The organism is Acinetobacter sp. Root1280 (assembly GCF_001425285.1).
GTDB lineage: Bacteria > Pseudomonadota > Gammaproteobacteria > Pseudomonadales > Moraxellaceae > Acinetobacter > Acinetobacter guillouiae.
On the sequence record NZ_LMED01000003.1, the window covers coordinates 113,986 to 171,656 of the forward strand.

A 57,671-nucleotide genomic window follows, 5' to 3' on the forward strand; every position below is an offset into this window, starting at 1 on the left:
TCAGCAAAGGAGTAGCTTTGCTCAGCAGCAATGATCATATGATCCAATAATTCTATTTCAAGCAGTTGACAGGCTTTTAATATTTCTTGAGTTAAATCGTAATCTTCACGTGAAGGCTTGGCAAAACCTTTAGGGCGATTATGGGCAATAACGATAAAAGTCGCATGTTTTTGTATGACATATCGTAATAATTGATTGATGGAAATATTGCAGTAATTGATTGAACCATAAAATAGTTTTTTAAAACTCAATTTACGTAACTGGCTGTCTAAACACAGTACAGCAAAGACTTCTTGAGATTCTCCGATCAATTCATAACGTAAATAATCTCGGATTAAATCAGAACGACTCAAGTCTAAACCTTGGTTTAGTTGATGTTTCAAGTAACGCCGTCCCAGTTCTTTCACTGCCATCAGTTGTGAATACTTGCTTTCGCCAATGCCATGAAATTGTTTTAAATCGTCTAAAGACGAATCAAATACAGCATTTAAATGACCAAAATGTTGAATGAGCAAGCGTGCTAATTCAACAGCGGAGTGTTGTTTTGAGCCTGAGCGTAGAAAAATCGCAAGTAATTCTGCATCAGATAAGCTGTGCGCCCCTTGTAAGAGTAATCTTTCACGTGGACGTTCTTGTTCAGGCCATTGTTTGATTGAATGATTCATTATTTTTCACATTTTAAAATTATTTTACTTCTGATTTTTCTCCCTTGAATGACTTGGGAGATAGACTATTTAATGATATTGTGAGCGCCACTGCAACTGAAAGGTAGCCTGATAGTGAGTTTTGATCTCAGTGTATTTTCTAATAAAAATATTATCCTCGCTGTAACAGGCGGTATTGCCGCCTATAAAAGTGCAATCCTGGTACGTCGTTTAAAGGATTACGGCTTTAATGTACGCGTGGTAATGACCAAAGGTGCACAGGCATTTATTACCCCTTTAACTTTTCAGGCCTTATCAGGCAATCCAGTTCATACCGAATTATTAGATCCTGAAGCAGAAGCGGGAATGGGGCATATTGAATTGGCGCGTTGGGCCGATTTGATTTTAGTTGCACCTGCAAGTTGTGACACCATCGCAAAGTTCGCCGCGGGTTTGGCTGATGACTTGCTCAGTACTTTGTATCTGGCAACCAAAGCACCTGTTTGGGTTGCGCCTGCAATGAATCAGCAAATGTGGGCAGCTAAGCCGACACAACGTAATCTGAATACTTTAGTTGAAGATGGCGTACATGTGATTATGCCTGAAGCGGGTTCACAAGCTTGTGGTGATGTTGGTTTAGGGCGTATGCCTGAACCTGAAGATTTAGCTGAACAAGTTAAAAATTACTTCCATCAAGCACAACGTGCGATTGCTGAAAAGTTTGGCTTGCTTGCTGGAAAACGTGTGGTGATTACTGCGGGACCAACACGTGAAGCGATTGATCCTGTGCGCTATATTTCCAATCACAGTACAGGGAAAATGGGCTTTGCCATTGCAGCAGCCTGTTATTCAGCAGGGGCAAAAGTGACGCTATTGGCTGGCCCAGTCAGTTTGGATACCCCGAATGGTGTGCGTCGTATCAATGTTTCTTCTGCGATAAAAATGCTTGATGAAAGCATGCATCAGCTTGAGGAAGGCTGTGACGTGTTTATTGCAACCGCGGCTGTTGCTGACTATCGTGTGGCAGAAGTTTCGGAACATAAGATTAAGAAAGCGGGTGATGAGCTGAATGTTTCGTTGGTGAAAAACCCTGATATTGTGGCGACCATTGCGCAACAGTCAAAGCGCCCATTTATGGTGGGTTTTGCGGCTGAAACTCGGAATGTAGAGGAATATGCAGCAGGAAAACTGGTTGCAAAAAAACTCGATATGATTGCCTGCAATGATGTCTCGCGTGCTGATATTGGTTTTGCTTCTGATCAAAATGCGATGACCGTGTTTTTTGCAGAACAGTATCAGATGGAAAAGCGTGATTTAGAGAAAGCCTCGAAACAAGAGATTGCACAACAATTGGTTGAAGCGATCCACGATGCCTTACACCATGAGATTGAACCAATTTAAGCCTTTCTCTGATTATTTCTGAATATAAAAATGCAACGAATTCGTTGCATTTTTATTTGCTATTTTTTGTGCTTTTAAACTATGTTTAATCTTGGAAATGGACAATAGCCACAATGGGCTTTTTTACACCCAACAATAGCCACAGTTTTAAGGAAGATCATAATGATCAAAAAAACTTTAGCCACCGTCATGATGATTTCTGCTTTAGGTTTCAGCTCAATGACTTTTGCTGCAACGCTACAACAAAATATGCAGGCATTAGGTAAAAACTATAAAGCATTTAATCAAACCAATAATGCTGCTGAAGCAAATAAAGCTTTAGATAATATGCGTGCTGCTGCAACGGACGCTAAAAAAGTCAAACTTAAAGGTCGTGGTGATGCCAGTGCTCCGACTTCGACTCAGTTATATGATCAATTGATTGCGCAAATTGATAAGACTCAAGCGCTAGTCAAAGGCGGTCATTTAGATCATGCCAAAATGGAAGGTAAGAAAATTGCTGAAATACGTGATCAAGGGCATAAGATCTATCAATAGTCTTATTGCGCAAATATGCATTTAGATGATTTATAAATAAGGTCAAAATTATAAATCATATATTTATATACTTTCATTAACGTGATTCATATGGGTATAACGCTTGCAATGCCACACTTTACAATTAAAGTTTAAATAGCTTTGCGTAGGCGATGCCTCACTTTTCAGAGATGAAAAGGTGACAAAAATCTTCCGTTGGGCGAGGGGTACGTCCTGTACCCCCGCCCAACAGCGACATCCATGTCGCCACACGATAGATCGACCATGTACGATTCAATAATACAAAGAAACAGGTAAATTTATATAGATTGCGTATGGACTACTTGTTTTTTGACGAACGTAATTTCGAAGAATAGATTTATCCATTTAAAAGCCGTTAGTTTTAATGACTAACGGTTTTTTATTGTGAGGAGATTTTTAAACGATATTGAATCACTAAACTCAGCATGATTCGGATTTGCTCATTGCATAACACCTGTTAAGTTAGATGTAGAAAAGTGAGGAGAAATGCGATGCAACAGCACCATCAGTTTGAACGTATTGCAAAAGCCATTGAATACATTAAACACAATTTTAAAGCGCAACCGAATTTAGATGAGGTAGCTGCGCATATTCATTTAAGCCCTGCACATTTTCAACGTTTATTTACAGAATGGGCTGGAACCAGCCCTAAGAAGTTCTTGCAATATATCAGTATTGAACATGCAAAAAACTTGTTAAAACAAGAGCATTCGGTATTTGATGCGACTTATGACACAGGACTATCAAGCACCAGTCGTTTGCATGATCTATTTATACAAATTGAAGGGATGACACCTGCTGAATACAAAAGTGGCGGAGAAAACTTAACCATCCACTACCAGTATGCTGAAACACGTTTTGGAACCGTTTTAGTGGCTTCAACAGCCAAAGGGATTTGCTTTATGTCTTTTGTGGAGCATGCGCAAGATGCCTATAGCGCACTCGTTGAAAAATTTCCTAAAGCAAGATTTTATCAGCAAGCAGATGCTTTACATGAACATGCTTTGGCCATTTTCTCATCTGAACAAAAACCATGGAGCCAAATTAAGCTGCATCTAAAAGGTACTGATTTTCAGCTTAAAGTTTGGGAAAGTTTGCTTAAAATCCCGATGGGACAATTGGCGACCTATGCAGACCTTGCAGAACAGATTGGAAATCCAAAAGCTTCCCGTGCAGTCGGTACTGCGATTGGCAATAATCCAGTGGCTTTTTTAATTCCATGTCATCGTGTGATTCAAGCGACAGGTGTTTTAGGTGAATATCATTGGGGTAAAACACGTAAAGCCGCAATGATTGGCTGGGAAGGTGTGCAAGTACATGCCAGCGTTTAATTCACAACAAGCAACAGCGTTGCTCAATAAAATTGAGGGTTTAGATTGGGAGTCAATCCATGCTCAGATGCATACACAAGGCTACTCAATCCTTAAAGACTTTTTATCTGATGAATTGTGTGAGTTGATCAAAAGTCATTATAACCATCAACAACTGTATCGAAAAACCGTCACTATGCAGCAACATCGTTTTGGATATGGCGAGTATAAATATTTTAATTATCCACTACCAAACTTGCTTCAACAGCTTCGAACTCAGTTTTATCCGTATCTGGTTCCTATCGCCAATGCTTGGTCTGATGCTTTAAAGTTGGATCGACAATATCCAGATTCACATCTTGAATTTTTACAACAATGCCAACAAGTGGGTCAAAATAAGGCCACTGTTTTGATTTTGCACTATCAGCAAGATGGTTTTAATACCTTACATCAAGATCTATATGGCGAGGTCTATTTTCCGATCCAAATGGTATTTGTTCTTAGTCAAGTCAATAGCGATTTTACCGGTGGTGAGTTGGTGTTGACTGAGCAAGTACCACGAGCACAGTCAAAAGCCATTGTTTTACAACCTGATCAAGGGGATGTGTTAATTTTTACCACGCAGTTTAGACCGAAGAAAAGCACTCATGGCTATTATCGAGTCAATATGAAGCATGCTGTCAGTCAGGTATGTACAGGGGAGCGTTATACATTGGGGATTATTTTTCATGATGCTGTGAGTTAAATGATGATTAAACATGATGACATTGAGCGCTTGGCGTTATATCGAAAAATCAGGAATGCTGAAATTTTATTTGCAGGCAATCAAAAGCTAAAAATTTATGGACGTTTAAACTGTGGTTCGGGCAAGCGTATGTTAAAAGCCAATCGGGTGTTCTTTAGTAGTGAAGCCGAAGCCTTGGCATTGCAATTTCGCCCGTGTGGACATTGTATGAAATCAGCCTATGTGAAATGGAAAAATGCAACAACTTGAGTTTCTAACCGATCCCCATGAGAATTTGCTTCCACAAGATGGAACAGTGAATTATTTCGGAAAAATCATGGATGAAGCCATCGCCAATGATTATTTTGAGCAATTGCTTACACATATTGAATGGCAAAATGACCAAGCGATTATTTTTGGCAAAAAGATTATCACCAAACGGAAAGTGGCTTGGTATGGAGATCGCGCTTTTGAATACACTTATTCAAATAGCTCCAAATATGCCTTGCCATGGATTGAAGAATTACTCGAACTGAAAAAACAGATTGAATTGATCACGGGTGAAACATTTAATTCTTGTTTGCTGAATCTTTACCATACAGGTGAAGAGGGTATGGCATGGCACAGTGATGGTGAAACAGATCTAAAAAAGAATGGTGCAATTGCATCTTTAAGTTTAGGCGCAGTTCGAAAATTTGCCTTTAAACATAAAAATAGCCAAGAAAAGATTGAGGTTTTTCTCGAAAATGGCAGTTTGCTGGTCATGAAAGACACCACACAAACATATTGGTTGCACCGCTTAGCCCCAACAAAGAAAGTGCATACGGCTCGGATTAATCTAACCTTTAGAACAATCGATGAATCATGATTTTCCCTCACGGATAAGCCAAACAATTGCGGCAAAAATAAAGCCAGGGTCTGTTGACAATTCGTCTATGTTTGCGACTACGTGTGTTTTTTAGACGATACTAGGCACGAAATACGAAATTTAGTCATTCTAAATGAGTAGTTCGTAACGACGTAGCGGCAAAAAACACACTAGTCCCGAAGGGTTGTGGCTAAAATTATCTCAGCCTTCGTTATGAAACTCGAAAATAGTCTCGCTATTCTCTTCGTTTCCTGCCTTGCCTGCTCAATTTTAGCCTACAACGCAAGCCATTTATGAAATGTCAACAGACCCTAAACTTCCATAAAAAATAAAATTGTAGGGAATCATGTTGAGTAAAACTTGAGAATAACTCAGCGGATAAAAGGGATACATATCTGCATGCATCAATGCATCTAAAAAAACATGACTAAAACTCCCGACCAAAGCACTGACTGTCGCCACTTGCCATGTGATCTGCCAGTTTGCTTGTTTGAATAAGTTGCGTAAGCAAAACTCACTCATTACTTTACCTATGGGGACTGCAAGCAAAGCAATCAACAAAGCACCAAGTAAATTATGGGTATATAAATGGAGTGTGGTCCAGCCTCGAATGATGCCAAATAGAGGTTCTATATCCATCAAAACCTGAACACCAGAGAAAATTAACAAGCTAAATTTTTTATTTGCAATGGCTTTACAGCTTGCGCCTAAGCCCAAATGTAAGGGAGTAAATGGCATTGTTATTGTTCATGCTTATTGTGATGTTTAAATTATAAAAAATTGCATCACCCACGGTTGTGAAGTTTGGGTGATTTTTATCTGATCAAATATAAAAAAGACCGCATAGTGCGGTCTTTTAAACTTAATTATTGAGAAATTAAGCTTGGCCTTCAGCAGCAGCGCCTTGGGCACGTTCCATATTTGCTTCAAACTCTGCATCAAAATTGATTGGCGTAAGAAGTAATTGAGGGAAGCTACCTTTCGTTACAAGATCATTAACTGCTTCACGCAAGAATGGGAACAAAATGTTCGGGCAGTAAGCACCTAAGATGTATGGAAGACGGTCTTCTTCAATACCATCAATCAAGAAAATACCTGATTGTGTTACATCGACGATAAATGCTGTATCGCCAGCATTGTTCGCTTGCACAACAACTTTTAAAGACACTTCAAAGTGGGTTGCATCCACTTTTTCAGCAGCAGAAGACAAGTTGATGTTTAATTCAGGTTGCCATTCTTTGGTAAAAACTTGAGCCCCAGGTACTTCAAAAGAAATGTCTTTTGTATAAATACGTTCTAAAGCAAGTTGTGGTTGAGCTTGTTGTTCTTCACTCATTCTTTATTCCTTAAATTTTAAGAAGTGATTCATTAATTAAGTTGTGGATTAACCAAGTAACTCATCGAGTTTGCCGGCTTTTTCTAAAGCATAAAGCTGGTCAAAACCACCGATAAATTCATTATTAATAAAAATTTGTGGCACTGTACGGTGTCGAGTTTTCTGGATCAGCTCAGTCTTAACTTCAGGTGCTTCTTCATCGAGATTGATTTCGGTAAAAGCAACACCTTTACGCTCAAGTAGAGATTTCGCACGTACACAGTATGGGCAAAAAGTTGTTGAATATACTTTTACTTCAGCAGTCATGTTGAGCTCCTTAAGCTTATTTTTTAGCTTTAACTAATGGCAAGCCTTGGGCTTTCCAGTTACTGATACCACCATCAAGACGATAGCTGTCTGCATGGCCGACTTGTTGTAAAGCACTTCCTGCAACTTGACCTAAGTTGCAGATAAATACTAAAGGACGGTCAGCAGTTTTTAACTCTTCGATGTGACTGGCAATTTGACTGTATGGAATGTTGCGACTGCCACTCACATGACCTTCACGGAAATCTTTAGCATCGCGTAAATCAATCAACATCGCATTTTTAGCCTTCACTAAAATACCAAGTGATTGTGGTGAAATCTTACGACCACTGCGTTGTCCTTCAAAAATAAAGAACAAGATCGCCAGTACCCCTAAAATACCAAATAAGAAGGGGTGATTCCCCATAAACTCAAACCAACGTTCCACAAGTCACCTAATTACAATCAAAAATTGCGTCGAGTATAGCGTATATATATGGTGATCAAAATCACCGCTTCAAGGTTCTCAAAGAAGAAATTTAATTTTTTTGTTGCGCATCAGTGATTTCTTCAATTAAACGTAAATAACTTTCATGTCGTCTGGCTAGAATTTCACCATTTTCTACCGCTTTTTTAATTGCGCACTGTTTCTCATGCGTGTGGGTGCAATTACGATATTGGCAATGTCCAATCAAGTTAGAGATTTCAGGAAAGCCTGCATCAATCTTTTCTAGACTCAAATGCCAAAGCCCAAATTCACGGATGCCGGGCGAGTCGATCAAAGCACCATTTTCACCAAAACGAATCAAACGGGTAGAGGTCGTTGTATGTTGTCCGAGTGCTGAGTTTTCAGAAATAATATTGGTCTTCTGTTCTGCATCAGGAACGATGACATTAATCAGGGTACTTTTGCCGACACCTGATTGCCCAACGAAAGCAACAGTTTCGTTGTCGAGTCGTTGCTTTAATTCGCTAATATCACCTTCAGACTGAGTGATCAGTACTTCATAGCCCAAGTCTTGATATTCTTTAATGAGATCTAAAATAGGATCATTTTCTTTGAGTAAATCTGATTTGTTTAACACCAAAAGGACTGGAATATCCGCATCTGCACATGCCACTAAATAGCGATCAATCAGCGTGGGTGCTGGCTCAGGCAGAGTTGCAAAGACAATGACGATTAAACTGATATTGGCTGCGACAGGTTTAACTTTATGATAACGATCGGGACGCGTTAACAATGAAGTCCTTGGATGAATGGCAGTGATGATGCCTAAACCTGTATTTGGATCTGCTTGCCACTGAACTTTGTCGCCTGTCACTAACAGCTCTAAATTGGTTCGTGTATGACAGCGCCAGACACTGCCTAATTCAATCGGTTTCCAAAAGGGCTCTGGATCACCTTCATTGACGATGGGTTTTTGCGGATGTTGAGTAGGAACAGAAAGGGCTTGTACTTCGAGTTGTCGTCCATAATGCTGAACAACAAGACCTTCAAGGTCATTGGAAGTGTCGATTTCTTCTTGACGTGTTTTATGTTGTTTCTGAATGCGGCGTTGCTGCTGTTCAGTTAAACGACGTTTACGAATTAAAGCCATTCATATCCTAAAAACCTTAAAAATGAGAAGGCAAAAATACCATGACAGGCGAATGAATTACAGCGAAGATGCAAGAAATTTGCTACTATTCATTTTTTATTGGCCTAATAAGATTGCACTATATGAGCAGCACTCCGGATACCCGCTTAATTTGGATCGACCTAGAGATGACAGGTTTAGATACAGATAATGACAAGATCATTGAAATTGCGACAATTGTAACAGATGATCATTTGAACATTTTGGCGGAAGGGCCTGTGCTTGCAGTGCATCAATCAGATGTTATCCTCAATGCCATGGATGAGTGGAACACCAAACAACACGGTCAGTCAGGTCTGATTGAACGGGTACGTCGTAGTAAACTCACAGCGCAAGATGCAGAGCAGCAAACGTTAGAATTTTTGAAGAAATGGATTAATCCTAAAACTTCGCCAATGTGTGGTAATTCAATCTGCCAAGATCGTCGTTTTATGCACCGTTTAATGCCAGAGCTTGAACAATTCTTCCATTATCGTAATTTGGACGTGTCTTCAGTGAAAGAGTTAGCAAAACGCTGGAGACCTGAAATTATGAGCGGTCTAAAGAAAAATGCTTCACATTTGGCAATGGATGATATCCGCGATTCGATTGCTGAACTTAAATATTATCGTCAGTATTTCTTTATTGCCAATCAAGATTAATCATTTGAGTGGTTAAATCTCATTACATATCAGATTGAAAGAAGAGGCTTTTTAGCCTCTTTTTTTGCTATGCATTTTGGTTTTTTAAGCTATACTAAAGCTGATGTCCTCTGACAACTCGTTACAAAAAATAGCAAGCAGTTCAAATTGTTTGCATAAAAAACGTTTTAATATCCTTATATATATTTGAATTATTACAAAGAGATTGACTATGCAAAGTAATAACCCAATTTTAACGCGTGCGGAAACGTATGCAGATTATGAACAGCCAATGACTGTACAAGGCGCAATTCAAAAATCAGTTTTATTGACTGTTATTGCGGCCATACTCGGTGTTGGAATTTTTTTCTATAGCTTTACCACAATGAATGTTGGAATTGCCTATGCTGCCGCAATGGTCGGTGCAATTGGTGGTTTGATTCTTGGATTGGTTGCTACATTTAAGCCGAATACGGCACGTGTTTTAGCTATTCCTTATGCATTCTTTGAAGGTGCATTTTTGGGTGGTGTTTCAGTGATCTTCCAACTGAAGTTTCCGGGCGTACCATTACAAGCACTTTTAGCTACATTTATCACAACTTTAGTGATGTTTGGTTTATATAAATTCCAAATTATTCGTGCAACTGAAAAATTTAAATCTATTGTGATTTCAGCATCTATCGCAATTGCATTGGTTTTTGTAGTGCAGTTCATTATGCGTTTGGCTTTTGGTTCAAGTATTCCATTCTTATTTGAAAGCAGCATTTTAGGTATTGGTTTTGCTGCATTTGTTGCGGTGATCGCATCATTGAACTTGATTCTTGATTTCGATTTGATTGAATCTGCTGCTGCACAACGTGCACCGAAAGCTTATGAATGGTTATGTGGTATCGCTTTATTGGCAACATTGGTATGGATGTACTATTCATTCTTACGTTTATTGAGCTTGTTGCAAGGTGATGATTAATCATTCCCTTTATATCGATTGATAGATTTGAAAAGGCGCACTCGATTCAGTGCGCTTTTTTTATGTTTTTAGTAAACTTTTAAAAAAAGATGCATTATGCAATTTAGTTATGGGTCAAGACTTGGCATTATGCTTACAAAATTGATCAGGTGAGAATTTCATGGCACAAGGACTATTGGCAGGTAAACGCTTTTTAATCGCGGGTATTGCAAGTAAATTATCCATTGCATTTGGTATTGCTCAGGCATTACATCGTGAAGGTGCAGAACTCGCATTTACTTATCCAAACGATAAACTAAAAAAACGTGTAGATGATTTTGCAGAACAATTCGGTTCTACTTTAGTTTTCCCTTGTGATGTTGCTGTGGATGCTGAAATTGACCATGCATTTGCTGAATTAGCGAAGCATTGGGATGGTTTGGATGGTGTTGTACATTCAATCGGCTTTGCACCTGCGCATACACTTGATGGTGATTTCACGGACGTCACAGATCGTGAAGGTTTTAAAATTGCCCATGACATCAGCGCTTATAGTTTTGTTGCTATGGCACGCGCGGCAAAACCTTTATTGTTGGCTCGCCAAGGCTGTTTATTGACTTTAACTTACCAAGGTTCAGAGTCTGTTATGCCAAACTATAATGTTATGGGTATGGCGAAAGCATCTTTGGAAGCAGGTGTACGTTATTTAGCATCAAGCTTAGGTGCTGAGGGTATCCGTGTAAATGCAATTTCAGCAGGTCCAATCCGTACTTTAGCGGCATCTGGGATTAAATCTTTCCGTAAAATGTTAGATGCCAATGAAAAAATTGCACCGTTAAAACGTAATGTTACGATTGAAGATGTTGGTAACGCAGCCTTATTCCTATGCTCACCTTGGGCAAATGGGATCACTGGTGAAATTCTATATGTTGATGCTGGTTTTAATACGGTCGGTATGAGCCAGTCAATGATGGACAGTGAATAGCATTTAGTCTATATAACAATTTGAATTAAAAACATAAATCTCAACATTAAGCATTTAATGTTGAGATTTTTTTACAAATTTTAAAAAATTAACCGATCAATAAACTAGGATTCAATCGTTTTTTTTGATTAAATATTCATAAATATTAATATTATTTTAAGTTTGATAAGAAAATGAATTTTGCCAATATATTTTCGGCTCTGCAACACCTTGGATTGACTGCACAAAAACGAGCCTTGCATATCCAATTTAGCAATCCTGATTTGACTGCTCAAGTCTTCTTACAACGTATCGATGGACAACATGGTCTAAACCAAGGTGTGTCTGTTGAACTGATTTGCCTTGCCACTTCGGCTGTGATTCCACTTAAACAATTTATCGGTAGCCAAGTGGCCATTGATCAAGTCACAGATCATGGGCAACTGTTTCGTAGCACTGGGGTGATTACTGAGGCCGCACAAGGGCAGAGTGATGGCGCACTCACGCTATATAAACTCAAACTCGAAGATGCCACTTCACTGTGGCATAAACGCCGTAACAGCCGAGTGTTTATGAATAAGTCGGTTGTTCAAGTCATAGAAACGCTGTTTAAAGAATGGCAAGACAAAAGCCCACTCTTTGCATCGAGTCTAAGTTTAGATAAAAGTGGACTGAAAAACCCGCTTGATGCGCAGTGAAGGGATCAACTGGCTGATTGATGAAGCACAATTGATTGTACCTAGTTCTGCGACTCAAATTCAGCCACAAAAACTGCGTTTGGTAGATGATAACAGCGAATACAAAGCGCTAGAACGAAGAAAGATCCGCTTCCATCGCAGCAGTGCCACAGAACAACAAGACAGCATCACCAGCTTTATCGGACAACGCAGCTTACAACCNGAATACAAAGCGCTAGAACGAAGAAAGATCCGCTTCCATCGCAGCAGTGCCACAGAACAACAAGACAGCATCACCAGCTTTATCGGACAACGCAGCTTACAACCSACTGCTGTCCACGTACAACGCTGGCAAGCAGATGTGTTAGAGCAAGAAGAAGGTGCAGGCAGTGTCCAAAGCAAACATCAACACAGTCAAAACCAAAACAATGCCAGCCTCGGTTTAGAACAAGCTTGGCATATCAGTCCAGCATGGATTCAAGACCTGAATGGTGAAGATCAAGCAACTGCCTCAAACAACAATCAGATTGAAAAGATTAACCAAAACCTCAGCCATTATTACGATGCTCAATCCAAACAATTTATAGCCAACTCCACTGTACGTGATGCACAAGTGGGGTATTGGTTTGAGTTAAACGAACACCCAGAAATAGACCAACACAGTGGCTCAGACAAAGAATTTCTGATCACATCAAAGACATTTTATAACCAGAACAATTTACCCAAAGACCTGAGTGAGCAAATCAATCGCTTGCTCCAACAAAGCAATTGGGTCAATTCAAATGTAGACTCAAACAACCAAGAACGCCAAGCCAATCAATTGGTACTACAACGCCGTAATATCACCACTGTTCCTGAATACCACCCACTACAACATCGTCCTAGTACCCATCCACAACGAGCCAAAGTGGTTGGGCCAAGTGGAGAAGAAATCAATGTGGATGAATGGGGACGGATTAAAGTTCGCTTCCTATTTACCCGCAATGAAGATCATAGTCATGATGGTGGTGCAGGGAGCAATGACAACGATACTGATTCCGCTTGGGTGGATGTACTGACCCCGTGGGCAGGTGAAGGCTATGGTGCGCGGTTCTTACCGAGGATTGGTGAGATTGTGGTGATAGATTTCTTTGATGGTAATATTGACCGACCATTTGTGGTGGGGCGTATCCATGAAGCACAACGTAGCCCAACTAAATTTGATGACAAAGGCCAATTGCCTGATACCAAAAAACTGGCGGGGATCAAAAGTCGAGAAGTTAAAGGCAGTGGCTATGGCCAGCTTAGATTTGACGATACCACAGAGCAAATCAGCAGCCAGCTACAAAGTAGTCACGGTGCGAGTCAACTTAACCTTGGTAATCTGAGTCATCCTAAAGAAACCGAGACCAGTGAAGGACGAGGCGAAGGCTTTGAACTAAGAACAGACCAATGGGGAGCGTTACGAGCTGGGCAAGGCCTACTACTCAGTACCTATGCTCAAGATTCAGCCTCAGGTAACCATCTCGATGCAACCGCCGCCAAAAGTCAGTTAGAAAGTAGTCTAAATAATTCCAAAGCCTTAAGTGAAGTTGCTAAGAATCAGCAAACTGATCCTTTGGAGGTGTTGGAAAGAATAAAAGGGTTTATCAATACACTAGACCAACAAGATCCGAAAAAAGCAAATGCATTTAAGTCTGCGGTGATGATGTTGGCTTCCCCTAATTCGATTGCGCTTGCCAGTAACGAAGATATTCATCTATCAGCAGATGGGCAAATCAGTCATACCGCAGGCGACAGTATCAACCTAAGTACACAAAAGGCTTTGATTGGGCATGCCAGTGCTAAGATCAGTCTTTTTGCGGCACAGGAAGGGGCAAGGTTATTTGCTGGAAAAGGCAAAGTTGAGATCCAAGCTCAAGATGGTGGTGCAGATGTGATTGCACGCAAAGGTATTCAAATCATTTCGACCGAAGACGCGGTTTATATCATCAGTCCGAAAGAGATTAAGTTGATTGGTGATGGTTCTGAATTAAAGATTAATGGTTCAGGGGTATTTTCAACTACAGGTGGTTTGTTTCAGGTGAAGTCGGGGCAACAGAAGTTTACCAGTGGTGCGAAGATTAATTCAGACATTCCTCAGCTTCCTATTTGTGAAATGCGTGTTTCTGGTGCTGCGGCAAAAGGTGATGCTTCTGTGGAGCTTTCATAATGTTATTAGAGCCTATACATCCAAAAGAGGTGATTGAGTATGATTACGTCATTATTGACCCGAATCTAAATGCGCAATATTTTTATGAAGTGGAAGCTCAACTTAAGTCTTTAGCACCTGATTATGCGAAGAATGTACAGCATGTTTTTCCGTATTTATTGCGCTTAAATTCAGTTGATGCTTCGCTTGTTGATGAAATAAAGCAACATGATCAAAATCAGATCAAAGCGGGGCTTTCACCTTTTTTTCTAATGACGTTTAAAAGTGTTCCAACTCGAGAACCTGATATTGTTAATCACTTAAAACAAAATTTAGTCTATGAAGTAGGCACTAAGAAGTATTTGTATCGGTTTTTTGATCCGAAAATTTGGATGTTACTCAATTATTTTGAGAGTCAGGATTTTATATGGATCAATAAATATTTTAAAAATATTGAATTTAATTTCTTAAATGAAACATTGTGCTTTGACGCTGGATCTGAGGGGGATTTTATTCAACAGCCTGATCATGATTTATTGGACAAAATCAGTGTAAACAACAGAGTATTTGAAAAGTTAAAATTCAAGACTGACGACCTGCCAGCATACTTTTTAAAAGTAAATCAGATTTTTAATTATGCAGACTTAATAAAAAATAAAGGGATTTTGACAAAGGATGATGCTGTAGCATCCATTTTTCATACAGATTTAATCGGCGAAAGTTTTCTTGAAACCCATTTTTTTCAACGTTTAACAGAAAGTCCCAAAGGCTATGAACAAGCAAGCAAACAGCTTTCAACGTCTGAGTGGGATGACTTTTTTAAAAAACAAAATATTGATGATGAAAATTTAAAAAATAAGGTGATGTATGACTACTGATAATCAAGAATATCCTTGTGATTTTTGTAAGAGAGATGAAGGGCTACAACTCCTATTAACAAGATATGTTGTTGTGACAAAAAAGGGAACTTATCCTGAAGAAAATGAGGATGATACGGTTTTATCGTGCTATGAAAAGAATGATCCTGCGCTACAAAATCTAACAAGTGTTGAGAATAGCATAAAGAGTGAACTTGAGTTTCGTAAAAAAAGCAATGCTTATTATAAAGCACATGCAAATTATATAAATGGTAGTGGTAAGCCAAAACCTACCAAACCACTACGATCAATATCAGTTACAGCAAGTTTGGATGAAAAATCTTGTTTTAAAACTGTTAATAAGATAGCTCCAACAGAAGGATATGCTTATGGGCTGACTACTTTGAGAGCTGGATATTTATATGTATTTATGAAACATATAGATAAGTGGCATGAATATGAAATATCTCAGCAGGGTTTTTTAAAAAGAATTGATAATAATAATTACTTCTCTGAAACGATCAGCAACTCACAAAGTAAAGAGCCTTGTAGTAAAACAGTTCATCGTGCAAGAGCGCTCATGATTACAATCCCAAAAGCTTCTGAAGCAACTGAAATTTATATGAAATATTCAGAATTAAAATGGAGTAAGGAGAAAAAAATTGAGAATAAAAATAAATACAAAAAAAATATGAATGTATTCAATGTAAAAGCATATTTAAATGGACAGGGGAGTGATGATCGACAATTTCCCATCACAGAGCATAACTTAAACTTAATAAAAAATTACAATTTAGAGCAATATATTTTTTTAGATTCTAATAAGTCTAGCGCATATCTTCAAACTCCGTGGACTTTGAGTAATGTATCAACTAATTTTGAAAATCATTATAATCAGATCTTTGATTATTTGAATTTTAAGAGTTGCTCATCAGAAGCTATTGATAATGACGAAGATTCATCAGTAATTAATAAGTATGATAATTATGAAGTAACAGAATTAAAAGATATTTTATCTGATAATAAAAAAACGAGATTATTTACAGGTGCAATTTTTTGTTTGGATGATTATGTCGGCATAATTCAAGATATTGCTTCTAATGCACTATCTGTATTGGAAGATACTTCAGTATATACAGATCAAGAAAAAACTTTACTTGACGTTGAAGGACTTAAATTAGCATTTGGAATAAATAAAGATATTTATTTTACAGAAGCTGAAAAAGCTGAAATTAATAAAGATCCTATTTTTTTAGATCCTTCTGAGCAATTATCGAATGAATTTGGAAAATATCTAAAAGAACAAATGCAGAAGAAAAAAACACCTGAACAGATCGCAGAAGAAGAAATTAGAGATAAAGCAAATCAACAAAAATATAAACTACAAGATTGGAATAAAAACTATCAAAGCTGTTTAAATGATAAAATTTACTCAGATGCAATTAAATCAAAAAACGAAAAAGATGATCAGAAATCTAAAAAAATTGATTCATTGGATGAGTGGGCATTAAAAGTATTTATGAATAATATTATAAATGAACACTATTTTTATGTTACAGAAAGAGATAATCCAAAATCTTTGTCAGGTAATTATGAGTTGAGTTCCTCTATTCTTGAGTTTTGTAAAGCTTTACCTAAATGTTTAGACTATTTTGTAAAACAGCTTTACTTAATTTCAGGTAATAAAAGTTTGATTTCTGATGCATTATGCTGTAGTTCTTCTGATATTAAAAATAGTGTATCAAGCTATATTAACTACTCAAACTTATCTACAATTCCATGGGGAGATTTAATTTCTCGCACGAATTCAGTGATTTCATCACTAAATTCTTTTGAAATAGCATATTTACAAAGTTCAATAAGTCAGTTTGTTTTGCATTTATCTCCTGTCGCTATGCGTGGAATCGAACTTCATCCTAATCAATTGAATCCTCTCACTATAATGCTAGGAGGCTACACGCAAGCACCAGTTAAGGAAGGAATTATTCAGGCGAAAAATGTTTCTCAATTCAATAATAAACTCGCTGACTTATTGATTGCATATTATAAAGATACATTTGGAGCAGATGTTAAGATCAGTAGAGATAGTATGCTTAGTAAAATAGCCAATGATCCACTTTGGAATGCTTCTCGGGAAAAATTAAGAATTAATTTGCCTTATCTTGATGTTAGCACTCAAAATTTACCTAGAGAAAAAGCACATTTTATTAATACTATATCCAGCATGTTATTGGGGAATTATTCAAGTGATGCTGTTCCAAATGAAGTAAATACCTCTAATAAGCTTAAAATCGAAACAGAAATTCCCGTAAACGTATTTACAGATAAAAAAATATCATTTGAGCATCTGGTTGCTACAGGAAACTTCGTTTTCCAGTCACTTGCCATGTATACAGTTTGGACTGATCAAAATTTAAGTGGTTCAGAAAAAGGTGGGCGTAAGGCTGCATCATTAGCAGGTATGGGAATGGCGTTAGCTGAAGGAACATCCATGATGCTCAGTAAGTATTTTGAAAGAAAGATGGCTGTTGGACCATTGAAAAATACAAAACTATTTGTATTTTCAAAAGATTTAGCCAATGCCACAAGTATGAAACATTTAGGATGGCGAACATTAGGTGCATTAGTAGGTGTTGTATTTGGTGTGTTTGATATGATTGGTGGAGTAAACGCTTACAAAAGTGGTGAAAGGACGTACGGAGCACTTTTAGGATTTAGTGGTTTAACAATGGTAATATCATCAGCATTTATTTTCTTTGGATTTGCTACTCATCCAATTGGACTCATATTGTTAGCAATAAGTATAGGGTTGGCTGTGTATGCATTATATAAAAGAGAAAAAGAATTACAAAAATGGTTGCGAAAAAGTTTCTTGGGAGATGCTAACGAAGGAATGATTTCTTTTGGAAAATATGAAACACAGCTATCAGCTCTAAATGGACTATTTAAATGAAAAATCTGTGGTATTTCATTCCTCGTACCAAAGTTGGTGATAATGTAAAAAAGTATCAACTCTTTAAATTGGAAACTTTTGAACTGAAACGAGAAATCAATCATAATTTTTCAGTTGTTCAGATGAACTCTAACTTTATTGAATTAACAAATAAAAATTATGCTTGGAAGGGAAAGATCGTAACAATTTTTCTCCTTGTTGCACTTCCTATTTTAACTTTAACTATTTATCTCAGCATATTTTTTTTAAAAGATGGTGTAGAGGATGAGGTATTTGTCATATACACCAGTGCAATAATTGTAATATGTAGTGCTCTTTATATATTTATTACGATGTTTCTTTCTTTTTTTAAATTCGATTTTTTAAAGCCTCTTTATTTACCAGTTTTGATACATAGACAGAAAAAGAAAATGACCGTATGTTCCGATGGGAACAACGCCACTCAAATTTCATTAGATGATTTGTATTTTGATATCGTTCAATCACAAGGTGTCGTTGGACTACCTTTGTATGAGTTACATGCCTATATACTTGACGGTGAAGTGATAAAACATGATATACAGTTGGGTACACCGAATATTCATAAAGACTATATAGAAAGCTTTTTATTGTTTATCAAAACTTATGTAGAACAGGGACCTGAACCATTGTACTACAGAAAAGGGATAGACGACCCAGAGCAAGATTATAAAAGTAAATTAACATATTGCTATGATATTCAAGAGAAAAAAGAATCCTTTAAGCAAAGTTGGCAAACCGTGTTTATCAATCATTTTCAGACACCACTCTATGCGCTTATTTTTGCTGTACCTGAATTTGTAAGATTCTTTGGACGACGAATCACAGTTGTTTTTTCAAAGCCATTTTATTGGAGTGAAGCACTGAAAAGAGAGCATACTGTAGATGAAAATGATCCATATAGTGTGACAGCAAAAGATAATTTGAAATTTGGTTTTTTTAGTGTGAAAGATAAATGATAAAGCGCGCAAGCGCTTTAATCTTTAATGATTAAAATGAAAATTATATTTTTTTGTGAGCTTAATATTTGGAAGCATAAGTAAACATGGTTACATGATGAAAAGTAAAATTAAAAAACATGTGTTTGGTTATGATGTATTTAAAGAAAATATACCTTTTTCTAAATTAGATGAAGGTGATGTACTTTTATCTCCCTATGATGAATTTAAACGCAATCATAACTGGTCTTTTCTAAGCATGAATGATGATTATATAGAACTTATAGATCAGTCGTATGCAAGACTTGGAAAAGGCTTAAGCCCATTTATATTTGTAATTCCACTGATGTTAATTGCATTATATTTTTTATACTTATATTTTACTCTTGGTGGTGATAGTAATGATTCAATATTTATAACTTTCTTGATTGTAACTTCTGTTGTTTTTATAATATGGTTTTGCTTTTTTGTTTTTTTTCGTCCTTTTTATAAATATGATTATAAGAAACCATTATGTAAGCCGATTTTATTTAACCGAAAAACAGGCAAAGTATTTTTTTATTTAACTGATGCTGAATATATAGAGCGAGATTGGAAAGATGTTGTTTATGTAATGGGGAATAGCTTTGGTCTTTCAGGTGCACCTTTAAGAGAGCTTAGAGCACATATTGTTGAAGATGGTCTGTTAAAACATACTTTTGTCATTGGCTTTCCGATGATGGGTATATTCCGTACACAGGGTTTATGGTCATTTATATGCCATTTTATGCATAAAGGACCAGCAGAACTATATCCAAAGCCTAATCCGATGTATGGAACAATAGACCCGTTTACGCAATTAACGTTTTGCCAACAGGTCATTGGAGCAAAAGAAAGTTATCGAGATACATGGAAGTCATTTCGAATCATTTATCATGATAACTGGGTTCCTGCGTTATTTTCCTTCCCTTTTGATCTTGGTAATTTTATTGCAAGACGAATATTGCTCAATATAAAGCCTCTACCTGTATGGCATAAAGAGGTTATCTATAAAAATAAAATGGAGCAACAACGTCCAGAGGAGATCAGTTTTAAAGACAACTTTGAATTTAGTATGTTTGAGATGAAAGATAAATGAAAAACCCATGGTATTTTGTTTCTCGTACTAAAGTGGAAGAAAGAGTAAAAAAGTATCAAATTTTTAAGCTAGATACTTTTGAACTCAAACGTGTGATCAATCATAACTTTTCTGTTATTCAGATGAATTCTAACTTTATTGAATTAACAAATAGAAATTACGTATGGAAAGGAAAGAAATTAATTTTTTTATCTTTTTTTGGTATTCCTTTTGTCCTATTAGTTTTATTCGGTGGTTATCTATTTTTAAAAGATGGTATTGGTGATTTACTAGGTTTTTTAATTTCATTAATATTTGTTTTTCTTATTTCATTATATATGCTTTTAACTATGTTAATTCCTTTCTTAAAAATTGACTTTTTAAAGCCCCTTTATTTACCAGTCGTAATAAATAGACAAAAAAAGACCATGACCGTATGTTCCGATGGGAACAGCACCTCTCAGTTTTTATTAGACGATTTGTATTTTGATATCGTTCAATCACAAGGTGTAGTGGGACTACCGCTACATGAGTTACATGCCTATGTACTTGATGGTGAAGTGATAAAACATGATATACAGTTAGGGACACCGAATATTCATAAAGATCATATAGAAGGTTTTTTACTATTTATTAAAACTTATGTAGAACAAGGTCCGGAACCACTATATTACAGAAAAGGAATAGATGATCCTGAGCAAGAAGTTCTGAGTAAATTAACTTATTGCTATGATATTCAAGAGAAAAATGAACCATTCAGTCAAAGCTGGCAAACAGTATTTATTAATCATTTTCAGACGCCATTATTTGCAATTTTTTTCGCTATACCTGAGTTTTTTAGATTCTTTGGGCGACGAATTACAGTTGTTTTTTCAAAACCATTTTACTGGAGTGAACAGCTTAAAAAAGATAATTCCGTAGATGAAAATGATCCATATATTGTGACAGCAAAAGACAATTTGAAGTTTGGTTTTTTTAGTGTGAAAGATAAATGATAAAGCGCGCAAGCGCTTTGATCTCTAAAAATAAAATTATATTTTTTGTGAGCATAATATTTGCAAGCATCAGTAAAATGGGTACATGATGAAAAGTAAAATTAAAGAGCATTCGTTTGGTTATGATGTTTTTAAAGAAAATATACCTTTTTCTAGATTAGATGAAGGTGATGTACTTTTATCTCCCTATGATGAATTTAAACGCAATCATAACTGGTCTTTTCTAAGGATGAATAATAATTATATAGAGCTTATAGATCAATCTTATGCTAGGTTGGGAAAAGGAATAAGTCTTTTAGTATTATGTTCTCCTATATTATTTTTAATATTTTATATTCTATATTTATATTTTTCACTTGGTGGGGGTTCTAAAGAGTCTATTTCTTTTTCAATATTTGTCGTAATTTCAGGGTTGATTATCTTTTTTTTACCACTCTATGCATTTTTAGACCCTTTTTTTAAATATGACTACAACAAGGCAGTTTGTAAACCAATTTTATTTAACCGAAAAACAGGCAAGGTGTTTTTTTATTTAACTGAAGCTGAGTATATCGAACGAGATTGGAAAGATGTTGTTTATGTGATGGGGAGCAGTTTTGGACTTTCAGGTATACCACTGAGAGAGCTTAGAGCACATATTGTTGAAGATGGTCTGTTAAAACATACTTTCGTCATTGGCTTCCCAATGATAGGTATATTTCGTACTCAAGGCTTATGGTCATTTATATGTCATTTTATGCATAAGGGACCTGAAGAACTATATCCAAAACCTCATCCGATGTATGGAACGATAGATCCGTTTACTCAATTAACATTTTGCCAACAGGTCATTGGTGCAAAAGAAAGTTATCGAGATACATGGAAGTCATTTCGAATTATTTATCATTATAACTGGGTTCCTGCTCTATTCTCCTATCCTTTTGATCTTGGTAATTTTATTGCAAGGCGAATATTGCTCAATATAATGCCATTTAGTATGTTTGAGATGAAAGATAAATGAAAAATCCATGGTATTTTGTTCCTCGTACTAGAGTCGGAGAAAGTGTAAAAAAGTATCAACTTTTTAAACTGGATACTTTTGAACTCAAACGAGTGATCAATCATAATTTTTCATTGGTTCAAATGAATTCTGGTTATATTGAATTAACAAATAAAAATTACGCGTGGAAGGGGAAAGTATTAATATTTTTATCTGTTTTTGCTTTGCCTATTTTTCTATTAATTATTTATCTATTATTTTTTACTTTAAGTGATGGTGTTGAAGATGAAAAAATTATTATTTATTCGAGTGCTATATTGCTAGCATTTGGCGGATTATACGTTTTTTTTACAATGTTAATTCCTTTTTTGAAATTCGATTTTTTAAAGCCTATTTATTTACCAGTCGTAATAAATAGACAAAAAAAGACAATGACTGTGTGTTCTGATGGGAATAACACCACTCAGTTTTTATTAAACGATTTGTATTTTGATATCGTTCAATCACAAGGTGTAGTGGGACTACCGCTATATGAGTTACATGCCTATATACTTGATGGTGAAGTGATAAAATATGATATACAGTTGGGTACACCCAATATTCATAAAGACTATATAGAAGGCTTTTTACTATTTATAAAAACTTATGTAGAACAGGGGCCTGAACCACTGTACTACAGAAAAGGGATAGATGATCCTGAGCAAGATTATAAAAGTAAATTAACATATTGTTATGATATTCAAGAGAAAAAAGAATCCTTTAAGCAAAGTTGGCAAACCGTGTTTATCAATCATTTTCAGACACCACTCTATGCGCTTATTTTTGCTNATTATTATCAAAACTTATGTAGAACAGGGACCTGAACCCTTGTGCTACAGAAAAGGGATAGACGACCCAGAGCAAGATTATAAAAGTAAATTAACATATTGTTATGATATTCAAGAGAAAAAAGAATCCTTTAAGCAAAGTTGGCAAACCGTGTTTATCAATCATTTTCAGACACCACTCTATGCGCTTATTTTTGCTTTACCTGAATTTGTTCGGTTCTTTGGACGACGAATCACAGTTGTTTTTTCAAAGCCATTTTATTGGAGTGAGGAACTTAAAAAGGAGCACGTTATAGATGGAAATGATCCATATATTGTGACAGCAAAAGACAATTTGAAATTTGGTTTTTTTAGTGTGAAAGATAAATGATAAAGCGCGTCAGCGCTTTGATTTTTAATGATTAAAATGAAAATTATATTTTTTTGAGCTTAATATTTGGAAGCATAAGTAAACATGGTTGCATAATGAAAAGAAAAATTAAAAAACATTCGTTTGGTTATGATGTTTTTAAAGAAAATATACCTTTTTCTAGATTAGATGAAGGTGATGTACTTTTATCTCCCTATGATGAATTCAAACGTAATCATAACTGGTCTTTTCTAAGCATGAATGATGATTATATTGAACTTATAGATCAATCTTATGCGAGGTTAGGAAAAGGAATAAGTCTTTTAGTTTTTATATCACCTTTAATATTTTTTATAATTGGTTGCTTGGTCTACATGTTGGTTAAACCATTTTATAATGAAGGTGTTTTCTTATATATATTTATTGTATTTGTTTATTTATTCTTATTGTTTTTTACATTATATGGTTTTTTGAGTCCATACTTTAAGCATGATCATAAAAAATCTATTTGTAAACCGATTTTATTTAACCGAAAAACAGGCAAAGTATTTTTTTATTTAACTGATGCTGAGTATATAGAACGAGATTGGAAAGATGTTGTTTATGTGATGGGTACAAGCTTTGGGCTTTCTGGATTTACCTTAAGAGAACTTAGAGCGCATATTGTTGAAGATGGTCTGTTAAAACATAGTTTTGTCATTGGCTTTCCTATGATTGGTTGGGGTAATACCCAAGGCTTATGGTCATTTATTTGTCATTTTATGCATAAAGGACCAGAAGAATTGTATCCCAAGCCTAATCCGATGTATGGAACGATAGACCCTTTTACTCAATTGACATTTTGTCAGCAGGTCATTGGTGCAAAAGAAAGTTATCGAGATACATGGAAGTCATTTCGAATCATTTATCATGATAACTGGGTTCCTGCTTTATTTTCCTATCCTTTTGACGTGTGTAATTTTATTGCAAGACGAATATTGCTTAATATAAAGCCTCTACCTATATGGCATAAAGAGGTCATCCTTAAAAATAAAATGGAAAAAGAACGACCAGAGGAAATTAGCTTTAAAGACAACTTTGAATTTAGTATGTTTGAGATGAAAGATAAATGATAAAGCGCGTAAGCGCTTCTATCTTTAATTATATTAATAGGTTAACTATGCTAAATGGCACTTTACAATACCCAGTTTATAAGAATGATAGACATCTAACCCCAAAAGAAAAGGACAACATTCTTTCCAAAAGAGCCACTTATAAATCAAATATTTCTCATAGCTATAATTTTATAAAAATGAATTCTACCTATATGGAATGTGTGAATAATAGCTTTTTCTTAAAGGGGAATTCTTATTTTAATTTGCTCGGTGTTTTTTTTGTAGCAGTTCCGGTTATTTTAATTGTTTGGCTTATATTTTTTTATATTACAGTAATTCGTGATGATGAAAGTTTATTAGCTTTTATAGTAGTTTTTTCTCCAATGCATATTTTATTTTTTTGTATTCTTTATGTTTTTTATAAAGGCTTTCAGAATTTTAAAAAGTATGAAAAATTAGGCTATAACTATTATCCAATCCGATTCAACAGAATAAATCAAAAAGTCTATGTTTATGATGTAAGTGGCCAAATATTCATAGGTGATTGGAATAAAATTGACTTTATTTTAAATAGTCGACTTGGTGGATATGAGGGTACTTTTTGGGAAGTCAAAGGGTTTATCAAGGATAACAAAGATTTGATAGTTTATACCTTTGCCTTTGCACTCAGTAAGAATAAAAAACAAGAGACACTGGAGATATGGGAATTTATCAAAGAATATATGAATAATGGACCTGAGAAACTTTATTTTAATAAAAAGGTAGCAGGTGTAATTCATCGCCTACCCTCTGAAAAGTTAAGTTATTGTCTAAATATCGAAGTACACCCTGAGTCTTTAGAAACCAGTAAGGAAATCGTTGCTTTAGACTATCAAAGTGAAATTCGATCATTCTACTCACGAGCAATGATCAAAATTTTAGGGAATACTCGGAACAAATTTATTCGTGCTGATAAACAACCAAAATGGCCTCAGAATGTGGAAAATGAATGTCAGGTTGATGCTACAGACCCCTATGTTGTTGATGCTTCGACAACATACCAACTTGATACATTTGCAAAAATAATCAAATAAAAAAGCCCCTCAGGGCTTTCTCATCTCAACACATTCTTAAGGTAATTGCTTAATCGGACTGCCACCCAAAGCTTGCATCAAAGTGACATAAGCATTGTATTAATACCGACCAAGAGTATGAGGGAGATGATCTTAACCACTGGTTAGAGTTATATCTGAAGTACCGTAAAGGGGCGCAGAAAGTGAGAAATCATATGAATTATATGATTGTACGTAATCAAAATGATCCGCGTTTTCGTGAGCTTGAACTACAACAAAATTTACCAGGTGCTCTGGGAAATGAAGATAGAGTATTAATGGCCAGTAATTTGCAAATTTTGGAGCCTTTTGAAAAACAAAGTAAAGCTAATGATGTAATTGAGTATAAGGTATAATTCTTATACCCAATTAGACTTTATCAGAGATTTACAGCACATCGTACGGAGTTATTTTTATTAAAGTCGTGTTCACCATCTTTAAAATCTAGCTCTTTTAACTCTTTAGCTAATTTGGGATCAGCTATTGGATGCATTGAATGACGGCTAATAGTTAACCCTCCTGACATTTTTATATTTTGCCCATCATCAGGAAAAGAACTACGTACCACCCTTTTTGTTCCTGTAGAGGGTCCTTGAGGGTTATGTTCAGGTGATTTACGATAATATTCAGGATCATACCAATCCAGCATCCATTCATAATTATCGGTAACCATGTCATAGAAGCCCATAGCAGTTGGCGGAAACTGTTTTAGTAAAGGTACAACTTCTACAGTTTTATATTTAGAAGTAGTTTGATTGCGTTGATCAAAACTCCAAATATTTTTACCATTTTCAAGTTTGCCATTATTGGTGGGATACATAACCATTTGCCCTCGATTACGAGCAGCATATTCCCATTGGGCTTCAGTCGGTAGATCCATATTTAAATTTAGTTGCGTACCCAACCATTTACAGTAGTCACGTCCTTGTTGCCAATTGATACCTGCCGCTACTTCAGGTATTCGATTTTTTTTAGAATATTCATCAAATACACCTACAGGCTTTTGTTGAGTCGCTGCTGTATAAATATCAAAATCAGCATAAGTGGCTTTGGTTGCACTGAGTTTGTAGTCGCTTAGAGTAACTTTATGAAGAGGAACGGCATCCCCATCATAAGCAAGTTTATCTTTACTATGTTGTGGGCCAAAATCTCCCATCATAAATGTTCCACCTTTAACAAGGATGAACTCTTTTTGCGTTTTTTCTAATAAGCCTTGTACTTTTTTTTGTAGTTCAGAATCTAACTGAGCAATAGCTATGATTTCTTTGGATTGAGTATTATTTGTTGCTTGTTTAGATTCAGTACTTTTTGCACAGGCACTTAAAGCAAAAGTAGACAGTAGTATTAGGACCAGATTTTGTTTCATTATTTTTAAATAAGATTATCAGTATTTTAGTTTTATTTTAACTGCTAATTTGCACGATATAAAGGTTGATTCTGTTAAAAAATATTAAGGTCAAACGAGCTTTGAGTTTTATAACAAAGACAATTTAGGATAAAGGTGTAGGGCTATTGGCAGCACATCTAACTGAAGTAGTGTAATAGCGAGAAAAATCCTTTCCTTTTAAACCAGGTTCTTTAAACATTCTGGAAAATGTAAAACCAAAAGCAGTACGGATCATATATTCATCATTAATATTGGTACTTCTAAGTACTTTTGCAGTAGCTGTCTCGGGCCCTTTGGGGTTTTTTTCAGGCGATTTAGCATAATAGTCAGGCGCATACCAGTCAGCGACCCATTCTAAGTTTTCATTGATTAAATCGTAAAAACCCAATGGAGTAGGCTGATGGGTACCGAGTTGAGTGATGAGTATTATCGAATTCTCTGCAACAGTTTCTGTAAATGCTTGTTGTTGTTCATAGCTATTAAAGTTTTTACCATACTCTACTTTACCATTATGGGTTGGATAGACGACTTGTTGCCCGCGGTTACGAGCAGCATATTCCCATTGTGCTTCGGTTGGTAAGTCCATAGGTACATCTAATTGCTTGCCTAACCATTGGCAATAATCACGAGCTTGATACCAATTCAGTCCAGCCGCTGCATTTTTATATCGTAGATCTTGCAAATCAGGATCATCCATAACTTTAGGCTCTCCTGTTGCTGCGCTATAAGTGTCTAGGTCTTCATAACTGGACTTATATGCATTTAGGCTATAACTATCTAAAGTGACCTTGTGTAAAGGTTTACTATGTCCATCGCCATCAAAAGGTAAATTTCCTTTATTCACGAGTTCACCGAAGTCCCCCATCATAAAAGATCCACCCTGTACAAAAATCATGTTCTTTTTGGTTTTGTCTACCAGTGTTTTAATTCGTTCCTGTAACTCAACATCATTTTTTTCATTGGACTTTTGAGCTGTTGAATTGGTATTTGTCTCGTTGGTTGTTTTTGCACAAGCAGATAAGGCTAAGCTTGAGAGTAAAATAGCGATTATATTGTGTTTCATTATATTGTTTTAAATTATGGAGTTGACTAAATATAAATCAATCATAAGATAAATTGAATCTTTCGGAAAGAGTGTTTGTGTTATTCAAATAGTAATTAAAAAAAAGCCCCTCAGGGCTTTCTCATCTCAACGCATTCTTAAGGTAACTGCTTAATCGGGCTACCACCCAAAGCTTGCATTAAAGTGACATAAGCATTGTATTGGCTTTGCTTGGACTAAAGACAAACGAGCACTACGTGTGGTTTCTTGGGCATCCAAAACATTTTTTAAAGCAATTGTGTCGTTAAGATACTGGACAATAGCTTTTTTATAGTCGAATTCATTGCTATTATAAGATTAGATTTAATTTAAAATTATGAAATACAAGTAAAAATGGTTGCATAATGAAAAGTAAAATTAAAAAACATGTGTTTGGTTATGATGTTTTTAAGGAAAATATACCTTTTTCAAAATTAGATAAAGGTGATGTACTGTTAAATCCTCATGATGAGTTTAAACGTAATCATAATTGGTCTTTTTTAAGCATGAATGATGACTATATTGAGCTTATTGACCAATCTTATGCAAGGTTAGGGAAAGGAATCAGTCTTTTAGTTTTATGTTTTCCTGTATTGTTATTAATATTTCATATCCTATATTTGTATTTTACACTTGGTGGAGGTCCTAATGAGTCTATTTATTTTTCAATATTTGTCGTTATTTCTGCATTGATTACCTTCTTTTTACCACTATACGCATTTTTGAATCCTTTCTTTAAATATGATTATAAAAAGCCAATATGTAAACCGATCTTGTTTAACCGAAAAACAGGCAAAGTATTTTTTTATTTAACTGATGCTGAGTATATCGAGCGAGATTGGAAAGATGTGGTTTATGTGATGGGGAATAGCTTTGGTTTTTCAGGTGCACCTTTAAGAGAGCTTAGAGCGCATATTGTTGAAGGTGGTCTGTTAAAACATACTTTTGTCATTGGCTTCCCGATGATGGGTATATTCCGTACCCAAGGCTTATGGTCATTTATATGTCATTTTATGCATAAAGGGCCAGAAGAATTGTATCCAAAGCCTAATCCGATGTATGGAACAATAGATCCGTTTACGCAATTAACATTTTGCCAACAGGTCATTGGTGCAAAAGAAAGTTATCGGGATACGTGGAAATCATTTCGAATTATTTATCATGATAATTGGGTTCCTGCTTTATTTTCTTTTCCTTTTGATCTTGGTAATTTTATTGCAAGACGAATATTGCTTAATATAAAACCTCTACCTGTATGGCATAAAGAGGTTATCCTTAAAATAAAATGGAACAACAACGTCCAGAGGAGATCAGCTTTAAAGACAACTTTGAATTTAGTATGTTTGAGATGAAAGATAAATGATAAAGCGCGCAAGCGCTTTGATTTTTTGGAATTAAAAAGAAAATTATATTTTTTGATAGCTTGATATTTGGAAGCATCAGTAAAATGGTTACATGATGAAAAATAAAATTAAAAAACATGTGTTTGGTTATGATGTGTTTAAAGAAAACATACCTTTTTCAAAATTAGATAAAGGTGATGTACTGTTAAATCCTCATGATGAGTTTAAACGTAATCATAACTGGTCTTTTTTAAGAATGAATGATGATTATATAGAGCTTATAGATCAATCTTATGCAAGGTTAGGGAAGGGAGTCAGTATTTTAATAATGTTGTTTCCTGTATTTTTAATTTCACTTCATTTTATATATTTTATTTTTAATATAGGTGGGGATAAAAATTTTGGCATCTCATTTTTAATAATGTTTATAATATTTTTGATATGGCTACTTCCATTAATTTCTACTCTTATACCATACTTTAACCATGATCATAAAAAACCTATTTGTAAACCGATTTTATTTAACCGAAAAACAGGCAAGGTGTTTTTTTATTTAACTGATGCTGAGTATATAGAGCGAGATTGGAAAGATGTTGTTTATGTAATGGGTACAAGCTTTGGTCTTTCAGGATTTACCTTAAGAGAACTGAGAGCGCATATTGTTGAAGATGGTCTGTTAAAACATACTTTTGTCATTGGCTTTCCAATGATTGGTTGGGATAACACCCAAGGCTTATGGTCATTTATATGTCATTTTATGCATAAGGGCCAGAAGAATTGTATCCAAAGCCTAATCCGATGTATGGAACAATAGATCCGTTTACTCAATTAACATTTTGCCAACAGGTCATTGGTGCACAAGAAAGTTATCGAGATACATGGAAGTCATTTCGAATCATTTATCATGATAACTGGGTTCCTGCTTTATTTTCCTATCCTTTTGATGTGTGTAATTTTATTGCAAGACGAATATTGCTTAATATAAAGCCTCTACCTGTCTGGCATAAAGAGGTTATCCTTAAAAATAAAATGGAAAAAGAACGACCAGAGGAAATTAGTTTTAAAGACAACTTTGAATTTAGTATGTTTGAGATGAAAGATAAATGAAAAATCCATGGTATTTTGTTCCTCGTACTAGAGTCGGAGAAAGTGTAAAAAAGTATCAACTTTTTAAGTCGAATTATTTATCATTATAACTGGGTTCCTGCTCTATTCTCCTATCCTTTTGATCTTGGTAATTTTATTGCAAGGCGAATATTGCTCAATATAATGCCTCTACCTATATGGCATAAAGAGGTCATCCTTAAAAATAAAATGGAACTACAACGCCCAGAGGAAATCAGCTTTAAAGACAACTTTGAATTTAGTATGTTTGAGATGAAAGATAAATGAAAAATCCATGGTATTTTGTTCCTCGTACTAGAGTCGGAGAAAGTGTAAAAAAGTATCAACTTTTTAAGCTGGATACTTTTGAACTGAAACGAGTGATCAATCATAATTTTTCATTGGTTCAAATGAATTCTGGTTATATTGAATTAACAAATAGAAATTATGTGTGGAAAGGAAAAAATTTAATCTTTTTATTTTTATTGGCTATTCCTTATGTTCTTTTAGTTCTGTTTGGTAGTTATTTTATTTTAAAAGATGGTGTCGAAGATGAAAAAATAATTATTTATTCAGGTGCAATTTTGCTAATGGCTGGAGGATTGTATATTTTTTTTACAATGTTAATTCCCTTTTTGAAATTCGATTTTTTAAAGCCCCTTTATTTACCAGTTTTAATAAATAGACAAAATAATTCGATGACAGTGTGCTCTGAAGGGAATAGCACCTCTCAGTTTTTATTAGATGATTTGTATTTTGATATCGTTCAATCGCAAGGTGTCGTTGGACTACCGTTGTATGAGTTACATGCCTATATACTTGATGGTGAAGTGATAAAACATGATATACAGTTGGGTACACCCAATATTCATAAAGACTATATAGAAGGATTTTTATTATTTATCAAAACTTATGTAGAACAGGGACCTGAACCCTTGTGCTACAGAAAAGGGATAGACGACCCAGAGCAAGATTATAAAAGTAAATTAACATATTGTTATGATATTCAAGAGAAAAAAGAATCCTTTAAGCAAAGTTGGCAAACCGTGTTTATCAATCATTTNGAGCAAGATTATAAAAGTAAATTAACATATTGTTATGATATTCAAGAGAAAAAAGAATCCTTTAAGCAAAGTTGGCAAACCGTGTTTATCAATCATTTTCAGACACCACTCTATGCGCTTATTTTTGCCATACCTGAATTTATTCGGTTCTTTGGACGACGAATCACAGTTCTTTTTTCAAAATCATTCTATTGGAGCGAACAGCTTAAAAAGGATAATCCCGTAGATGAAAATGATCCCTATATAGTGACGGCGAAAGACAATTTAAAATTTGGTTTCTTTAGCGTGAAAGATAAATAAAAAGATTAAAATTAATTTTTATCTTTAATTATATTAATAGGTTAACTATGTTTAATGGTACTTTACAATACCCAGTTTATAAGAATGGTAGCGTATTGACCCAAAAAGAAAACATAGCATTAAAAAAAAGCCCCTCAGGGCTTTCTTATCTCAACACATTCTTAAGGTAATTGCTTAATCGGACTGCCACCCAAAGCTTGCATCAAAGTGACATAAGCATTGTATTGGCTTTGCTTGGCTTGGACTAAAGACAAACGAGCACTACGTGTGGTTTCTTGGGCATCCAAAACATTTTTTAAAGCAATTGCACCATTACGATAACGTACATTGGTCAAACGTTCTGTTTTTTCCGCAAGTTCCAAGTTCTTTTGTTGAAAGGCGACTTGTTTATCTAGCTCCGTACGATTCGACAATGCATTTTCAGTATCTGCAAAAGCTTGGTACAAGGTATTGCGATATTGAACAATGGCTTTTTCATAGTCAAGTTCACTGATTTTTAAATTCTTTTGCATATCATTATATTGCAAAAACGGCAGGCTTAAGCTTGCGCCTAAAGTCAGGGCAGGATTTTTCAATAAATTTGTCAATGATGTGCTGGTTGAACCTAAATTCCCCGTCAAACTGATTGAAGGATAATAGCTGGCTTTGGTGGCATCTTTGGTCGCCAAAGATTCACGTAAACGCAATTCGGCTGCTTTTAAATCTGGACGGCGCGACAAAATATCTGCCGGCAAACCTGCTGAGATATTGGGTAGACTGATCTGCGGTAATTGCTGTGGTTCTTGAATATTTAACTGTTGCACAGGTATTTGTAATAACACGGCCAAAGCGGTACGTGTTTCAACACGTTGCTGTTCAATTTGACTTAAACTGGCTTTTTGGCTTTGTACCGATTGCTCAGCTTGGGTCAAATCTAGTCCTGAAACTGCGCCAGCGCGATATTGAGTACGCACCAATTCAAAGGTTTTTTGAGTGGCGGCTAAGCTCTGTTGGGCAGAGCTATAGCGTTCATTTAAATAACCCAATTGCCAATATAAATTTGCGGTTGTGGCAATTAAGGTCTGCCCAGTCGCTTGTAAGTCTTGTTCAGTGGCTAAAGATTCCCACTTCGATGCTTCCGTTTGACGTGCTAATTTTCCAAACAAATCCACTTCATAACTGACACCAGCACTGAGAGATAGACCTTTGGCAGCATCATCACCTGAATGAAGGTCAAAGCTATGGCCCGTAGATACTCCAGAATTAACACGAGGACCTTGTTGGTCTCGCGCTAAGCCAGCTCTTAAACGGGCTGTTTGTAAGTTAATCCCTGCAACAGCTAAATCAGCATTGCGTTGAATCACTTGATTGACCAGTTGATTTAACTGAGCATCACCAAATAAGGTCCACCACTGATCTGCATATAAATCTGCCTGAACGTGTTTAGATTTTGCATTGTCATAAATAAAACCATTTGGAATTTGCACAGCAGGGGCCTCGTATGGGGTTTTAACCACAGCCGCACAACCGACCAATGAACTCCCAAGAATCAAGGCGCTTGCAAGTTTGCTTAAATTCATTTGCATTAATAATTTCCTTATTCTTCGGTTATTCACGCGAAAGTGCATCAACAGGATTGAGCTGTGCTGCATTACGAGCTGGGATAAATCCAAATACCACACCAATCAATGTTGAACATACAAATGCCGCAATGATTGAGGTGCTTGAATACGCCATTTGAAAACTGCCTTTGGCAATATGTCCAATCAACTGTCCAATGCCTAAAGAGAGCAGGACCCCTAAGATACCGCCCAAAATACACACCAAAACAGCTTCGATCAGGAACTGTTGCAGAATGTCACTTTGCCGAGCACCTACAGCCATACGCACACCGATTTCTTGGGTACGCTCGGTCACCGACACCAACATGATGTTCATTACCCCAATACCACCGACAACCAATGAAATCACCGCAATGGCTGAAACCAGTAAAGTCATAGTTTGTGTGGTCTGTTCAATGGTTTGACGAATACTGTCAGAGTTTTGAGAAAAGACATCTTGTGCGCCATGACGTTGTTCCAACAAACTTAAAATGGCATTTTCAGCAACCGCAGTTGGATATTCATCTTTAATACGCACGATGATGCTACGAACATTGGATTGTCCTAACATTCGGCTCATGACGGTTGAATAAGGCAGATAAACATTGAGACTGTCTGAGTTGCCCATAAAGCCTTGCTGTGCATCAATCACACCAATGATTCGGCTTGGAACACTCCCCAATAACAGCACTTGCCCTACAGGGTTAGTGCCATCTGCAAAGAAAGTCTTTTCAGTATTGGCATCAATCACCACATCCTGCGCTCGCCCAGTGATACTGTTCTTATCAAAAGCTTGCCCAGATTTAAAGGTCATACCACGTACATAGAAGAAATCAGCACTGACACCATTGACGGTTGCAGAAGCTTCGGTGTCTTTAAAACGCGCTGTTACGCTACTATTGACTGTTGGACTGACTGCTTCGACATAAGGTTGCTCTGAGAGTGCTTCAGCATCTGCTGGAACCAAGGTTTTAAACTGTGCTGTTTTCGAGTTATCACCAAAGCCACGTCCCTGAAAGACGGTAATGGTATTGGTGCCTAAACTGCTGATGTTATCAAGAATCTGCTTTTGTGAGCCATTGCCCAAAGCCACCACCGAGACCACAGATGCAATCCCGATAATAATACCCAGCATGGTTAAAAAGGTACGCATACGGTGGGCATTCATTGCCAGCAATGCCATACGAAAGGCTTCTGCAAAACGATCTAATGCAGAGCGCCATTTGGATGATTTTTTACGATTTGACTTAGGTTCTTGGTCGACAACAACATCAATCTCATCATCATGTTCGGGAACATTTGGCTTATCCGCGATGATGTTACCATCACTGATTTCAATGATACGTGTCGCATTTTTTGCCACATTCATATCATGGGTAACCAGAATAATGGTATGCCCTTTAGCATTGAGCTCACGCAAAATACGCATAACCTCAACACCACTGTGCTTATCTAGTGCGCCAGTTGGTTCATCCGCAAGGATGACATCACCACCATTCATCAAAGCACGTGCAATTGAAACACGCTGTTGTTGTCCACCCGAAAGCTGATTTGGACGGTTTTCAGTTTTTTCACCGAGTCCTAAGTCAGTCAAGATTTCATGTGAACGCTTTTGACGCACACTCGGATCCATACCAGCATAAATCGCTGGAACTTCAACGTTTCCTGCGGCATTTAAATCACCCAGTAAGTGATAGCGCTGGAAAATAAAGCCAAAATATTCACGACGTAATTGCGCGAGCTCATCGGGTTCAAGTTGACCTGTTTCACGTCCATTGACTTGATAACTACCTGATGTAGGTTGATCAAGGCAGCCCAAGATATTCATCAATGTCGATTTACCCGAACCAGATTGCCCTACAATAGCAACCAGTTCACCGGGGTAAATTTTAAGGTTAATACTCTTTAAAATCTGAATAGTGGATTCACCCGCAGGGAACTCACGAATCAGATTACTGACCTCAAGTAGAGGTTTGATCTGATGATTGTTCTGATCCATGCTTAGAGTCTCATTGGGCCACTGTTTTTATTGCTTCGTTTTGCAGAGTCATTGGATGTATCTGAACCATCTGCTAGTACAACTTGATCACCTTCATTGAGGCCACGAAGTACTTGGGCGGTTACACGGTTATTTAAACCAATTAAAACTTGTTTACGTTGAGCACTACCATCCGCCTGTAAAACGCGAACAATCGAAACCGAAGCTTTACCTTGATCAATCAAAGTCTTTTCATCTGCTGTGAGTTCAAGACGTTCTGGGCGATCAGCAGCATTTTGTCCATTTTTATTTGCTTGACCTTGAGGTGCAGATGCTGAACGAGTTGAATTTGCACCAGATGCGCCATTTGCGGATTTATTGGCACGTTGTGGGCGGTTTGAAGACTGTAATGCCGCAGCAGGAACAGTCAGTGCATTTTTGGCTTCAGCCAGAATGATATACACCTGTGCGGTCATATCAATTCGGAGTTTACCGTCATCGTTTGGTACATCGAATAGGGCATTATAATAAATCGCTGTACTTGTTGATGATGAAGATGAGTTGCTTGATGTTTCAGTATTAATTGATTCTGGTGCTGGCTCTACTTGACGCAGTGTTGCATAGCGTTTTTTCTCACTATCACCCAGTGTAGTGAAATAAACTTTTTGACCTTCTTGAACTTTCATGACATCTGCTTCAGACACTTGTGCCTTGATGGTCATGGTGTCCAATTTTGCAAGTTTCACAATAGTCGGTGCACTTTGGTTGGCGTTTACCGTTTGACCTTCTTCGGTCACAATGGCTACCACGGTGCCGTCCATAGGTGCAACAATACGTGTATAACCTAAGTTTTCTTGTGATGTTGCAAGTGTAAGTTTGGATTGCTCAATTTGTGCATCCATCGAAGCAATATCAGCTTGTGCAGTTTTAAATGCGGCTAAGGCACTGTCATAATCTGCTTTAGAGGTTGCATCTTGTGCAAACATATTTTTTTGGCGGTTATATTCTGCCTCAGCTTTGGCTAAAGTCGCCTGTTTGGTTGTCAACTGAGCCTGTTGATTTTTAATACTTGCTTCAGCTGTTTTTAAATCGTTGCTTTGACGCACTGAATCAATTTGTGCAATCAGTTGACCTTGTTTAACTTGGTCACCCAGCTTGACGTACATTTTTTTAACTTGACCCGAAACCTGCGCACCAACGCTCACCATCTTGGTTGCTTCTAAATCACCTGTTGCAAGAACTGCATCTTCAATATCACCACGTGTGACTTCTGAGGTTATATACTGAGGTTGTGTATTTTTAGGCTTTAATACATACCATGCGATTGCGGCAATGATGGCAAGACAAACCGCTATAAGAATGGCTTTGGCTGGTTTTATTTTTGGCATAGCGATAATTGGGCTGAGAGAAAAATTGATCAAATTATAATGATTAAATAAGGATAAAGCGTGAATTTTTCAAAATAAATGGAAATGAGAATTATTCTGTATAATATCTATCTAAGCATTGATAAATAAAGTTTTTCCACATAATTCAGCAATACATTGTTGAATGATATGTTCTGGGCTTTCTTTGCTGAGTCCTTTGATTGCTGCATCTACACGCAATAACAGTTGTGGCCAAGTTAAAAATGAATGTGGATTTAAACGTCTAAGTGCTTGTTGATACAATGAAATCTTGGTTTTCCAAATGCCGAGCTGTAAGGCATTTTGTGGTTGTTCATACAACTGCATCAAAAGACGCATTTCTTTACTAATTGTCCATAAAATTAAACTGTTGGGTTCGCCTGACTCCACAAGATATTGGAAAATTTTAATCGAAAGTGCCAAGTTTCCAGCAATCAATGAATCACTTAAATCAAAGGTGCTATAACGTGATTGATCCTGTAAACATTCTTGTAAGTGTTCAATTGAAATCTGTTTTTGATCTGGGAAGGTATCGGCAACACGCATCAGGCTGTTTTTGGCAGCCAAAAGATTATGTTCATGATGTTGTTCAAGCCAGATCCAGGCATCTTGATTTAACTGGACACCGAGCTGATCTGCTTCGATTGACAATATTCGTTGACGGTCTTGCGGGTAATTTGCGGTTAAAGCAATCACCACACCATTGGCTTCAACTGTTTGAAAGAAACTTGACTTTAGACTACTTGAGTCTTGTTTGGGCATAATGATCACAAGCAAGTTGTGTTCATTATGTTGAATATAGTGTTTGAGTTGTTTGAGTCCATTGGCATCGGGTTTGATATTGCCATGGACTTCAAGTGCAAGATTTTGAGAAAATAAAGATAAGCTATTCAACGCATTAAAGACATTTTTCCAGTCGGAAACGCTATTGAGATCATAGCGTTGTCTTTCTACTTCATGTTTTGCCCAGCTTTTTCTTAAAGCATCGAGTAGGTTTTGTTCTAGAAGTGGTTCTTGACCATGTAAAATCCAAACACCTCGTGCTTCATCAACACGTTTAAGGGCTTGTAAATAGTCAAGTTTCATAGAATTATTGCGCTACAGGTTGGGTCGAAAGAGTACGTGCTTTAGGTAAGCGATTGGCTGCAATTTGACGCGACATTTGTTGTGCAATGTCATCAATCAAAATTTGGCTCAGATATTTATATTGTTGATCATCTGTGTTGACCGTTGCAACATCGTATTGATAACTACGAGATGCATTTAAGGTTCGAGGTTCAGTAATCGGATTCCCTTGTTTATCTTCAATCTGGAAAGTAACACTTAGACGGAGTAGTGTTTCCACTAATTTACCATTTAACTCATGACGAACAGGCTTGTAGTCTAATACTCGTAATACATAAGCGTCACTTGAATTACTCAGTTGGACACCTGTTGCAGTTAAATAAACACTGAGTTTCTTTTCAAGATCTTCAGTATTCGCTGGTAACACCAGTTGTAATTTAGTGTAAACCAAAGGCGTTGCTTGGGCATTGGTGCCCTTTAAATGAAAGCCACAACCTACTAAGCCCGCACTCAGACCCAAAGTTAATACAACTGCAGCAACACGTTGAACTAAATGCATGCTTTGTCCTCATGAAATTCCATTGGATATGGAATATTTAATCTTTATAAATTCACGCCATTTTAGAATCAAAGCCCGTTGAATGACAACGGGCTTTGTTTGGGTTTTGTTTATTCTACTAAAGTCCCTTCTCCCTTAGGGAGAAGGTTAGGATGAGGGGAATGACCTCTCCCTAACCCTCTCCTAGAAGGAGAGGGGATTTAAGCAGGAAATTAAACCACCAAATTCACAAGCTTATTTGGAACCACAATTTCTTTCTTGGTTGGACCTGTTAAGAATTGCTGAACCTCAGGTAACGCTTTAGCCAGTGCCAATAATTCATCTTTCGATGCATCAACAGAGACTTCTAACTTGCCACGAAGCTTACCATTGACTTGAACTACGATGGTTTGTGTATTACGTGTTAATGCAGACTCATCAACCGTAGGGAACAGTACCGAAGTTAAATCGATATCAAACTCAGTCAATAAGGTCTGACTTAAGTGTGGTGCAAATGGTGCAAGTAAAGTCAGTAAAGTGGTAATTGCTTCACGTGCTACAGCAACATCGTTGTCATCTTTTGCTTCAAACTTATTGCTGGCATTGAGCAATTCCATCAAAGCTGCAATCGCGGTATTGAATGCATGACGACGTTCGATGTCATCACCCACTTTTTGAATCGTTTCATGGGTCTTACGACGCAGGTCTTGTGCTTCAGTGGAAAGTTTCGAAGCATCAATTGCTGTTGCATGGTTGCCTTTTTCAAGGAAGCCTGCAACTAAACGCCATACACGTTTTAAGAAACGGTTTGAGCCTTCGACACCAGCATCAGACCATTCTAATGATTGATCTGGTGGTGCAGCAAACATCATAAATACACGTGCAGTATCCGCGCCGTACTGGTCAATAATCGCTTGTGGGTCGATACCGTTATTTTTCGATTTCGACATTTTCTCTTGACCACCAACCACAACGTCTTGACCGTCACCTGAATATTTAGCAGAAAGTACACGACCTTTCTCGTCTTTTTCTAACTCAATATCCGCAGGATTAAACCAAGTTTTTTTACCACTTTCCGCTTCACGATAGAAGGTATCCGCTAAAACCATACCTTGAGTCAATAAGTTGGTAAATGGTTCATTGCCTTGTACCACACCCTCATCACGCATAAGTTTATGGAAGAAGCGTGCATAGAGTAAATGTAGGATTGCATGCTCTACACCACCAATATATTGGTTTACAGGCAACCAAGATTTTGCAGCTTCAGGTTTAACTAAACCACCCGTGAAATCAGGAGAAGCATAACGTGCATAATACCAAGATGATTCTACAAAGGTATCCAAAGTATCGGTTTCACGACGTGCATCACCACCACAGCTTGGACATTTTGTTTGATAGAATTCAGGCATTTTATTTAAAGGATTACCTGAACCATCTGGAACCACATCTGTTGGAAGAACAACAGGCAGTTGATCTTCTGGAACAGTGACTTGACCACACTTGTCACAGTTGATCATCGGAATTGGACAACCCCAGTAACGTTGACGAGAAACCCCCCAGTCACGTAAACGGAATTGAACTTTAGCGCTGGCAAGACCTTGTGGTTCTAATTTGCTTAGGAATGCATCAAAAGCAGCTTGGAAGTCTAAACCGTCAAATTCAGACGAATTGACCAATTTACCTTCTTTAGAACCGTACCATTCCTGCCATTCAGACGCAGAATATTCGGCATCATCTGAGCCTTTGGCATCAATGACTTGTTTGATTGGTAAGTTGAATTTATTGGCAAACTCAAAATCACGTTCATCATGTGCTGGAACGGCCATCACCGCGCCTGAACCATATGACATCAATACATAGTTTGCGATCCAAACAGGAATATCTTGACCCGTAACAGGGTGTTTAACTGATAAACCTGTTGCCATGCCTTTTTTCTCAGCAGTCGCAAGATCCGCTTCTGCAACAGAACCCATACGGCATTCTTCAATAAAGGCAGCAAGTTCTGGCTTGCCTGCTTCTGATTGGATCGCAGCAGCTTTGAGTGCTAGAGGGTGTTCAGCTGCAACCGCAACATAAGTTACCCCCATCAAGGTATCGGCACGTGTGGTATAAACCGTTAAACCATCTGCATAAACTTCAGGATTTGCCGACGGGAAGGTAATGTCCATACCTGTTGAACGACCAATCCAATTGCGTTGCATGGTTAAAACTTGTTGTGGCCAACCGTCTTTTAAGGTATCTAAATCGTCTAATAATTCTTGTGCATAATCGGTAATACGAAAGTAATACATTGGAATATCACGTTTTTCTACCAATGCACCTGAACGCCAACCACGTCCATTTTCAACTTGTTCATTTGCAAGAACAGTTTGGTCTACAGGATCCCAGTTCACTGTAGACAGCTTGCGATAGATCAAGCCTTTTTTATAGAGCTGTACAAATAACCATTGTTCCCAGTGGTAATACTCTGGTGTACAGGTGGCAAATTCGCGATCCCAGTCAACAGATAGACCAAGTTTCTTCAATTGATCGCGCATATATGCAATGTTTTCAAAGGTCCACTTTGCTGGCGCAACTTGATGGGCAATCGCTGCATTTTCAGCAGGTAAGCCGAAAGCATCCCAACCCATCGGTTGTAGCACAGTTTCACCTTTGAGACGGTGAAAACGGCTGATTACATCACCAATAGTATAATTACGCACATGACCCATATGCAGTTTGCCGCTTGGGTAAGGGAACATCGAGAGGATATAACGACGTGGACCTTCTACAGTGTCGGCAACTTTAAACGATTTGCGATCTTCCCAGTCTTTTTGGACTTGAGGCTCAATCGCATTTGCTTGATATTCAGGGTCAATATGAGTAGTCATAAATGTATTTGAGAATAATGGTTAAAAAACTGTGCACACAGCATAGCGCAAAATCCATCAAAAAGTGAATTTTGCGCGCTTTTAAATCTGAAAACTTGTGATTTTACTTTTAATTTAATTATTGACTGGGGCAACACTAATAGGTGTATTTTGCCCATTTTGTGGAACAACATTCGGCTGTTGTGTATTCGGTGGGTTAACCACTGGTGCTGGGGTTACCGGTTGAGTACCTTGTGGTTGCCCATTTTGAGGCTGATTTTGTGGTGTATGCGGCTGAGCTGTTGGCGTTGGGTTGTTTGGTATCGAATCTCCATGATAGCCATAAGTATTCACCTTGCTTTGGCTACGTGCATTCTTCGGCGGCGGTGTGGTGGTGTAATGGGTAGAGCCTTTGCTGTCTACCCATTTATAATACTGTTTTGCATGACTGGCGCTGACCCCAACCATAGAGAATAAGGCAAAAATTGTCGATACAAAAACCGTGTGTGCAAAGCGTTGACGTTGTTTCATTTTATAAAACCTTTGAGTCATTTTTTATTCAGATGAAAACGAAAAATCATTCTGCTATCTAATATACATTGGATTGTTTTCGCTTGATCTGGGTATTTTAGAAATCGTATTTATTTTATACGGAAAAATAAAATTTTAAATAATTCTTTTGCAATTTTATTGGCTTATAAGTCTTTGAAAATTTTATTTATAAGACAACCAAAAAAAAGGAATAGTTTTAAAAATAAACGCTTGGTAAATAAACAATAAAAAGCCTGATAGAAACCTTGACTTTGTTCGCTAAAACTACAAAAATGCTTGCTTTAGTTTCAGATGTTTTTTTCGATCACCCTTCGAGTAAAAATATCAAAGCAAGCAATAACATTTTCTCTAAGCCGAGAAAATGACTCTACCGAAGCATGTTTATCCCAACATATTTCAGTGATTCATACAGCTCAAACAGCTGCGTGACGATTTATTTTTTTATTGCTGCAAAAACTAGTAAATATGTGTGCTATAACAGAGCGCACAATCAATGAATGAAACACGGCCTGTGTCTCCCATAGCGCTGTGGAATAAAGATTAGGGTGAATACGTTGGAACTTTTATCTGGTGGTGAAATGCTCGTTCGTGCATTGGCGGACGAAGGCGTTGAACATGTTTTTGGATATCCAGGCGGCGCAGTATTACATATTTATGATGCGCTATTTAAACAAGATAAAATCAATCATTACCTCGTACGTCATGAACAAGCTGCTGGTCATATGGCAGATGCTTACTCACGTGTGACGGGAAAAACAGGTGTAGTGCTGGTCACTTCTGGACCTGGCGCAACCAACACTGTAACACCAATCGCTACAGCCTATATGGACTCAATCCCAATGGTGATTTTGTCTGGACAGGTTGCCAGCCATCTTATTGGTGAAGATGCATTCCAAGAAACAGATATGGTCGGTATTTCTCGCCCGATCGTAAAACATAGTTTCCAAGTGCGTCATGCAAGTGAAATTCCTGCCGTTATTAAAAAAGCATTTTATATTGCTGCTTCAGGTCGTCCGGGTCCTGTTGTGGTCGATATTCCGAAGGATGTCACTAATCCTGTCGACAAATTTGCTTATGAATATCCTGAAAAAGTGAAGATGCGCTCTTATCAGCCACCTCACCGCGGTCATTCAGGTCAAATTCGTAAAGCCATTGATGAGCTTATTAATGCCAAACGCCCTGTCATTTATACGGGTGGTGGTGTTGTTCAAGGCAATGCTTCTGCATTACTGACTGAATTGGCGCATTTATTGAATTACCCAGTGACCAATACGCTGATGGGGTTGGGTGCGTTCCCAGGCGATGATGAGCAATTCTTGGGTATGTTGGGTATGCATGGTACATACGAAGCCAATATGAGTATGCATAATGCGGATGTTATCTTGGCGATCGGTGCGCGTTTTGATGACCGTGTAACCAATAATCCAGCGAAGTTCTGTACCAATGCGAAAGTGATTCATATTGATATCGACCCAGCGACGATTTCAAAAACCATTATGGCGCATATCCCAATCGTGGGTGCGGTAGAGCCAGTACTTCAAGAGATGTTGGTTCAATTGAAACAAATGAATGTTTCTAAACCAAACCCTGAAGAAATCTCGGCATGGTGGTCACAAATCAACGAATGGCGCAAAGTACATGGTTTGCGTTATGCGCCAGGTGAAAATGGTGTGATGAAACCACAACAAGTGGTTGAAGTATTAGACAAAGTAACCAATGGCGAAGCGATCATTACTTCTGACGTTGGTCAGCATCAAATGTTTGGTGCGATGTATTACAAATACAAACGTCCACGTCAATGGATCAACTCAGGTGGCTTAGGCACAATGGGTGTAGGTTTACCTTATGCCATGGCTGCGAAACTTGCATTCCCAGATCAACAAGTAGTGTGTATCACCGGTGAAGCATCGATTCAGATGTGTATCCAAGAGCTTTCTACATGTAAGCAATATGGCTTAAATGTGAAAATTCTCTGCTTGAACAACCGTGCTTTGGGTATGGTAAAACAATGGCAAGATATGAACTATGAAGGACGCCATTCAAGCTCTTATGTTGAGTCATTACCAGATTTTCCAAAATTGATGGAAGCTTACGGTCATGTAGGTATCCAGATTGACCATGCGGATGAGCTTGAATCTAAGCTTAAAGAAGCAATGGCGATTAATGATAAATGTGTATTCATTAACGTGATGGTTGATCGTACCGAGCATGTATATCCAATGCTTATCGCAGGTCAATCTATGCAAGATATGTGGTTGTCTAAAGGGGAGCGTACTGAATGAGACATATTATTTCTGTACTCGTTGAAAACGAAGCTGGTGCGCTTTCTCGTTTAGTGGGGTTGTTCTCTCAACGTGGCTATAACATTGAAACTTTAAATGTCGCACCAACTGAAGATCCAACCATGTCACGTTTGACATTAACCACCTATGGTGATGACCATAAAATTGAGCAAATCACCAAACAGCTGAATAAATTGGTTGAAGTGGTTAAAGTGGTTGATTTGTCAGAAGGCGCGCACATTGAGCGTGAACTGATGCTGATTAAAGTCAAAGCATTGGGTTCTGCACGTGCTGAAATTAAGCGCACAGCGGATATCTTTCGTGCTCAAGTGGTTGATGTTACTCCAACGACTTATACCATTCAGATTGCGGGTACAACTGAAAAAATTGATGGCTTTATTGATGCACTTGCAGAAAACACAATTTTAGAAGTTGTTCGTTCTGGTGTATCTGGTATTGCTCGTGGTGAAAAGGTTCTTTCACTCTAGTTGCACCTCAACCAGTAATTAATTATTTGATTTTTTATTCCCTCATGTATAACCTCTCCTCGCAATAGGAGAGGGACTTAGACTAGAAGATTCAAAACAATAATCTTCAGGATAGGAAGAGGAAACACAGCATTTTAGCGGAGACAGCAATGCAAATTTTTTATGATAAAGACTGCGACTTATCTATCATCCAAGGTAAAAAAGTAGCGATCATTGGTTATGGTTCACAAGGTCATGCTCACGCGCAAAACCTTCAAGACTCAGGTGTAGACGTTACTGTTGGTTTACGTGCTGGTTCTACTTCTTGGAAAAAAGCTGAAAATGCAGGCCTTAAAGTTGCTGAAGTTCCAGCTGCTGTTGCTCAAGCTGATTTAGTGATGATCTTGACACCAGATGAGTTTCAATCACAGCTTTATCGAGACGTGATTGAGCCAAACATCAAAGAAGGTGCGACTTTAGCATTTGCACATGGTTTCGCTGTACTTTATAACCAAGTTGTTCCACGTAAAGATTTAGACGTGATCATGGTTGCACCAAAAGCACCAGGTCATACTGTACGTTCAGAATTCCAACGTGGTTCAGGTGTACCTGATCTTATCGCGATTCATCAAGATGCTTCTGGTAATGCACGTAACGTTGCACTTTCTTATGCTTCAGGTGTAGGTGGTGGTCGTACAGGTATCATCGAAACTTCATTCCGTGAAGAAACTGAAACTGACTTATTTGGTGAGCAAGCAGTACTTTGTGGTGGTGCTGTTGAATTGGTTAAAATGGGTTATGAAACGCTTGTTGAAGCGGGTTATGCACCTGAAATGGCTTATTTTGAATGCTTGCACGAACTTAAATTAATCGTTGATTTAATGTTTGAAGGCGGTATTGCGGACATGAACTATTCAGTATCTAACAATGCTGAATATGGTGAATATGTGACTGGCGTTGAAGTGATCAACGAGCAATCACGTGAAGCGATGCGTAATGCACTTAAACGTATCCAATCAGGTGAATATGCGAAGATGTTCATCCAAGAGGGTGCATTGAACTATCCATCTATGACAGCTCGTCGCCGTCAAAACGCAGCTCACGGTATTGAAGTGACTGGCGGTAAATTGCGCGCGATGATGCCTTGGATTCAAGCCAACAAAATCGTAGATAAAGAAAAGAACTAATTTTTAGTTTTTATCAAAGCCCACTCTTTTGAGTGGGTTTTTTTATGCTATATTTTAGCTAAAGTTAATAATAAAGCAGAAAACAACATGACATTAAAAACATATTTCGCTATCGCCAGTCTGCTTGGCTGTTGTGCTATATATCCAGTATATGCACAGAACACGAGCGTTGATAATCCTATGCAAAAGTCTAGGCAGAATCATAATCAGCTTCAAAATACGCAAAATAAATTACTCGATGAAAAGATTGCGTACAATGCTTTAGAAAAAGCCAAGCAGTCTTTAAATGTGGGTCATCCACAACAGGCCATCGCGGCATTACAGACTGCAATTCAGTATTTTGAAAAATACCAAAACAGTAGTCAAGACACACTCTATGCAGCCAATGGCACTGCTGAAACCTTGCTATACCTGACACTTGATATGGGAAAGCAAAAAAATATTCGAGTTTTTTCAGGTTGTTGGGCGGACTTATACTTTCAAGCCGCTTATGCCTTTATTGAAATGAATGATCTAAAGAATGCTCAAGTGAAGTTAAAAAGTGCTTTAACGCTATCACCTTTTAATAGTGAGTATTTAAAAGAGGCAGGGTTTATTCAGCAAGCACAAAAACAGTGGCAAGCGTCATTGGAAAGTTTTAAAACTGCTGAACAGTATCTGTATTTGCTTGAGCCTGAAGAAAAAAGATTGGCGATTCAACAGAGTGTAAGACGTAGTTTAGGGGTGAGTTTGATTGAATTAAATCAACTGGATGAAGCTACTCAATATTTTAATAAAGTCTTAAAGGTTGATCCCTCGGATGCAAAAGCGCGTAATGAATTAAACTACATTGAGCAGTTAAAGAAAAAAGGTCATGTTGCCAAGCAGCCAATTGGTCGCGTCTAAATCGCGTTTTTTAAAATCATCTTTTAGGGTAGCAATTTTTAACTAATAAAAATTTATTTTGTGATAAATTACACATTATTGATTATGGTTAAACGTGGTATTCAAGCATGAAATCTAAACTTCTCATCGCAATGACGACTTTGTCTATTTCATGCTTTAGTTTTGCTGAAACGCAGCCCACTTCGACCAATACCGCACTAAAGCCTTTTAGTGGCGTACGCGTATCGATGCAACGTATGCTTAAGTCGAGCGAAGGTCGATACTTTATGAACCTTTATGCGGGGATTGCCCATCCGCACGGTGTGCTGACGGATTTAATGGATGGTACAACAACAGATTTTAAAGGGACACAAAAAGCTGATCAGTTGGATTTAAAGTCGATCACTGCTCAATCAGACCCTTCTGTAAATGGTAGTGATCAATTAACTGGCCTATTAAATGCAAATACAGGCGTGTTTAAAGCATCATTGTTAAAGAAACCAAATGCAGCTTGGCAGTCGATACAGTTTGAGCCTGCTTTTAAAGTCAGCAATAAACCCGTTTTTATCTTTAAATTTTATGGTCAAGATGATGCCAATAGCCCTTATGGAAAAACCTTAAAACGTGTTGATGTGTTAAATAAAACCAACAATACAGTGGTACAGAGCTTGACAGGTTTTACTGGTTATCCAAACAGCATTGGCTATATGGATATCAATTTTGATGGTTATTATGATGTCATTGTGTCGGACTTGTCGCAAGGTCGTACAGTCGATGATAAGCGCTATATTTACTGGATGTACAATCCAAAAACACAACAATTTCAACGTTCTCCGCAACTTGAAAAAATTGTTGGTTTTCCAAGTTTATATGGTGAAAAACAACAAATTGATTTTGGTAATGGACAGCTTTATCAAGTTCAGAATGGTTTGTTAAATCGTATTTCTGATGAAAATTGAAATGGTCAAAAAACTGTCATTAAATAATCATTAAAATGTCAAAAACTTAGCCTAATCTATTCAAAAATGAAGAGATTAGGTATCGTATGAATAAACCGTACGCGAACACCTTGCAATTTAAACAACAAGATTTTCCCGATAACTTTAAATTTTATTTTAATCCAAACAAGAAAAAAATCGATACGAATAAAGACCATCTTATTCGTGACTTATTTCGACCTCGACTGAAAATTGCAATCGTGACTGAAACATGGCCACCAGAAATCAATGGTGTTGCTTTGTCTTTGATGCAACTGTGTAAAGGCTTGCAAAATCAAGGTCATAAAATATTACTGATTCGCCCTGCACAGAAGACCCAATGTCAAGACTTTAGCCCGAATAAAGAGTGCTTGGTGACTGGGCAATCAATTCCGAAATATCCAGACATGAAGTTTGGCTGGCCCCAATTTCTAAAAGTCTCTCAAGCGATTACGGCATTTTCACCTGATGTGGTACATATCGTGACTGAAGGGCCTTTAGGCTTTACTGCGCTGCATGCGGCAAAGACACGACGAATTCCGGTATCAAGTGGTTTTCATTCACAATTCCAAGAATTTAGCCGTTTCTTTGATTTAGCATTCTTGGTCAAACCAATTCAAAGTTATTTGCGATGGTTCCATAACGCAACGCAACTGACCTGTGTGCCAAGCAGTGATACAGAGCAGGCATTACGTGAGTTTGGTGTGACCTGTCCATTGGTTGTGGTCGGGCGAGGAATTGATACAGAACGCTTTTCATCACAACGCTACTCCGAACCGTTGAGACAACAGTGGGGTGCAGATGAAGACACCACAGTCTTGATCTATGTTGGGCGTTTGTCTTCTGAAAAAGAAGTCAATGTGGTGATTGATGCCTATTCTGAACTGCGACAACAAGCACAACGAAAAGTAAAGTTAGTGCTGGTAGGGCATGGCCCAGATCGCGGTCGTTTAGAAAAAATGCCGGGTGCTGAACATGTGATTTTTATGGGCAGTCTAACTGGCACACAACTTGCTGAAGCCTATGCGAGTGCAAATGTTTTTGTTTTTGCAAGTCAGGTAGAAACCTTTGGGAATGTCGTTATCGAAGCGATGGCGAGTGGTTTACCGATTATTGCTTATGACTATGCCTGCGCTCAACTTCATGGCAGACATGCTCAGAATGGCTGGTTATGTCCAATTGGAGACATCAAGCAATTCACTCAACATGTATTAGATCTTCCAGATAACAGCACACTCAAACGTTTCGGGCAACAAGCGATGCATGATGTGCAAAGCATTGGATGGCAACATCCCGTACAACAATTCGAAGAAGCACTATACCAGGTAACGCAGTATGCAAAACGACTGACCTAGTTCATCTCAAATAATGAGAGGAGAGTGGAAAATGAATTTTAAAAATACCAAAATAAAAATGCTCGATCTCGACCTTAGAGGTTGTTTATATCTTAATAATTTATCGCATACCCAAAGTATTGCGACGTTCTTTAAAACTGTGAGCCGTTTGGGAGATGGTCCTTTCTGGTGCGCAATGTTGGTTCTGATTTGGCTACAAAAGAGCTGGATCTATGGTCTGCAACTTCTCTATGTCGTTGTTATGGGGCTTTTAGGAACAGGAATTTATAAGTTCTTAAAACACAAAACAGTGAGACCACGACCTTATCAAGTTCATCAAGTCATTATTCTGGGTGAACGACCATTGGATCATTTTAGCTTTCCGTCAGGTCATACGTTACATGCGGTCATGGTCACTATTGTCTTTGGCTATATTCAACCAGTTATGTTGTTCATTATGATGCCTTTTACCATTCTTGTGGCGTTATCTCGGATGGTTTTGGGTCTGCATTATCCAAGCGATGTCATTGTTGGCGCACTGATTGGTGCAAGTGTCGCGAGTTTGATTGTGTTAAGCGCACCATATTTAGGAGTGATGTTATGATGGTTTACTTACTGCTGGTCTGTAATTTTATTTTTAAAGAATCTGATGATTTTGATCATCAAGGTTTTAACTTTGAATAATTGGCTCAATTCAATCCGTCTTGTAAATTAAACGCTTGAATCCGTGGTGAATCTTGTAAATGTCTAGAATGATTTATTTCTGAATGAATTGAGATTTGATACAGTAGCAGAATTAAATTGAGCAAAGGAAGACCTGATATGGGCTTACGTTGGACAGATACAATTGATATCGCAATTGAACTCAGTGAAGCGCATCCAGATGTGGATCCACAATGGGTGCGTTTTACCGATATGCATGCATGGATTTGTGCATTGCCAGAATTTAGTGATGATCCAACCAAATCGACTGAAGGTCTGCTAGAAGCCATTCAAATGGCATGGATTGATGAAGCGAATTAATGGCTTGAGATGTTGCTGAATGATGCTAAACGTCACAGCACATCGAAAAATCCAAATTTTTTACAGATTAAAAGCAGAAAATTGTTCATTATTCGGTATAATGCGCCCAAATTTTCGTGTCAATTTGACTAAAGGAGCCACTCATGGCTATTGAACGTACTTTATCTATCGTAAAACCAGATGCAGTTGCTAAAAACCACATTGGTGACATCTTTGCTCGTTTCGAAAAAGCTGGTCTTAAAATCGTTGCGACTAAAATGAAACACCTTTCTAAAGCAGAAGCTGAAGGTTTCTATGCTGAGCATAAAGAACGTGGTTTCTTTGGTGACCTTGTTGCATTCATGACTTCTGGTCCAGTTGTAGTATCTGTTCTTGAAGGTGAAAACGCAGTTCTTGCTCACCGTGAAATTCTTGGTGCTACAAACCCTAAAGAAGCTGCTCCTGGTACAATCCGTGCAGATTTCGCTGTAAGCATCGATGAAAATGCTGCGCATGGTTCTGACTCAGTTGCATCTGCTGACCGTGAAGTAAATTACTTCTTCGCTCAAACTGAAGTTTGCCCACGTACTCGTTAATTCGACGTATCTAGGGTCTCTTTTTCTACACGAATAAATCTCCGATTTATGAATTGATAACAGACCCGAAACCAGATAGGTGATATACTACTTGTCTGGTTTTTTTATTTTTGTTGCTTTATTTGGCTAAATATTGGTCAATATGTTTTATTACTACGGCATGATTTAGGTAATCCCCATGAATTCTGAAGTTGTCGCTTCATCGTTAAATCTAGATGAACAGCAGCCTGCATCATCAAAATCTGTACAGGCTGATCGTATTCAGACTGCAAATGTGCAGAAAGTGAATTTACTTGGCATGTCACGTCCGCAATTGGAAAAATTCTTCGAAGAAATCGGCGAGAAAAAATTCCGTGCTGGGCAGGTAATGAAATGGATGCATCAATTTTTTATCACTGATTTTGCTGAAATGACCAATATTTCAGGAAAGTTGCGTGAAAAACTAGAAAGAATTTGTGAAATCAAAGCGCCAGAAGTGGTGCATCGCAACTATTCGAAAGATGGAACTCGTAAGTGGGTATTCCGTGTTGGTGATGGTGCGGGCTCTTTGGTTGAAACGGTATTGATTCCAGCAGAAGATAAAACAGGCTCACGTAAAACACTGTGTATTTCATCACAAGTGGGTTGTGCTTTAGATTGCTCATTCTGTTCAACAGGAAAGCAAGGTTTTCAGCGTGATTTAACCCCTGACGAGATCATTGGACAGTTATGGGTGGCCAACTATTCTTATATGGAAGAAGTACCTGTTGCTGAACGTGAGCGCTCGGTGACTAATGTGGTGATGATGGGAATGGGTGAGCCATTACTCAACTATGATGCTGTATTAAGCTCAATGAATATCATGTTAGATGATTTTGCTTATGGCATGTCTAAACGTCGCGTTACATTATCAACTTCAGGTGTTGTACCGAAAATTGACCAATTGGCACAAGATATAGATGTGGCTTTGGCGATTTCTTTACATGCGCCAAATGATGAGTTACGTAATGAATTGGTGCCGATTAATAAAAAATATCCATTAGCACAATTGATTGCTGCATGTCAGCGTTATATTGCCAAAGATGGTAATGAAAGTTCTCGTAAACATGTCACTATTGAATATGTGATGTTGGAAGGGGTGAATGATCATCCTGAACATGCACAACAAATGATTAAGTTACTGAAAAACTTACCAAGTAAAATTAATTTAATTCCATTTAATCCATTTCCGCATGCGCCGTATGGCCGTTCAAGTCGAAATCGTATTATTTCTTTCCAAAAAACTTTGTCTGATGCAGGTTTTGTGTGTACGATTCGTCAGACACGTGGTGATGATATTGATGCTGCGTGTGGGCAGTTGGTCGGGCAAGTGGCAGATCGTACCCGTCGTGCAGAGCAGTGGAAAAAGAAAGTTGCTGAACGTGGTGAGATTATTCGTTCATAAGCTTAAAGATTTGTAGACATACATTTATATCAACAAATAATCAGGGGCTGACTTTGAGAAAATCGATGTATCAAAAAGCAGTTGTAATATTGGCAATTGGTTTATCTGCATTGGTCGTACAGGGTTGTCAAACGACAAATTCAGACACAATAATAAAAAAAGATCCTGAAAAAGCCGTTAAAGTACGTACTCAGCTTGCTGCTGAATATATTCGTACAGGTGATTTAGATGCTGCAAAACGGGCACTAGACCAAGCTTTAGAAACTGATTCACGTGATTCTGCGGCAAATATGATGATGGGTGTCTTACTGCAACAAGAAGGCAGTAAGATCAGTATGGAAAAAGCAGACGGCTATTTTAAGCGAGCAATTTCCAGTGACTCAAAAAATGCACAAGCTCGTAATAATTATGGAACATATTTATTTGTTACTGAGCGCTATAATGACGCGATTGAACAGTTGAGTATAGCTGGTGCTGCGCTTGGCTATGATCAGCGTTACAAGGCTTTAGAAAATTTAGGTCGGGTTTACTTAAAAGTGGGTGATGTGGCAAATGCTGAAAAAGCATTCAAACAAGCTTTACAAGTCAATCGCGATTCGATTATTTCTCTGGTAGAGTTATCAGAAATTTTCTATTTGCAACAAAAAAGTGCGCAAGCAAGTCAACTCTATGAGCAATATGTTCGTTTAGTAGGTCAGGACAAACAGGGTGCGAGAGCGCTTTGGATTGGTTTACGTATTGCACGTGCCAATAATGATCAGATGGGAATGCAAGTGTTGGTCAACCAACTGCGTGCATTGTTCCCGGACAGTAAAGAATATCAACGTTATCTGCAATTACAGTACAGTACTGAGGCCGTATGGAAGTAAATCCTAATTCACAGCAACCTACAGGTTCAAACGTAGCATCTAATGGCTTAGGAAATGTTCAACGTCCAGGTGAGTACTTGCGTCAAATTCGAGTCTCCAAAAACCTAGACATTCAAGATGTTGCAAACGAACTAAAAATGCCTGTAAAAACCTTACAAGCATTGGAACAAGATGAATATAAGTCTTTGCCAGAAGCAACCTTTATTAAAGGTTATTATCGTTCATATGCCAAGTTTCTAGGCGTTGATGCAACGGTAGTCATTCAACGCTTTGATGAAATTTATCAAAATGATACTGGGCTTTTGCCAAATCACGCATTGAACAACTCCCCAATCAAGATTATGGGGAAATTGCCTGGATCAAACAGTGATCGTAATAAAAAATGGTTAAAGCGAATTTTAATTGCCATTGTTGCGCTTGCGGTGATTTGGGCTGTGATTGCTGGAATTCAAAAAATGACATCGGGTAAAAGCGCTGATGTCGATGCCAAACCACAAGCCTCAGAAGTAGAAGTGCTGAATTTAAACAATGCAACTGCGACTTCAGGTGACCAAATGGTATTGAATTTCAGTCATCCAACCTCTGTACATATTGTAGATAGTACAGGAAAAGTTTTGGCGACTGGTCGCCAGTCGGCTGCTTTAACCGTTAATGGCCAATCACCATTCCAAATTCGTCTCGATGATGCAACTGCTGTGTCATTAAGCCTTAATAATGAACAGATTTCATTGTCTCCATATACAGTGAACGGAAAAGCAGAATTCCGTTTGTCACGTTAATGGGCAAGAGTAGATAAGATCATGATTGAGAATCCAATCAAGCGCCGTCCTACACGTAAAATACGTGTAGGTTCAGTGTATGTCGGTGGTGATGCACCGATCAGTATTCAAAGTATGACCAATACTGAAACCTGTGATGTCGATGCAACAGTTGCGCAGATTCAACGCTGTGCAGATGTTGGTGCGGACATTATGCGGGTATCGGTACCGACTATGGAAGCTGCTGAAGCTTTTGGTGAAATTCGTAAACGTGTCACGGTACCATTGGTTGCAGATATTCATTTCGATTATAAAATCGCATTGAAAGTCGCAGACATGGGTGCAGACTGTTTGCGAATCAACCCCGGGAATATTGGTTCTGAAGCCAAGATTCGTGAAGTGGTTGCTGCTGCACGTCATCACGATATTTCTATGCGTATTGGTGTCAATGCTGGATCTTTAGAAAAAGATATCCAAAAGAAATATGGTGAGCCGACAGGTCAGGCATTACTTGAATCTGCAATGCGTCATATCGACATATTGGATCGTTTAAACTTCCATGAGTTTAAAATTTCAGTAAAAGCATCAAATGTATTTTTAACAATGGATGCTTATCGTTTATTATCTGCACAAATTGATAATCCATTACATTTAGGTGTAACCGAAGCTGGGATCTATCGTACGGGTTCAGTGAAATCTGCGATTGCTCTAGGTGGTTTGCTGTTGGATGGCATTGGTGACACCATGCGTATTTCATTGGCGGCTGAGCCTGAAGAAGAAGTAAAAATTGGTTTTGATATTTTAAAATCCCTGAGCCTTCGTTCAAATGGGATTAACTTTATTGCTTGTCCAAGCTGTTCACGTCAGGAATTTAACGTGATCAAAGTGATGCAGGCTTTAGAGGAACGTTTAGAAGATATTCGTACACCAATGGATGTGTCTGTCATTGGTTGTAAAGTCAACGGTCCGGGTGAAGCAAAAGAAGCTGATATTGGTATAGTCGGTGCAAGTCCGCGTTCACTCGTGTATCGTAATGGCGAAAAGAGTCACTTAATAGATACAAATCAGTTGGTTGATGAAATCGAAAGCATGGTTCGTCAACGTGTTCAAGAGCTTGAAAAAGCTAAAGCTAAAGAGATTATTCGTAGTTCATCATGAGTTCAATTGTCGCAATTAAAGGTTTTAATGACTTTCTTCCATCGCAAACACCTGCGTGGAGACGTCTTGAGCAGCATTTAGCATCGCTTATGGATGCATACGGTTATCAGCAAATCCGTTTGCCGGTGGTTGAACATACCAATTTGTTTAAGCGTTCAATTGGTGATGCAACTGATATCGTCGAAAAAGAAATGTATACCTTCTTCGATAAGGGTAATCCGCCTGAATCTTTAACTTTGCGTCCAGAAGGCACAGCAGGTTGTGTACGTGCAATGTTGGAACATAACTTACTCCGTGGTGCAAATCCACGTGTTTGGTATGTTGGACCAATGTTCCGTTATGAAAAACCGCAAAAAGGTCGTTATCGCCAGTTTCACCAATTTGGTGTAGAAACTTTTGGTGTAGCAACACCTGATCAAGATGCTGAACTGATTCTCATGACTGCGCGTTTATGGAAACGCATGGGTGTTGCAGATAAAGTTCAACTTGAGCTAAATACTTTGGGCGAGTCTGATGAACGTGCAGAGTATCGCGCTGCATTGGTTGAATTTCTTACAGCGCATCATGCTGATTTGGATGAAGATTCGCAACGTCGTTTAACCACCAATCCATTGCGAATTTTAGATTCGAAAGATGCACGAACTCAGCAAATTCTTGAAAATGCGCCTAAGTTGCATGATTTCTTAAAAGAAGACAGTTTGAATCATTTTGCTCAATTGCAACAGTATTTAACTGATGCAGGTATTGAGTTTGTCATCAATCAAAAACTAGTACGTGGTTTAGACTATTACAACAAAACTGTTTTTGAATGGACAACGACACATTTAGGTTCTCAAGGAACGGTATGTGCGGGTGGTCGTTATGATGGTTTGGTTGGACAGCTGAAAGGTAAGCCTGATCAATCTGTACCAGCAGTTGGTTTTGCCATGGGCATGGAGCGTTTATTATTGCTTCTTGAACAAGTTGAAGACAATACACCTGTGCGTGAATGTGAGTTATTCTTGCTATCGGATCCTGCAACACAAGGTCAGGCTTTGGTATTGGCTGAACAAATTCGTGACCAACTTGAAGCTGTAAATAGTACAATTCGTTTGAAAACAGGTTCACAGGGTTCAATGAAGAGTCAAATGAAGAAGGCAGACCAATCGGGTGCCATCTATGCTTTGATTTTTGGAGCACGTGAGGCTGAAGCGCAGCAAGTTTTAGTCAAAGAACTTGCGACAGCAGAACAATATGAAATTAAGGCCACTGAAATTGTGCCTTTTTTCATTGAAAAATTTTCGTCAAAATAAGCCGATAATCATAAGGAAAAGGGGAGTCAAATGAGTGCAATGACTGATGATGAGCAACTGGATAGTGTGAAGTCATTTTTTAAGAAATATGGCTCGGCTATGGTGACAGGTGTCCTCATTGCATTGATTGCCTTTTTCGGTTGGGAATATTGGCAAAAGAAAACTTTGGCTGAAAATCAAAATGAAACAGCCAAAGTCCAGCAATTGATGGATGAAGCGCGAGCAGCTAATGGTGATGCTAAAGTCACTGCTGCCTTAGTTGCGTCAGCAGATAAAATTGTCAAAGACAATCCAGATTCTGTTCATGCAATTCAAGCACAAATTGTCATGGCAAAAGTTGCCTATGATAAAAATGACTATGCATTGGCTGAGCGTGAACTGAAAAAAGTTGAAAATTCTAAAATTAAAGACGCTGGTTTGTTACAAGTTGTAAAAATCAAACTTGCCGATGCACAATTGGCGCAAAAGAAGTTTGATGAAGCCTTGAAAACCTTGTCAGCTGTGAATGATCCTGCTTTTCAGGCAAGTGCTGATGAGTTAAAAGGTGATATTTATGTGGCAAAAAATGACACTGAAAATGCAAAAAAATCGTATCAAGCAGCATGGAATGCGGTCGTTGAGCGTAAACAAGAACGTCAAATTTTACAAATTAAACTCGAAAGTGTTGGCGTATTAGTAGAAGATCCTGATCTTGAACGCCCAATCTTAGCAACACAAGTGGATGAGTCTTAATGGATAGAAATTTTAAAATACCTTTTGCTTTAGCAATCTTATCAATCGCTTTAATCGGCTGTTCAAGTAATAAGACGAAAGAAGTGAAGATTAAGCCAAATCCACTGCCTAAAGTTGCACAAGCTTCGAGTTTGGTTCAAGTATTTTCGACCAGTGTCTCTTCGACCAGCAGTGAAGATGCATTACGTCTACGTTTAGATACAGACAATGGTGTTGTGTTTGCTTTAGATCCAAAAGGTGAAGTGGCTGCCTATAAAGGCAAACAGCGCTTATGGAATGCTAAAGTTACCAAAGATGGCTTAAGTTCTGGTGTTGAAGCAGCAGATGGTGTGGTGATTGTTGGTAATCAAAAAGGGCATGTTTTTGCATTAGACCAAGCGACGGGTGAAACCAAATGGTCTGCGCAATTGTCAGGTGCAATTATCAGTTCTGCTTTGATTCAATCTGGTCGCGTGATTGTGGTTGCAAATGACGGTACGGTTTATGCCTTAGATGTTGCGACAGGTCAGCAAGCGTGGACTTATAAGTTACCAAGCGCTTCATTTAGCTTAAGAGGCCAAGCAACTCCAGTTAGTTTAGATCCACGTACCGTGCTTATCGGCACTTCTACTGGCTATATTTTTGCAATAGATAGCCTTGCAGGTGTACCGCGTTTGCAACGTCGTGTTGCGGTATCTGAAGGTCGTTCTGATATTCAGCGCTTGATTGATGTGGACAGTGAGCCTGTCGTTTCAGGACAATATGTGGTTACGACGAGTTTCCAAGGGCAAGTCACTGTTCTAGATTTGGCTTCACAACGCGTTTTGTGGAGTGAAAATTCAAGCAGTATCAACCGTCCAGAAGTGACCGATGGTAAAGTCATCGTATCGCAAACTGATGGTCAAATTATTGCGTATGACTTGATTACAGGTCAGCAGCTTTGGAAAAATGAACAACTGCTCAATCGTAACTTAAGCAACCCTGTATTGCTCGGTTCAAATCTTGTTGTGGGTGATTTAGATGGTTATTTACATCAAATTGATCCAAATACAGGAACAACGTTAGGTCGTGCTAAAACCAGTGGTGAAGTACGTACGTTGAGAGTGATTGATAATCAAGTTTATGTTTCGACACGCAAAGGTGCAATGAGTATCTGGCAAAGTCGTT

The 57,671-nt window shown here is 37.8% G+C and carries 53 protein-coding genes and 3 pseudogenes (2 of these 56 only partly in view); 40 read left to right on the plus strand and 16 right to left on the minus strand.

Translation table 11 applies throughout. From position 1 onward, the window contains the following. Positions 1-665 carry the 5' portion of a DNA repair protein RadC gene (gene radC / locus ASC84_RS04965; RefSeq protein ID WP_056512246.1) on the minus strand. 58 nt of this gene lie to the left of the window's left edge, so only the first 665 of its 723 coding nucleotides appear in the window; its start codon is at positions 663-665; its stop codon lies off the left edge, out of view. A gap of 114 nt (positions 666-779) precedes the next feature. Here radC and coaBC point away from each other — a divergent pair, with 114 nt between their 5' ends. The 6 genes from coaBC to ASC84_RS04995 all read left to right on the plus strand — a co-directional run bounded on the left by coaBC (position 780) and on the right by ASC84_RS04995 (position 5,505). After that, on the plus strand, positions 780-2,045 hold the full coding sequence (gene coaBC, locus ASC84_RS04970; RefSeq protein WP_004725810.1) for a bifunctional phosphopantothenoylcysteine decarboxylase/phosphopantothenate--cysteine ligase CoaBC: 1,266 nt from the start codon (positions 780-782) through the stop codon (positions 2,043-2,045). Positions 2,046-2,207: 162 nt separating this feature from the next. Further along, on the plus strand, positions 2,208-2,582 hold the full coding sequence (locus tag ASC84_RS04975) for a cytochrome b562 (protein WP_004725812.1): 375 nt from the start codon (positions 2,208-2,210) through the stop codon (positions 2,580-2,582). A 512-nt stretch (positions 2,583-3,094) separates the two neighbouring features. Then, positions 3,095-3,934 carry a methylated-DNA--[protein]-cysteine S-methyltransferase gene (locus tag ASC84_RS04980; protein ID WP_056512248.1) on the plus strand — a complete coding sequence of 280 codons (840 nt, stop codon included), beginning with the start codon at positions 3,095-3,097 and terminating at the stop codon, positions 3,932-3,934. Further along, entirely contained in the window at positions 3,921-4,658 is a 738-nt protein-coding gene (locus tag ASC84_RS04985; protein ID WP_056512250.1) for a 2OG-Fe(II) oxygenase, read from the plus strand. Before ASC84_RS04980 ends, ASC84_RS04985 begins: the two co-directional genes overlap by 14 nt. A 3-nt stretch (positions 4,659-4,661) precedes the next feature. Further along, a complete protein-coding gene (locus ASC84_RS04990; protein WP_056512381.1) occupies positions 4,662-4,907 on the plus strand; it encodes an Ada metal-binding domain-containing protein in 246 nt (81 codons plus the stop codon). Next, on the plus strand, positions 4,894-5,505 hold the full coding sequence (locus tag ASC84_RS04995; protein ID WP_056512252.1) for an alpha-ketoglutarate-dependent dioxygenase AlkB: 612 nt from the start codon (positions 4,894-4,896) through the stop codon (positions 5,503-5,505). The genes ASC84_RS04990 and ASC84_RS04995 overlap by 14 nt, the downstream gene beginning before the upstream one ends. 291 nt (positions 5,506-5,796) lie before the next feature. On the opposite strand, the gene ASC84_RS05000 is transcribed toward ASC84_RS04995, so the two are convergent. From ASC84_RS05000 to rsgA, 5 genes are all read right to left on the minus strand, one after another. Next, positions 5,797-6,243 (minus strand): DUF4184 family protein, encoded by a 447-nt coding sequence (locus tag ASC84_RS05000; RefSeq protein ID WP_056512254.1) that lies wholly within the window; start codon positions 6,241-6,243, stop codon positions 5,797-5,799. A 139-nt stretch (positions 6,244-6,382) separates the two neighbouring features. Beyond that, a complete protein-coding gene (gene secB, locus ASC84_RS05005) occupies positions 6,383-6,841 on the minus strand; it encodes a protein-export chaperone SecB (RefSeq protein ID WP_004725824.1) in 459 nt (152 codons plus the stop codon). Positions 6,842-6,889: 48 nt separating this feature from the next. Continuing rightward, on the minus strand, positions 6,890-7,147 hold the full coding sequence (gene grxC / locus ASC84_RS05010) for a glutaredoxin 3 (RefSeq protein ID WP_004725827.1): 258 nt from the start codon (positions 7,145-7,147) through the stop codon (positions 6,890-6,892). 16 nt (positions 7,148-7,163) lie between these two features. After that, positions 7,164-7,574, minus strand: coding sequence for a rhodanese-like domain-containing protein (locus ASC84_RS05015; RefSeq protein ID WP_004725828.1), 411 nt, complete (start codon positions 7,572-7,574; stop codon positions 7,164-7,166). A 91-nt stretch (positions 7,575-7,665) separates the two neighbouring features. Beyond that, positions 7,666-8,724: a small ribosomal subunit biogenesis GTPase RsgA gene (gene rsgA, locus ASC84_RS05020; RefSeq protein ID WP_004725830.1), complete on the minus strand. Its 1,059-nt coding sequence runs from the start codon at positions 8,722-8,724 to the stop codon at positions 7,666-7,668. 122 nt (positions 8,725-8,846) lie between these two features. On the opposite strand from rsgA, the gene orn reads away from it, so the two are divergent. The 15 genes and pseudogenes from orn (at position 8,847) to ASC84_RS23025 (ending at position 25,693) form a co-directional block, all read left to right on the plus strand. Continuing rightward, complete coding sequence (gene orn / locus ASC84_RS05025; protein ID WP_004725833.1) at positions 8,847-9,404, plus strand: oligoribonuclease; 558 nt, start codon at positions 8,847-8,849, stop codon at positions 9,402-9,404. Positions 9,405-9,615: 211 nt separating this feature from the next. Then, positions 9,616-10,350: a Bax inhibitor-1/YccA family protein gene (locus ASC84_RS05030; protein WP_004816949.1), complete on the plus strand. Its 735-nt coding sequence runs from the start codon at positions 9,616-9,618 to the stop codon at positions 10,348-10,350. Between the two features lie 160 nt (positions 10,351-10,510). Next, positions 10,511-11,314 (plus strand): enoyl-ACP reductase, encoded by an 804-nt coding sequence (locus ASC84_RS05035; RefSeq protein ID WP_004725837.1) that lies wholly within the window; start codon positions 10,511-10,513, stop codon positions 11,312-11,314. 173 nt (positions 11,315-11,487) lie between these two features. Further along, positions 11,488-12,055, plus strand: a pseudogene (locus ASC84_RS22140) (phage late control D family protein); the annotation flags it as partial. Between the two features lie 138 nt (positions 12,056-12,193). Next, a pseudogene (locus ASC84_RS05040) lies at positions 12,194-14,161 on the plus strand (DUF2345 domain-containing protein); the annotation flags it as partial. Then, positions 14,161-15,018 carry a hypothetical protein gene (locus ASC84_RS05045; RefSeq protein WP_056512257.1) on the plus strand — a complete coding sequence of 286 codons (858 nt, stop codon included), beginning with the start codon at positions 14,161-14,163 and terminating at the stop codon, positions 15,016-15,018. The pseudogene ASC84_RS05040 and the gene ASC84_RS05045, both read left to right, overlap by 1 nt. Next, positions 15,008-17,950 carry a toxin VasX gene (locus ASC84_RS05050; protein WP_056512261.1) on the plus strand — a complete coding sequence of 981 codons (2,943 nt, stop codon included), beginning with the start codon at positions 15,008-15,010 and terminating at the stop codon, positions 17,948-17,950. Before ASC84_RS05045 ends, ASC84_RS05050 begins: the two co-directional genes overlap by 11 nt. Next, complete coding sequence (locus ASC84_RS05055; RefSeq protein ID WP_056512265.1) at positions 17,947-18,927, plus strand: hypothetical protein; 981 nt, start codon at positions 17,947-17,949, stop codon at positions 18,925-18,927. The genes ASC84_RS05050 and ASC84_RS05055 overlap by 4 nt, the downstream gene beginning before the upstream one ends. Positions 18,928-19,024: 97 nt before the next feature. Continuing rightward, positions 19,025-20,023: a DUF6708 domain-containing protein gene (locus tag ASC84_RS05060; protein ID WP_056512385.1), complete on the plus strand. Its 999-nt coding sequence runs from the start codon at positions 19,025-19,027 to the stop codon at positions 20,021-20,023. Beyond that, on the plus strand, positions 20,020-20,997 hold the full coding sequence (locus ASC84_RS05065) for a hypothetical protein (protein WP_004816957.1): 978 nt from the start codon (positions 20,020-20,022) through the stop codon (positions 20,995-20,997). The genes ASC84_RS05060 and ASC84_RS05065 overlap by 4 nt, the downstream gene beginning before the upstream one ends. A gap of 88 nt (positions 20,998-21,085) precedes the next feature. Next, complete coding sequence (locus ASC84_RS05070; RefSeq protein ID WP_227515090.1) at positions 21,086-21,997, plus strand: DUF6708 domain-containing protein; 912 nt, start codon at positions 21,086-21,088, stop codon at positions 21,995-21,997. After that, positions 21,994-22,803, plus strand: an 810-nt coding sequence (locus ASC84_RS05075; protein ID WP_056512387.1) for a hypothetical protein, incomplete at its 3' end; no start/stop codon positions are given. The genes ASC84_RS05070 and ASC84_RS05075, both read left to right, overlap by 4 nt. Positions 22,804-23,268: 465 nt before the next feature. Beyond that, positions 23,269-24,264, plus strand: coding sequence for a DUF6708 domain-containing protein (locus ASC84_RS05085; RefSeq protein WP_056512268.1), 996 nt, complete (start codon positions 23,269-23,271; stop codon positions 24,262-24,264). Further along, a complete protein-coding gene (locus ASC84_RS05090) occupies positions 24,261-25,319 on the plus strand; it encodes a DUF6708 domain-containing protein (RefSeq protein ID WP_227515091.1) in 1,059 nt (352 codons plus the stop codon). Before ASC84_RS05085 ends, ASC84_RS05090 begins: the two co-directional genes overlap by 4 nt. 194 nt (positions 25,320-25,513) lie before the next feature. Continuing rightward, positions 25,514-25,693 (plus strand): hypothetical protein, encoded by a 180-nt coding sequence (locus ASC84_RS23025; protein WP_201784132.1) that lies wholly within the window; start codon positions 25,514-25,516, stop codon positions 25,691-25,693. Between the two features lie 23 nt (positions 25,694-25,716). Here the strand turns inward: ASC84_RS23025 and ASC84_RS05095 are convergent, their stop codons facing one another. The 3 genes and pseudogenes from ASC84_RS05095 to ASC84_RS23140 all read right to left on the minus strand — a co-directional run. Beyond that, positions 25,717-26,703, minus strand: a complete 987-nt coding sequence (locus tag ASC84_RS05095) for an SUMF1/EgtB/PvdO family nonheme iron enzyme (protein ID WP_056512273.1) — start codon at positions 26,701-26,703, stop codon at positions 25,717-25,719. Between the two features lie 124 nt (positions 26,704-26,827). Then, positions 26,828-27,787 (minus strand): SUMF1/EgtB/PvdO family nonheme iron enzyme, encoded by a 960-nt coding sequence (locus tag ASC84_RS05100; RefSeq protein ID WP_056512275.1) that lies wholly within the window; start codon positions 27,785-27,787, stop codon positions 26,828-26,830. 137 nt (positions 27,788-27,924) lie between these two features. Further along, positions 27,925-28,063: pseudogene (locus ASC84_RS23140) on the minus strand (hypothetical protein); the annotation flags it as partial. A gap of 107 nt (positions 28,064-28,170) precedes the next feature. Between ASC84_RS23140 and ASC84_RS05105 the strand changes: the two are divergent. From ASC84_RS05105 to ASC84_RS23145, 3 genes are all read left to right on the plus strand, one after another. Next, positions 28,171-29,157, plus strand: coding sequence for a DUF6708 domain-containing protein (locus ASC84_RS05105; RefSeq protein ID WP_227515092.1), 987 nt, complete (start codon positions 28,171-28,173; stop codon positions 29,155-29,157). A gap of 106 nt (positions 29,158-29,263) precedes the next feature. After that, complete coding sequence (locus tag ASC84_RS05110; protein WP_227515093.1) at positions 29,264-29,962, plus strand: DUF6708 domain-containing protein; 699 nt, start codon at positions 29,264-29,266, stop codon at positions 29,960-29,962. After that, complete coding sequence (locus tag ASC84_RS23145; RefSeq protein ID WP_227515094.1) at positions 29,947-30,255, plus strand: hypothetical protein; 309 nt, start codon at positions 29,947-29,949, stop codon at positions 30,253-30,255. The genes ASC84_RS05110 and ASC84_RS23145 overlap by 16 nt, the downstream gene beginning before the upstream one ends. A 1,522-nt stretch (positions 30,256-31,777) precedes the next feature. Here ASC84_RS23145 and ASC84_RS05120 read toward each other — a convergent pair. The 7 genes from ASC84_RS05120 to ASC84_RS05150 form a co-directional block, all read right to left on the minus strand. After that, entirely contained in the window at positions 31,778-33,181 is a 1,404-nt protein-coding gene (locus ASC84_RS05120; protein WP_056512282.1) for an efflux transporter outer membrane subunit, read from the minus strand. A 22-nt stretch (positions 33,182-33,203) separates the two neighbouring features. Continuing rightward, the gene (locus tag ASC84_RS05125) at positions 33,204-35,195 is read right to left on the minus strand and encodes a MacB family efflux pump subunit (protein ID WP_056512285.1); all 1,992 of its coding nucleotides are present in this window, start codon (positions 35,193-35,195) and stop codon (positions 33,204-33,206) included. A gap of 2 nt (positions 35,196-35,197) precedes the next feature. Continuing rightward, positions 35,198-36,562, minus strand: a complete 1,365-nt coding sequence (locus tag ASC84_RS05130; RefSeq protein WP_004725852.1) for a MacA family efflux pump subunit — start codon at positions 36,560-36,562, stop codon at positions 35,198-35,200. A 111-nt stretch (positions 36,563-36,673) separates the two neighbouring features. Next, positions 36,674-37,666 (minus strand): DNA polymerase III subunit delta, encoded by a 993-nt coding sequence (gene holA / locus ASC84_RS05135; protein ID WP_056512286.1) that lies wholly within the window; start codon positions 37,664-37,666, stop codon positions 36,674-36,676. A 4-nt stretch (positions 37,667-37,670) separates the two neighbouring features. Continuing rightward, positions 37,671-38,204, minus strand: coding sequence for a hypothetical protein (locus ASC84_RS05140; protein WP_004725857.1), 534 nt, complete (start codon positions 38,202-38,204; stop codon positions 37,671-37,673). 212 nt (positions 38,205-38,416) lie between these two features. Next, a complete protein-coding gene (gene leuS, locus ASC84_RS05145; RefSeq protein WP_056512289.1) occupies positions 38,417-41,053 on the minus strand; it encodes a leucine--tRNA ligase in 2,637 nt (878 codons plus the stop codon). Positions 41,054-41,167: 114 nt separating this feature from the next. Further along, complete coding sequence (locus tag ASC84_RS05150; protein ID WP_056512292.1) at positions 41,168-41,563, minus strand: DUF4124 domain-containing protein; 396 nt, start codon at positions 41,561-41,563, stop codon at positions 41,168-41,170. A 575-nt stretch (positions 41,564-42,138) separates the two neighbouring features. Here ASC84_RS05150 and ASC84_RS05155 point away from each other — a divergent pair. From ASC84_RS05155 to bamB, 16 genes are all read left to right on the plus strand, one after another. Further along, positions 42,139-43,866 carry an acetolactate synthase 3 large subunit gene (locus tag ASC84_RS05155; RefSeq protein WP_016539389.1) on the plus strand — a complete coding sequence of 576 codons (1,728 nt, stop codon included), beginning with the start codon at positions 42,139-42,141 and terminating at the stop codon, positions 43,864-43,866. Further along, positions 43,863-44,354 carry an acetolactate synthase small subunit gene (gene ilvN, locus ASC84_RS05160; protein WP_004725868.1) on the plus strand — a complete coding sequence of 164 codons (492 nt, stop codon included), beginning with the start codon at positions 43,863-43,865 and terminating at the stop codon, positions 44,352-44,354. Before ASC84_RS05155 ends, ilvN begins: the two co-directional genes overlap by 4 nt. A gap of 149 nt (positions 44,355-44,503) precedes the next feature. After that, a complete protein-coding gene (ilvC, locus tag ASC84_RS05165; protein WP_004725869.1) occupies positions 44,504-45,520 on the plus strand; it encodes a ketol-acid reductoisomerase in 1,017 nt (338 codons plus the stop codon). An 87-nt stretch (positions 45,521-45,607) separates the two neighbouring features. Next, positions 45,608-46,405 carry a hypothetical protein gene (locus ASC84_RS05170; protein ID WP_056512295.1) on the plus strand — a complete coding sequence of 266 codons (798 nt, stop codon included), beginning with the start codon at positions 45,608-45,610 and terminating at the stop codon, positions 46,403-46,405. A 107-nt stretch (positions 46,406-46,512) separates the two neighbouring features. After that, positions 46,513-47,343 (plus strand): hypothetical protein, encoded by an 831-nt coding sequence (locus ASC84_RS05175; RefSeq protein WP_056512297.1) that lies wholly within the window; start codon positions 46,513-46,515, stop codon positions 47,341-47,343. A gap of 86 nt (positions 47,344-47,429) precedes the next feature. Further along, positions 47,430-48,716 carry a glycosyltransferase family 1 protein gene (locus ASC84_RS05180; protein WP_056512300.1) on the plus strand — a complete coding sequence of 429 codons (1,287 nt, stop codon included), beginning with the start codon at positions 47,430-47,432 and terminating at the stop codon, positions 48,714-48,716. Positions 48,717-48,747: 31 nt separating this feature from the next. Beyond that, on the plus strand, positions 48,748-49,299 hold the full coding sequence (locus ASC84_RS05185) for a phosphatase PAP2 family protein (RefSeq protein ID WP_004725875.1): 552 nt from the start codon (positions 48,748-48,750) through the stop codon (positions 49,297-49,299). 218 nt (positions 49,300-49,517) lie between these two features. Next, on the plus strand, positions 49,518-49,718 hold the full coding sequence (iscX, locus tag ASC84_RS05190; protein WP_004725877.1) for a Fe-S cluster assembly protein IscX: 201 nt from the start codon (positions 49,518-49,520) through the stop codon (positions 49,716-49,718). Positions 49,719-49,861: 143 nt separating this feature from the next. After that, a complete protein-coding gene (gene ndk, locus ASC84_RS05195) occupies positions 49,862-50,293 on the plus strand; it encodes a nucleoside-diphosphate kinase (RefSeq protein WP_004725878.1) in 432 nt (143 codons plus the stop codon). Between the two features lie 178 nt (positions 50,294-50,471). Beyond that, positions 50,472-51,716 (plus strand): 23S rRNA (adenine(2503)-C(2))-methyltransferase RlmN, encoded by a 1,245-nt coding sequence (gene rlmN, locus ASC84_RS05200; RefSeq protein ID WP_004725880.1) that lies wholly within the window; start codon positions 50,472-50,474, stop codon positions 51,714-51,716. Positions 51,717-51,781: 65 nt separating this feature from the next. Then, positions 51,782-52,585: a type IV pilus biogenesis/stability protein PilW gene (gene pilW / locus ASC84_RS05205; RefSeq protein ID WP_004725881.1), complete on the plus strand. Its 804-nt coding sequence runs from the start codon at positions 51,782-51,784 to the stop codon at positions 52,583-52,585. Beyond that, entirely contained in the window at positions 52,576-53,364 is a 789-nt protein-coding gene (locus ASC84_RS05210) for a helix-turn-helix domain-containing protein (protein WP_004725882.1), read from the plus strand. The genes pilW and ASC84_RS05210 overlap by 10 nt, the downstream gene beginning before the upstream one ends. 21 nt (positions 53,365-53,385) lie before the next feature. Further along, positions 53,386-54,501: a flavodoxin-dependent (E)-4-hydroxy-3-methylbut-2-enyl-diphosphate synthase gene (ispG, locus tag ASC84_RS05215; protein WP_004725885.1), complete on the plus strand. Its 1,116-nt coding sequence runs from the start codon at positions 53,386-53,388 to the stop codon at positions 54,499-54,501. After that, on the plus strand, positions 54,498-55,793 hold the full coding sequence (gene hisS / locus ASC84_RS05220) for a histidine--tRNA ligase (protein WP_056512303.1): 1,296 nt from the start codon (positions 54,498-54,500) through the stop codon (positions 55,791-55,793). The genes ispG and hisS overlap by 4 nt, the downstream gene beginning before the upstream one ends. Positions 55,794-55,823: 30 nt before the next feature. Then, positions 55,824-56,525 (plus strand): tetratricopeptide repeat protein, encoded by a 702-nt coding sequence (locus ASC84_RS05225; RefSeq protein ID WP_004816992.1) that lies wholly within the window; start codon positions 55,824-55,826, stop codon positions 56,523-56,525. Then, positions 56,525-57,671, plus strand: the 5' portion of a protein-coding gene (gene bamB, locus ASC84_RS05230) for an outer membrane protein assembly factor BamB (RefSeq protein ID WP_056512306.1). It continues 2 nt past the right edge of the window; 1,147 of the gene's 1,149 nt are visible here — the first part of the coding sequence; the start codon lies at positions 56,525-56,527; its stop codon straddles the right edge of the window (only 1 of its three bases is visible, at position 57,671). The genes ASC84_RS05225 and bamB overlap by 1 nt, the downstream gene beginning before the upstream one ends.

Excerpts from the sequence above, each read along its gene's own strand:
- ASC84_RS04975 (WP_004725812.1), top strand. The coding sequence starts at position 2,208 with ATGATCAAAAAAACTTTAGCCACCGTCATGATGATTTCTGCTTTAGGT.
- ASC84_RS04980 (WP_056512248.1), top strand. The coding sequence starts at position 3,095 with ATGCAACAGCACCATCAGTTTGAACGTATTGCAAAAGCCATTGAATAC.
- ASC84_RS04985 (WP_056512250.1), top strand. The coding sequence starts at position 3,921 with ATGCCAGCGTTTAATTCACAACAAGCAACAGCGTTGCTCAATAAAATT.
- ASC84_RS04990 (WP_056512381.1), top strand. The coding sequence starts at position 4,662 with ATGATTAAACATGATGACATTGAGCGCTTGGCGTTATATCGAAAAATC.
- ASC84_RS04995 (WP_056512252.1), top strand. The coding sequence starts at position 4,894 with ATGCAACAACTTGAGTTTCTAACCGATCCCCATGAGAATTTGCTTCCA.
- ASC84_RS05000 (WP_056512254.1), bottom strand. The coding sequence starts at position 6,243 with ATGCCATTTACTCCCTTACATTTGGGCTTAGGCGCAAGCTGTAAAGCC.
- secB (WP_004725824.1), bottom strand. The coding sequence starts at position 6,841 with ATGAGTGAAGAACAACAAGCTCAACCACAACTTGCTTTAGAACGTATT.
- grxC (WP_004725827.1), bottom strand. The coding sequence starts at position 7,147 with ATGACTGCTGAAGTAAAAGTATATTCAACAACTTTTTGCCCATACTGT.
- rsgA (WP_004725830.1), bottom strand. The coding sequence starts at position 8,724 with ATGGCTTTAATTCGTAAACGTCGTTTAACTGAACAGCAGCAACGCCGC.
- orn (WP_004725833.1), top strand. The coding sequence starts at position 8,847 with ATGAGCAGCACTCCGGATACCCGCTTAATTTGGATCGACCTAGAGATG.
- ASC84_RS05030 (WP_004816949.1), top strand. The coding sequence starts at position 9,616 with ATGCAAAGTAATAACCCAATTTTAACGCGTGCGGAAACGTATGCAGAT.
- ASC84_RS05035 (WP_004725837.1), top strand. The coding sequence starts at position 10,511 with ATGGCACAAGGACTATTGGCAGGTAAACGCTTTTTAATCGCGGGTATT.
- ASC84_RS05045 (WP_056512257.1), top strand. The coding sequence starts at position 14,161 with ATGTTATTAGAGCCTATACATCCAAAAGAGGTGATTGAGTATGATTAC.
- ASC84_RS05050 (WP_056512261.1), top strand. The coding sequence starts at position 15,008 with ATGACTACTGATAATCAAGAATATCCTTGTGATTTTTGTAAGAGAGAT.
- ASC84_RS05055 (WP_056512265.1), top strand. The coding sequence starts at position 17,947 with ATGAAAAATCTGTGGTATTTCATTCCTCGTACCAAAGTTGGTGATAAT.
- ASC84_RS05060 (WP_056512385.1), top strand. The coding sequence starts at position 19,025 with ATGAAAAGTAAAATTAAAAAACATGTGTTTGGTTATGATGTATTTAAA.
- ASC84_RS05065 (WP_004816957.1), top strand. The coding sequence starts at position 20,020 with ATGAAAAACCCATGGTATTTTGTTTCTCGTACTAAAGTGGAAGAAAGA.
- ASC84_RS05070 (WP_227515090.1), top strand. The coding sequence starts at position 21,086 with ATGAAAAGTAAAATTAAAGAGCATTCGTTTGGTTATGATGTTTTTAAA.
- ASC84_RS05085 (WP_056512268.1), top strand. The coding sequence starts at position 23,269 with ATGAAAAGAAAAATTAAAAAACATTCGTTTGGTTATGATGTTTTTAAA.
- ASC84_RS05090 (WP_227515091.1), top strand. The coding sequence starts at position 24,261 with ATGATAAAGCGCGTAAGCGCTTCTATCTTTAATTATATTAATAGGTTA.
- ASC84_RS23025 (WP_201784132.1), top strand. The coding sequence starts at position 25,514 with ATGAATTATATGATTGTACGTAATCAAAATGATCCGCGTTTTCGTGAG.
- ASC84_RS05095 (WP_056512273.1), bottom strand. The coding sequence starts at position 26,703 with ATGAAACAAAATCTGGTCCTAATACTACTGTCTACTTTTGCTTTAAGT.
- ASC84_RS05100 (WP_056512275.1), bottom strand. The coding sequence starts at position 27,787 with ATGAAACACAATATAATCGCTATTTTACTCTCAAGCTTAGCCTTATCT.
- ASC84_RS05105 (WP_227515092.1), top strand. The coding sequence starts at position 28,171 with ATGAAAAGTAAAATTAAAAAACATGTGTTTGGTTATGATGTTTTTAAG.
- ASC84_RS05110 (WP_227515093.1), top strand. The coding sequence starts at position 29,264 with ATGAAAAATAAAATTAAAAAACATGTGTTTGGTTATGATGTGTTTAAA.
- ASC84_RS23145 (WP_227515094.1), top strand. The coding sequence starts at position 29,947 with ATGTATGGAACAATAGATCCGTTTACTCAATTAACATTTTGCCAACAG.
- ASC84_RS05120 (WP_056512282.1), bottom strand. The coding sequence starts at position 33,181 with ATGCAAATGAATTTAAGCAAACTTGCAAGCGCCTTGATTCTTGGGAGT.
- ASC84_RS05125 (WP_056512285.1), bottom strand. The coding sequence starts at position 35,195 with ATGGATCAGAACAATCATCAGATCAAACCTCTACTTGAGGTCAGTAAT.
- ASC84_RS05130 (WP_004725852.1), bottom strand. The coding sequence starts at position 36,562 with ATGCCAAAAATAAAACCAGCCAAAGCCATTCTTATAGCGGTTTGTCTT.
- holA (WP_056512286.1), bottom strand. The coding sequence starts at position 37,666 with ATGAAACTTGACTATTTACAAGCCCTTAAACGTGTTGATGAAGCACGA.
- ASC84_RS05140 (WP_004725857.1), bottom strand. The coding sequence starts at position 38,204 with ATGCATTTAGTTCAACGTGTTGCTGCAGTTGTATTAACTTTGGGTCTG.
- leuS (WP_056512289.1), bottom strand. The coding sequence starts at position 41,053 with ATGACTACTCATATTGACCCTGAATATCAAGCAAATGCGATTGAGCCT.
- ASC84_RS05150 (WP_056512292.1), bottom strand. The coding sequence starts at position 41,563 with ATGAAACAACGTCAACGCTTTGCACACACGGTTTTTGTATCGACAATT.
- ilvN (WP_004725868.1), top strand. The coding sequence starts at position 43,863 with ATGAGACATATTATTTCTGTACTCGTTGAAAACGAAGCTGGTGCGCTT.
- ilvC (WP_004725869.1), top strand. The coding sequence starts at position 44,504 with ATGCAAATTTTTTATGATAAAGACTGCGACTTATCTATCATCCAAGGT.
- ASC84_RS05170 (WP_056512295.1), top strand. The coding sequence starts at position 45,608 with ATGACATTAAAAACATATTTCGCTATCGCCAGTCTGCTTGGCTGTTGT.
- ASC84_RS05175 (WP_056512297.1), top strand. The coding sequence starts at position 46,513 with ATGAAATCTAAACTTCTCATCGCAATGACGACTTTGTCTATTTCATGC.
- ASC84_RS05180 (WP_056512300.1), top strand. The coding sequence starts at position 47,430 with ATGAATAAACCGTACGCGAACACCTTGCAATTTAAACAACAAGATTTT.
- ASC84_RS05185 (WP_004725875.1), top strand. The coding sequence starts at position 48,748 with ATGAATTTTAAAAATACCAAAATAAAAATGCTCGATCTCGACCTTAGA.
- iscX (WP_004725877.1), top strand. The coding sequence starts at position 49,518 with ATGGGCTTACGTTGGACAGATACAATTGATATCGCAATTGAACTCAGT.
- ndk (WP_004725878.1), top strand. The coding sequence starts at position 49,862 with ATGGCTATTGAACGTACTTTATCTATCGTAAAACCAGATGCAGTTGCT.
- rlmN (WP_004725880.1), top strand. The coding sequence starts at position 50,472 with ATGAATTCTGAAGTTGTCGCTTCATCGTTAAATCTAGATGAACAGCAG.
- pilW (WP_004725881.1), top strand. The coding sequence starts at position 51,782 with ATGTATCAAAAAGCAGTTGTAATATTGGCAATTGGTTTATCTGCATTG.
- ASC84_RS05210 (WP_004725882.1), top strand. The coding sequence starts at position 52,576 with ATGGAAGTAAATCCTAATTCACAGCAACCTACAGGTTCAAACGTAGCA.
- ispG (WP_004725885.1), top strand. The coding sequence starts at position 53,386 with ATGATTGAGAATCCAATCAAGCGCCGTCCTACACGTAAAATACGTGTA.
- hisS (WP_056512303.1), top strand. The coding sequence starts at position 54,498 with ATGAGTTCAATTGTCGCAATTAAAGGTTTTAATGACTTTCTTCCATCG.
- ASC84_RS05225 (WP_004816992.1), top strand. The coding sequence starts at position 55,824 with ATGAGTGCAATGACTGATGATGAGCAACTGGATAGTGTGAAGTCATTT.